47 protein-coding genes, 10 tRNA genes, 1 rRNA gene, 1 pseudogene and 1 riboswitch (2 of these 60 running past the window's edge) are annotated in these 57,671 nt (G+C 40.9%); of the genes and pseudogenes, 13 read left to right on the top strand and 46 right to left on the bottom strand.

Annotated elements, in window-relative coordinates:
• The 3 genes from BrL25_RS11560 to BrL25_RS11550 form a co-directional block, all read left to right on the top strand.
• A protein-coding gene (locus tag BrL25_RS11560; protein ID WP_018672041.1) for an anaerobic ribonucleoside triphosphate reductase crosses the window boundary here: on the top strand, nt 1-695 show its final stretch. It extends 1,576 nt beyond the left edge of the window; only the last 695 of its 2,271 coding nucleotides appear in the window; its start codon lies off the left edge, out of view; it ends in the stop codon at nt 693-695.
• Between the two features lie 8 nt (nt 696-703).
• Nucleotides 704-1,204, top strand: coding sequence for an anaerobic ribonucleoside-triphosphate reductase activating protein (gene nrdG, locus BrL25_RS11555; protein ID WP_026315197.1), 501 nt, complete (start codon nt 704-706; stop codon nt 1,202-1,204).
• 85 nt (nt 1,205-1,289) lie between these two features.
• Nucleotides 1,290-2,240: an acetamidase/formamidase family protein gene (locus BrL25_RS11550; protein ID WP_018672043.1), complete on the top strand. Its 951-nt coding sequence runs from the start codon at nt 1,290-1,292 to the stop codon at nt 2,238-2,240.
• Nucleotides 2,241-2,317: 77 nt separating this feature from the next.
• Here the strand turns inward: BrL25_RS11550 and BrL25_RS11545 are convergent, their stop codons facing one another.
• The 3 genes from BrL25_RS11545 to BrL25_RS11535 all read right to left on the bottom strand — a co-directional run bounded on the left by BrL25_RS11545 (nt 2,318) and on the right by BrL25_RS11535 (nt 5,917).
• On the bottom strand, nt 2,318-3,466 hold the full coding sequence (locus BrL25_RS11545; protein ID WP_018672044.1) for a cation:proton antiporter: 1,149 nt from the start codon (nt 3,464-3,466) through the stop codon (nt 2,318-2,320).
• Nucleotides 3,467-3,806: 340 nt separating this feature from the next.
• Nucleotides 3,807-5,015 (bottom strand): MDR family MFS transporter, encoded by a 1,209-nt coding sequence (locus BrL25_RS11540; RefSeq protein ID WP_018672045.1) that lies wholly within the window; start codon nt 5,013-5,015, stop codon nt 3,807-3,809.
• The gene (locus BrL25_RS11535; RefSeq protein WP_018672046.1) at nt 5,015-5,917 is read right to left on the bottom strand and encodes an ArsR family transcriptional regulator; all 903 of its coding nucleotides are present in this window, start codon (nt 5,915-5,917) and stop codon (nt 5,015-5,017) included. Before BrL25_RS11535 ends, BrL25_RS11540 begins: the two co-directional genes overlap by 1 nt.
• Before the next feature lie 281 nt (nt 5,918-6,198).
• Here BrL25_RS11535 and BrL25_RS11530 point away from each other — a divergent pair, with 281 nt between their 5' ends.
• A complete protein-coding gene (locus BrL25_RS11530) occupies nt 6,199-6,780 on the top strand; it encodes a TetR/AcrR family transcriptional regulator (protein WP_018672047.1) in 582 nt (193 codons plus the stop codon).
• An 82-nt stretch (nt 6,781-6,862) separates the two neighbouring features.
• On the opposite strand, the gene BrL25_RS26520 is transcribed toward BrL25_RS11530, so the two are convergent.
• Nucleotides 6,863-6,991 (bottom strand): DUF418 domain-containing protein, encoded by a 129-nt coding sequence (locus BrL25_RS26520; RefSeq protein WP_197235364.1) that lies wholly within the window; start codon nt 6,989-6,991, stop codon nt 6,863-6,865.
• Between the two features lie 267 nt (nt 6,992-7,258).
• On the opposite strand from BrL25_RS26520, the gene BrL25_RS11520 reads away from it, so the two are divergent.
• Nucleotides 7,259-8,347, top strand: a complete 1,089-nt coding sequence (locus BrL25_RS11520; protein WP_018672048.1) for a DUF418 domain-containing protein — start codon at nt 7,259-7,261, stop codon at nt 8,345-8,347.
• A 2-nt stretch (nt 8,348-8,349) separates the two neighbouring features.
• Here BrL25_RS11520 and BrL25_RS11515 read toward each other — a convergent pair whose 3' ends face one another.
• Nucleotides 8,350-9,435, bottom strand: a complete 1,086-nt coding sequence (locus BrL25_RS11515) for a saccharopine dehydrogenase family protein (protein ID WP_018672049.1) — start codon at nt 9,433-9,435, stop codon at nt 8,350-8,352.
• Nucleotides 9,436-9,492: 57 nt separating this feature from the next.
• Nucleotides 9,493-10,209 carry a class I SAM-dependent methyltransferase gene (locus BrL25_RS11510; protein ID WP_018672050.1) on the bottom strand — a complete coding sequence of 239 codons (717 nt, stop codon included), beginning with the start codon at nt 10,207-10,209 and terminating at the stop codon, nt 9,493-9,495.
• A 281-nt stretch (nt 10,210-10,490) separates the two neighbouring features.
• Here BrL25_RS11510 and BrL25_RS11505 point away from each other — a divergent pair, with 281 nt between their 5' ends.
• From BrL25_RS11505 to BrL25_RS11495, 3 genes are all read left to right on the top strand, one after another.
• Complete coding sequence (locus BrL25_RS11505; protein ID WP_018672051.1) at nt 10,491-11,573, top strand: LuxR C-terminal-related transcriptional regulator; 1,083 nt, start codon at nt 10,491-10,493, stop codon at nt 11,571-11,573.
• 192 nt (nt 11,574-11,765) lie between these two features.
• The gene (locus tag BrL25_RS11500) at nt 11,766-12,551 is read left to right on the top strand and encodes an enoyl-CoA hydratase-related protein (RefSeq protein ID WP_018672052.1); all 786 of its coding nucleotides are present in this window, start codon (nt 11,766-11,768) and stop codon (nt 12,549-12,551) included.
• A gap of 11 nt (nt 12,552-12,562) precedes the next feature.
• Nucleotides 12,563-13,606 carry an enoyl-CoA hydratase/isomerase family protein gene (locus tag BrL25_RS11495; RefSeq protein WP_018672053.1) on the top strand — a complete coding sequence of 348 codons (1,044 nt, stop codon included), beginning with the start codon at nt 12,563-12,565 and terminating at the stop codon, nt 13,604-13,606.
• A gap of 42 nt (nt 13,607-13,648) precedes the next feature.
• Here the strand turns inward: BrL25_RS11495 and BrL25_RS11490 are convergent, their stop codons facing one another.
• From BrL25_RS11490 to BrL25_RS11455, 8 genes are all read right to left on the bottom strand, one after another.
• Nucleotides 13,649-15,103, bottom strand: coding sequence for a CoA-acylating methylmalonate-semialdehyde dehydrogenase (locus BrL25_RS11490; protein WP_018672054.1), 1,455 nt, complete (start codon nt 15,101-15,103; stop codon nt 13,649-13,651).
• 16 nt (nt 15,104-15,119) lie between these two features.
• On the bottom strand, nt 15,120-16,007 hold the full coding sequence (locus tag BrL25_RS11485; RefSeq protein ID WP_018672055.1) for an NAD(P)-dependent oxidoreductase: 888 nt from the start codon (nt 16,005-16,007) through the stop codon (nt 15,120-15,122).
• Nucleotides 16,008-16,021: 14 nt separating this feature from the next.
• Nucleotides 16,022-17,719: an acyl-CoA dehydrogenase FadE gene (locus tag BrL25_RS11480; protein WP_018672056.1), complete on the bottom strand. Its 1,698-nt coding sequence runs from the start codon at nt 17,717-17,719 to the stop codon at nt 16,022-16,024.
• A 142-nt stretch (nt 17,720-17,861) separates the two neighbouring features.
• Complete coding sequence (locus BrL25_RS11475) at nt 17,862-19,256, bottom strand: sigma-54-dependent Fis family transcriptional regulator (RefSeq protein ID WP_018672057.1); 1,395 nt, start codon at nt 19,254-19,256, stop codon at nt 17,862-17,864.
• Between the two features lie 169 nt (nt 19,257-19,425).
• The gene (prpB, locus tag BrL25_RS11470; RefSeq protein ID WP_018672058.1) at nt 19,426-20,334 is read right to left on the bottom strand and encodes a methylisocitrate lyase; all 909 of its coding nucleotides are present in this window, start codon (nt 20,332-20,334) and stop codon (nt 19,426-19,428) included.
• A 16-nt stretch (nt 20,335-20,350) separates the two neighbouring features.
• Nucleotides 20,351-21,787 (bottom strand): 2-methylcitrate dehydratase, encoded by a 1,437-nt coding sequence (gene prpD, locus BrL25_RS11465; RefSeq protein ID WP_018672059.1) that lies wholly within the window; start codon nt 21,785-21,787, stop codon nt 20,351-20,353.
• Nucleotides 21,788-21,888: 101 nt separating this feature from the next.
• Nucleotides 21,889-23,001: a citrate synthase gene (mmgD, locus tag BrL25_RS11460; protein ID WP_018672060.1), complete on the bottom strand. Its 1,113-nt coding sequence runs from the start codon at nt 22,999-23,001 to the stop codon at nt 21,889-21,891.
• Entirely contained in the window at nt 22,998-23,222 is a 225-nt protein-coding gene (locus BrL25_RS11455) for a hypothetical protein (protein ID WP_018672061.1), read from the bottom strand. Before BrL25_RS11455 ends, mmgD begins: the two co-directional genes overlap by 4 nt.
• A 158-nt stretch (nt 23,223-23,380) precedes the next feature.
• Nucleotides 23,381-23,576: riboswitch (cobalamin riboswitch) on the bottom strand.
• A gap of 303 nt (nt 23,577-23,879) precedes the next feature.
• Between BrL25_RS11455 and BrL25_RS11450 the strand changes: the two genes are divergently transcribed.
• The gene (locus tag BrL25_RS11450) at nt 23,880-25,082 is read left to right on the top strand and encodes a serine hydrolase domain-containing protein (RefSeq protein WP_018672062.1); all 1,203 of its coding nucleotides are present in this window, start codon (nt 23,880-23,882) and stop codon (nt 25,080-25,082) included.
• Between the two features lie 159 nt (nt 25,083-25,241).
• Here the strand turns inward: BrL25_RS11450 and rpmG are convergent, their stop codons facing one another.
• The 4 genes from rpmG to BrL25_RS11430 all read right to left on the bottom strand — a co-directional run bounded on the left by rpmG (nt 25,242) and on the right by BrL25_RS11430 (nt 28,863).
• The gene (gene rpmG, locus BrL25_RS11445) at nt 25,242-25,391 is read right to left on the bottom strand and encodes a 50S ribosomal protein L33 (RefSeq protein WP_003343192.1); all 150 of its coding nucleotides are present in this window, start codon (nt 25,389-25,391) and stop codon (nt 25,242-25,244) included.
• A 30-nt stretch (nt 25,392-25,421) separates the two neighbouring features.
• A complete protein-coding gene (locus tag BrL25_RS11440; protein WP_018672063.1) occupies nt 25,422-26,639 on the bottom strand; it encodes a GTP-binding protein in 1,218 nt (405 codons plus the stop codon).
• A gap of 462 nt (nt 26,640-27,101) precedes the next feature.
• Nucleotides 27,102-27,575, bottom strand: coding sequence for a Cys-tRNA(Pro) deacylase (gene ybaK, locus BrL25_RS11435; protein ID WP_018672064.1), 474 nt, complete (start codon nt 27,573-27,575; stop codon nt 27,102-27,104).
• A 154-nt stretch (nt 27,576-27,729) separates the two neighbouring features.
• Nucleotides 27,730-28,863 (bottom strand): MFS transporter, encoded by a 1,134-nt coding sequence (locus BrL25_RS11430; RefSeq protein ID WP_018672065.1) that lies wholly within the window; start codon nt 28,861-28,863, stop codon nt 27,730-27,732.
• A gap of 99 nt (nt 28,864-28,962) precedes the next feature.
• Between BrL25_RS11430 and BrL25_RS11425 the strand changes: the two genes are divergently transcribed.
• Nucleotides 28,963-29,823: a LysR family transcriptional regulator gene (locus BrL25_RS11425; protein WP_018672066.1), complete on the top strand. Its 861-nt coding sequence runs from the start codon at nt 28,963-28,965 to the stop codon at nt 29,821-29,823.
• Nucleotides 29,824-30,019: 196 nt separating this feature from the next.
• Here BrL25_RS11425 and BrL25_RS11420 read toward each other — a convergent pair whose 3' ends face one another.
• The 6 genes from BrL25_RS11420 to BrL25_RS11395 all read right to left on the bottom strand — a co-directional run bounded on the left by BrL25_RS11420 (nt 30,020) and on the right by BrL25_RS11395 (nt 38,507).
• Nucleotides 30,020-33,607 (bottom strand): Ig-like domain-containing protein, encoded by a 3,588-nt coding sequence (locus tag BrL25_RS11420; protein ID WP_018672067.1) that lies wholly within the window; start codon nt 33,605-33,607, stop codon nt 30,020-30,022.
• A gap of 155 nt (nt 33,608-33,762) precedes the next feature.
• Nucleotides 33,763-34,296 (bottom strand): DoxX family membrane protein, encoded by a 534-nt coding sequence (locus tag BrL25_RS11415; protein ID WP_018672068.1) that lies wholly within the window; start codon nt 34,294-34,296, stop codon nt 33,763-33,765.
• Nucleotides 34,297-34,563: 267 nt separating this feature from the next.
• Nucleotides 34,564-35,442: an IS3 family transposase gene (locus BrL25_RS11410; protein WP_236848055.1), complete on the bottom strand. Its 879-nt coding sequence runs from the start codon at nt 35,440-35,442 to the stop codon at nt 34,564-34,566.
• Nucleotides 35,439-35,747 (bottom strand): transposase, encoded by a 309-nt coding sequence (locus BrL25_RS11405; RefSeq protein ID WP_099327224.1) that lies wholly within the window; start codon nt 35,745-35,747, stop codon nt 35,439-35,441. Before BrL25_RS11405 ends, BrL25_RS11410 begins: the two co-directional genes overlap by 4 nt.
• 380 nt (nt 35,748-36,127) lie before the next feature.
• Entirely contained in the window at nt 36,128-36,754 is a 627-nt protein-coding gene (locus BrL25_RS11400; protein WP_018673558.1) for a C39 family peptidase, read from the bottom strand.
• A gap of 448 nt (nt 36,755-37,202) precedes the next feature.
• Nucleotides 37,203-38,507, bottom strand: a complete 1,305-nt coding sequence (locus BrL25_RS11395) for a tetratricopeptide repeat protein (protein WP_155803075.1) — start codon at nt 38,505-38,507, stop codon at nt 37,203-37,205.
• A gap of 74 nt (nt 38,508-38,581) precedes the next feature.
• Here BrL25_RS11395 and BrL25_RS26245 point away from each other — a divergent pair, with 74 nt between their 5' ends.
• Together BrL25_RS26245 and BrL25_RS11390 are read left to right on the top strand one after the other, a co-directional pair.
• Nucleotides 38,582-38,710, top strand: coding sequence for a hypothetical protein (locus tag BrL25_RS26245; protein ID WP_018673560.1), 129 nt, complete (start codon nt 38,582-38,584; stop codon nt 38,708-38,710).
• Between the two features lie 745 nt (nt 38,711-39,455).
• Nucleotides 39,456-40,178, top strand: a complete 723-nt coding sequence (locus BrL25_RS11390; protein WP_018673563.1) for a hypothetical protein — start codon at nt 39,456-39,458, stop codon at nt 40,176-40,178.
• Nucleotides 40,179-40,429: 251 nt separating this feature from the next.
• On the opposite strand, the gene BrL25_RS26515 is transcribed toward BrL25_RS11390, so the two are convergent.
• Nucleotides 40,430-40,654, bottom strand: coding sequence for an RNA polymerase sigma factor (locus tag BrL25_RS26515; protein ID WP_081621650.1), 225 nt, complete (start codon nt 40,652-40,654; stop codon nt 40,430-40,432).
• A gap of 275 nt (nt 40,655-40,929) precedes the next feature.
• Between BrL25_RS26515 and BrL25_RS11380 the strand changes: the two genes are divergently transcribed.
• Entirely contained in the window at nt 40,930-42,207 is a 1,278-nt protein-coding gene (locus BrL25_RS11380; RefSeq protein ID WP_018673564.1) for an erythromycin esterase family protein, read from the top strand.
• Between the two features lie 1,064 nt (nt 42,208-43,271).
• Here the strand turns inward: BrL25_RS11380 and BrL25_RS11375 are convergent.
• The 21 genes and pseudogenes from BrL25_RS11375 to BrL25_RS11275 form a co-directional block, all read right to left on the bottom strand.
• Nucleotides 43,272-44,117, bottom strand: coding sequence for a DUF2785 domain-containing protein (locus BrL25_RS11375; protein ID WP_018673565.1), 846 nt, complete (start codon nt 44,115-44,117; stop codon nt 43,272-43,274).
• Nucleotides 44,118-44,133: 16 nt separating this feature from the next.
• Nucleotides 44,134-44,544 carry a site-specific DNA-methyltransferase gene (locus BrL25_RS11370; RefSeq protein ID WP_018673566.1) on the bottom strand — a complete coding sequence of 137 codons (411 nt, stop codon included), beginning with the start codon at nt 44,542-44,544 and terminating at the stop codon, nt 44,134-44,136.
• 209 nt (nt 44,545-44,753) lie between these two features.
• Nucleotides 44,754-45,137: pseudogene (locus tag BrL25_RS11365) on the bottom strand (TnsA endonuclease N-terminal domain-containing protein); the annotation flags it as partial.
• A gap of 138 nt (nt 45,138-45,275) precedes the next feature.
• The gene (gene glmS / locus BrL25_RS11360; protein ID WP_018673568.1) at nt 45,276-47,111 is read right to left on the bottom strand and encodes a glutamine--fructose-6-phosphate transaminase (isomerizing); all 1,836 of its coding nucleotides are present in this window, start codon (nt 47,109-47,111) and stop codon (nt 45,276-45,278) included.
• A 554-nt stretch (nt 47,112-47,665) separates the two neighbouring features.
• The gene (gene glmM / locus BrL25_RS11355) at nt 47,666-49,012 is read right to left on the bottom strand and encodes a phosphoglucosamine mutase (RefSeq protein ID WP_018673569.1); all 1,347 of its coding nucleotides are present in this window, start codon (nt 49,010-49,012) and stop codon (nt 47,666-47,668) included.
• A 45-nt stretch (nt 49,013-49,057) separates the two neighbouring features.
• Nucleotides 49,058-50,293, bottom strand: coding sequence for a CdaR family protein (locus BrL25_RS11350; protein WP_018673570.1), 1,236 nt, complete (start codon nt 50,291-50,293; stop codon nt 49,058-49,060).
• Nucleotides 50,286-51,104, bottom strand: a complete 819-nt coding sequence (cdaA, locus tag BrL25_RS11345) for a diadenylate cyclase CdaA (RefSeq protein WP_018673571.1) — start codon at nt 51,102-51,104, stop codon at nt 50,286-50,288. The genes BrL25_RS11350 and cdaA overlap by 8 nt, the downstream gene beginning before the upstream one ends.
• A gap of 111 nt (nt 51,105-51,215) precedes the next feature.
• Entirely contained in the window at nt 51,216-51,839 is a 624-nt protein-coding gene (locus tag BrL25_RS11340; RefSeq protein WP_018673572.1) for a zf-HC2 domain-containing protein, read from the bottom strand.
• 20 nt (nt 51,840-51,859) lie between these two features.
• Nucleotides 51,860-52,423, bottom strand: coding sequence for an RNA polymerase sigma factor SigW (gene sigW / locus BrL25_RS11335; RefSeq protein ID WP_018673573.1), 564 nt, complete (start codon nt 52,421-52,423; stop codon nt 51,860-51,862).
• A gap of 565 nt (nt 52,424-52,988) precedes the next feature.
• Entirely contained in the window at nt 52,989-53,885 is an 897-nt protein-coding gene (gene rocF / locus BrL25_RS11330) for an arginase (RefSeq protein ID WP_018673574.1), read from the bottom strand.
• Nucleotides 53,886-54,063: 178 nt separating this feature from the next.
• Nucleotides 54,064-54,137, bottom strand: a tRNA-Gly gene (locus BrL25_RS11325).
• Between the two features lie 8 nt (nt 54,138-54,145).
• Nucleotides 54,146-54,222 (bottom strand) — tRNA-Pro (locus BrL25_RS11320).
• A 6-nt stretch (nt 54,223-54,228) separates the two neighbouring features.
• Nucleotides 54,229-54,305, bottom strand: a tRNA-Arg gene (locus BrL25_RS11315).
• A gap of 5 nt (nt 54,306-54,310) precedes the next feature.
• A tRNA-Gly gene (locus tag BrL25_RS11310) sits at nt 54,311-54,386 on the bottom strand.
• 10 nt (nt 54,387-54,396) lie between these two features.
• A tRNA-Lys gene (locus tag BrL25_RS11305) sits at nt 54,397-54,472 on the bottom strand.
• Nucleotides 54,473-54,476: 4 nt separating this feature from the next.
• A tRNA-Gln gene (locus BrL25_RS11300) sits at nt 54,477-54,551 on the bottom strand.
• A 7-nt stretch (nt 54,552-54,558) separates the two neighbouring features.
• A tRNA-Tyr gene (locus BrL25_RS11295) sits at nt 54,559-54,643 on the bottom strand.
• A gap of 25 nt (nt 54,644-54,668) precedes the next feature.
• Nucleotides 54,669-54,744: transfer RNA gene (locus BrL25_RS11290), tRNA-Val, on the bottom strand.
• Nucleotides 54,745-54,751: 7 nt separating this feature from the next.
• Nucleotides 54,752-54,828, bottom strand: a tRNA-Glu gene (locus BrL25_RS11285).
• 3 nt (nt 54,829-54,831) lie between these two features.
• Nucleotides 54,832-54,906: transfer RNA gene (locus tag BrL25_RS11280), tRNA-Asn, on the bottom strand.
• A 57-nt stretch (nt 54,907-54,963) separates the two neighbouring features.
• A 23S ribosomal RNA gene (locus tag BrL25_RS11275) occupies nt 54,964-57,671 on the bottom strand; it runs 221 nt beyond the window's last position.

Here is a 57,671-nt window from a genome sequence, read left to right as displayed (position 1 = left end):
ATCCCGATCAAGAAGTAGCCGATTTAATTAAGCATGGTAGCCTAGCTGTAGGTTTTATCGGGTTGGCAGAATGCATGAATGCTCTCTATGGCAAACACCACGGGGATGATACTGAAGTATACAAGCGTGCTCTCTCTGTCATTTCATTCATGCGCCAATACTGTGATGACATGAGCGAAAAATATAATCTAAACATTACATTATTCGCTACTCCCGCTGAAGGCTTATCAGGTAAATTTACGAAAGCTGATCAAAAAAACTACGGTAAGCTTACGGGGATTACTGACCGTGAATACTATACCAATTCCTTTCACATTCCCGTCTACTATTCTTTATCAGCTTTTCAAAAAATTAAACTTGAGGCACCTTTTCACGAGCTATGCAACGCTGGGGCGATTACCTATATTGAACTAGATGGAAATGCCCGACAAAATACAGTAGCTTTTCAACAGATTGTTCAGTACGCATTAAAAAGTAATGTAGGATATTTCTCTATTAATCATCCACTGGATCGCTGCCCAAGCTGCGGCTATGAAGGGATTATTGGCACGGAATGTCCGAACTGTGGAAGCAATGAAGACTCCGTTCACTTCCAACGTCTACGCCGCGTAACAGGTTATATTACAGGAGATTATACGCAACGTTTTAATTCTGCAAAACAAGCTGAGGTTCTGGATCGGGTGAAGCATAAGTGAATCCATCCATGCACATCTGCGAATATCGAAGGGAAAGTATTAACGAAGGCATCGGATTGCGAGCGGTCGTGTTTGTGAGCGGCTGCCGTCACGCTTGCCATGGTTGCTTTAATCCTGAATCGTGGGACTTCAGCTACGGACAACCTTTTACACTAGCGCTCCAACAAGAGGTGATTGAGGAGATTTCTGATAATCCATTATTACATGGCCTGACCTTATGTGGAGGAGACCCCTTTTTCTCAGCAACTGCCTGCGCGTCCTTTATCACCAGCTTTCGCAAAGCTTGTCCAGATAAGACGGTCTGGGCATACACTGGGTTTATCTTTGAAGCGTTACTCATGTTAGATGAACAACGTCAGCTATTGGAGTTATGTGATGTCGTTATTGACGGTAAATTTAAAGCTGAACAAAAGGACACCTCCTTGCGCTTTCGCGGAAGTCGTAATCAGCGAATCATTGATGTGAGGAAAAGTCTTGCAGTAGGCTCCGTTATCGAATGGACGGAATAGCAATAATTAAATCTATACCTTTTACCTCCTCAGTATTATCCTGATAGAAAGCGATTGTAATAATCTACCAAGGAGGTAATTGGGTATGGCTACATATACCATCCAGCCAAAACGTTCGACTCTGCATGGCTCTTTCAGCAGAGAGGCCACCCCTATCCTGACAATTCATTCTGGTGACACTGTTCGATTTAAGACGCTTGATGCAGATTGGAACACAGGCCCTGAACAGATAGACGGAAAACGAATAGAGTTTTGTACTCGCGAACATCCTCAGGATAGCGGACATGCCTTGATTGGTCCCTTGTACATTGCCGAAGCCAAGGCTGGACAAAGCTTAGCGATACATATTAATGAATTGCGCGTAGGCACATGGGGCTGGAGTGAAGGTGGCGGATTTACCAGTGCCGTAAATAACCGTCTAGGGATAGAGGAAGGAGAAGGGTATGGTTTAGTCTGGGAATTAGATGCGGCTAACCTGATAGGAACTAGCAATAAAGGACATAAAATTCGCCTCCACCCTTTTATGGGGGTGTTGGGTATGCCACCAGACGAATCAGGTATTCATTCGACGATTCCTCCTCGCTTCTGTGGTGGCAACATAGATTGTAAAGAGCTAGTACCCGGAAGTACTCTATACTTGCCAATCCCTGTAGATGGTGGGCTTTTATCAGTAGGAGATGGACATGCAGCCCAAGGCGATGGTGAAGTATCTGGCCTTGCCATAGAATGTCCGATGGAGTTGGTTGACCTCACTTTTACAGTAGAAGATCAAGCACTTTCTTTCCCAAGAGCACAAACACCAACTAGTAAAATCACGTTTGGTTTCCATAAGGATTTACACGAAGCCTCTATGATTGCACTGGAGGGTATGATTGATTGGATGCAGGAGCTATATGGCTACGAACGAAAAGAAGCCTTAAATCTAGCCAGCCTTATCGTTGATTTACGCATAACCCAGCTGGTCAACGATGTTGTAGGTGTTCATGCCGTGTTAGAGAATGATGGACTTGTTGATATACATGAAAAATTAAAATGAGCATGAATTAGATGACTTCTCTGCTCCTGATAAAAAAGGGTGCCAACTATCATAGTCAGCACCCTTTTACCTACTAATTAAGCATTTTGTTTGTTCCCTTTAGGATTACTCAAAAACACCTTCATCATCATTGGTGTCACAATTGTCGTAATCAATACTACAACTACAATAACCGCAAACATATCACTACTTAACAGGTTGGATTCAAGACCCATTGCCGCGATGATAAGTGCTACTTCCCCGCGTGATACCATGGCTGCACCAACACCAAGGGAGCTTCTCCACTTAAATCCTGCTAATCTTGCTCCGATCGCAGAACCGATGAGCTTTGTTAGGATCGCTACCACACTCAAACCAAGGATTAACCAGATGTTCTGTGTGATTCCCATAAATTGAGCCGTTACTCCAATCGACGTAAAAAACACAGGCACGAAAATAGAGTAACTGATCGTTTCTACCTTTTCAAACACTTCATGCTTATGTTTCGTTAGACTTATAGCAACACCTGCGATATAAGCACCAATGATACCAGCAACACCTGCATACTCAGCTACGTAAGCATACACAAAACAAATGATGAGACCTGCTGAAATCACTGCCTCTGAAACACGAAGCGGGGCAAATTTATTTAAAACCCATGGAACCACCTTCCATGCTAAAAGAATAGCTACTACAAAGAAAGCTACCTTTTTCAAGACCACTTCTCCTAGATTGATGTCCCCACCTGCAAAGCTCATAACAAAAGCCAAGGCAATAATTACAAGGACATCATCAATAACAGCAGCCCCTAGAATTGTTGTTCCTTCACGTGATTTTAATTTCCCCATTTCTTTCAATGTTTGAACAGAAATACTTACGCTAGTTGCAGAAAGTAACAAACCAAGGAAAATAGACTCAATTACAGATAGTTGTAGATAAATACCCACTAGATAGCCACATGCGAACGGAAAAATAATTCCCGCAATACCTACAAATGTTGAAGCCTTACCAGTACGTTTGAATTCCTCCGTATCGGTTTCAAGTCCTGCAATAAACATCAATAAGATAACACCGATTTGACTCAATTCCTGAAGAATGTCTGTATTCGTTACTACCCCAAGCACAGTAGGCCCTAATACAATACCAATAAGGAGCTTTCCTAATACGGAAGGCTGACCTAATTTAACACTGATATCTCCAGCAATCTTTGAAGCTAGTAAGATGATTGCTAATTGAAAAACAAGCATAGTTCCCCACCTCTTTTATGTTTATATCTTGAGCACACCAAGGGAAAAAAATACAAAAGGAGCCCATCAACCGTAGCTAAAAAAAGACATAGCAAAGCTGCGGTGGCAGGCTCCTCCAAAAAACAGATATTCTGTTTATCAAACACATTTTTGTTTCCCGATTGAGTTATACGCACTATCTCAAAAAAGGTTTCAAAATTAACTACATTTCTATAATCTTACATATGTTTTATTTTAGATATAAAACTTCAAATCCAAACTAATTATTATACTAGAAAAAAGAACCTGACAACACACAGTGGTTATAACCTGAGTCCTGTTCGGTTCTTTCATTTTCGATTTAGTCATGAAGAGAGGCAGACTTACCTTGTTCTTTTAAGCGAATTCCCCAGACATAAAAGATAATACTAACAAGAGATAAAAGAGCTAGAAATAGGAACATAGCAAGTCCATTAAACTGTGACAAAATCATCCCTGATAAGCCTGGACCGATAAATGAACCTAGTGCAGTAAAGCTAACTGCTCCAAAATAAGTTCCTCGAATATGATCCGGAGTAATTTCATCAATGATTGCATATTCAGCAGGTATCAAAAAAATTTCACCTATAGTAAAAATAATCATTGAAAGTAAAAACGACGTAAAGCTCAGCGAGAAAGCAAAGCCAACGATGCCGACACAAAATAATGAAGTCCCGATCACAATGGATTGCAAGGAGGTCCTTTTTTCCATGAGGCGCAGGATAGGGACGCTTAGGATAATGATAACAATCGCATGAGCAGACCATAGCACCCCTAAGAATGTAATGGCACTCTTTACATCTGCGTAAAAATATTGAGAAAGAGTCACAGAAAATTGACCATGCACGGTTGTCGCTAACAATCCGCCTAGTAGGAATAAGAACAATATTTTATCTCTCCCCATTGCTTTCATCGATGCTCGGAAGGTCACCTTCTCTTGTTGTGCAGAAATGGATGTAACCTTATATTTTGCAAATAAAAGATGTAATACAAGGCTGTAGAGTAAAAATACAGCACAAGAAATATAGAATGGAAGCGTACTAGTTGCTTGTAAGCCCAGAACTGTGCCTAATAAGGGACCAATAGCAAATCCCAAATTTCCGCAAAAATATTTCATTGAAAAGGCGCGAAGCCTCTTCCCACTTTCCGTAAGGTCAGCTATTAATGCCTTAGAACAAGGCTCAAAAAACGACATCGTAAAACCTCTACCTATTGTCACTAGCATCAGTATGCTAGGAAATGGGTGGAATGTTAATCCAATTAACATGATAGCTGAGAGAATCAAGGATGCCATCATGACCTTTTTCCTTCCGATTAAATCAGATAAAGTTCCTCCTAAAAATCCACCGAACATCGCTGCCAATGAACTAGAACCTATCAAAAAACCGATTTGGGTAATGGAAAGATTAGTATGTTCCCCTAAATAAATAGCAAAATAAGGTATTATCATTCCATTTCCAATGTTCAGTAATACTGACCCAATTAACATAAGCTTTACAACAGGATGGAACTCCTTCCATGCTTGTAGCATTATTTACTCCCCTTTATATAGGAAAGCAATCTATCCTGCATAGTCGTAAGCTGGTCTAAGCGAAGACTATAATTGATGACTCTCTCACTTGAGTGGTGGGCTCGAATCAGTCCTGCGCATCGAAGCATGCTTACATGATAATGAAGATTGCTTTTTGCTAATTGAGTTATTTCGGTTAGCTCCTTAAATGTTCGAGGTTTCTCATAAAGACTTTTTAAAATAAGAATCCGATTCTCATCCGACAAACTATTGAAAATTGTAATCGTTCTTTTCGAGATGTATGGCGAATTCCTTTCTAGCTCTATTGGGTAGAGGCAGGTTACGAATCCTTTATAATAATCGACTACACTTAGCGGTGCGTAATGATATTGAGGAACAAGCAAAAGCTTTTGAATATTTTCAGATTCAATTCTTATGCCATTTGTGCTGTGTTCCACAATATCAACAGGGTCCAGATTCTGCATTAATTCCCTTTTTTCATTTGCGTCATTTTCAAGAACTTCCAATATAAAAGGATCTATATGCTTGAAATATTGCTCATTCCATTCGGTAAATAGATACACAAAATGCTCATGTAAATCAATCATATCCATAGGAATGACATCTACCCACGGTCGCATACAATCATACATTTCAGTTGTAGACAGCCGTTCAAACCACGTAATAAAATTCTCAGGTGTCCGTTCTCCAGGACATTTATGTATAAGCAGGCTAAATCGATGAAGAATCTCCATTCGTTTATCTTTCAGTGCTTCTTTAAAGGTAGGCTGTAATTTTTTATCTACCTCTTTCTTCCAATCAGACCCTAATTCGTATATTTTTAAACGATCCCTATTTACGTAATAATACAAACTTGTAACAAACTCATATACAGGTGCATAGTCCACTTCCAATTTGTACATGCTATCCTCACCCTTTAATTAGTTATAATTTTTTGGAACAATTTTAGTTATAATTTTATAGAACTAATTATACACTGTCAATATTTATGAAAATCTACGTGTATATAGACATATAAAATCAATATGAAGGGTCAATTCTAGAGTTTGTCGGTTACTACGTAATTTCTACTTTAAAATATAAAAAATGATTTCTGATTGTGATACCATTTGGATATAGAATCAGATGAGTGCCTACCTCACTTCTACACGAAATACTATTGGTTCATAAAGGAGCAATTATAATGAACAAAATCGACACCTATACAACAATTGTTGAAACTGCCTACAGGCTTTTTGCCGAAAATGGGTTTGAAAAAACTAGTTTAGCTATGATCGCAAAAGAAGTCGGGATTTCTAAACCAGCTATCTATTACTACTTTGAATCGAAAGAAGCACTCATCGACTTTCTCTTTGAAGAAATTTGCAAAGAAATTGATTTTCAAAAATCCTTTTCGATTGAAGCATACACAAAAGAAAATTTCCAAACTCAATTATTATCTGATGGCTTCCATATGATAGAAGCTCAAAAGGAAGATAAATATATTTCACTGATTTTCAACGAGTTTCTTTTACTTTCCACTCGCAATGGGAAATACCAGCAAAGATTACACCACGTCTTGGAGGGATTTCTTGCAGGATTCTCAGATTTATTAACAAAAGGAGCAGAATTAGGGATCGTATCAAGTAAGAACCTAAGCACTAAAGCCCATATTCTTACTATGGTGTTTGATAATATCGGGAACTACATGCTTATGGGCTTTGATTTAGATTATGCGGACATTTGGAGACAAGCTGTGCAAAGTGTTTTGGTAACTAAAGACTGATTGGTTATTTGTCCCAAAAGCAAAAATCATCTGGAGGATCAGGCGTTTTTCCACCCTTTTTATACAGTTGGCTTTGTATCAGTTAATGAGATGGGGACTTGTTAAATGGGGGCTTTTCCCCATATGTGAGAGGACGCCACAACCTCTCAACCGGCCCCATCTGAAAGTATTTGATCCAATTACTGAGGATTACTTGTATTTCAAATATCACAAAGTCCACACAACAGACTAGATCAGCCTAACTTCCCCATACAATCTCTCCTCGTACATTTTTATACACCATTCATCCTCCCGTTTTATGCCATTTATTTGGTCCCAGCTAAAAAAAATCTTGAAAATATTTCTACTTGTAGTGTATTGTTTACTTACCGGTAAGTAAACAAATGTTATTCATACTTTTTAAAAATTTCTACACGGATGGATGTTGAGGATTTTCATGTCCATCCGTAAAAATGAGATGAGAAAAGAGGAGTACGAAATGACTTCACCATCTACAAGAATTTTAGAATTTGATTTTGCAAGGGCTGGAGCTATCCTCGGTATGATCATCGTGAACTATTCTACCGTAATGAATGCTGGAACAAATGGACCCGATTGGTTAGTAGCTTTAACCAGCTTGTTTCAAGGAAGGGCATCCACCATCTTTGTGATTTTAGCAGGGATCGGTATTTCGCTCATGACGAAGAAAGCGAGAAGTTCCAACAACCCCGCTTTCATTAGACAGAGCCGAAGTACCATTTGGAAACGCGCTCTGTTTTTATTTGTTTTAGGAATCCTTTTATACCTCTTTAGCTGGACAGGAGACATTTTGCATTATTATGGGGTCTACATGTTTTTGGGCTCATTTCTGATTGCTGTTTCCAGCAGGACATTACTTCTAGTTTTAGTAAGTGTTCTCTTTACCTCCCAGCTTCTCCAGCTCGCTCTCAATTATTTAGTAGGCTGGGACCCTTTGCATCCAATGATCAATTATTTGGATTTCTGGACAATGGAAGGTTTTTTTAGAAATTTACTATTTAACGGTTACCATCCCGTATTCCCCTGGGTATGTTTCTTTTTATTGGGAATGTGGCTAGGCAGACAAGATTTATTGGATAAAGACCACCGTAAAAAAATTCTCATCTGCTCTATCATAGTTACTATCACTATGGAAGTGCTCTCCGCAATACTCATTAAGCAGGTAGGATACATGCTTGGAACAGATACGGCTGGATACTTATTTTCAACTAATGCATTTCCCCCCAATATTTTTTATTTTGTATCCGGTTCAAGTACATCTATTATTGTGATCCTGCTATGTGTGTACTTCACTGAACGGTTTTCTATCAACTGGTTTACCAAAACAATGGTTAGAACCGGGCAACTGGCGTTAACTCACTATGTGAGTCATGTGTTTATTGGCTTTAGTATCTTGCAATACATCGGTAGGCTAGAAAATCAAACCCTTGAATTTGCCGTCTCCTATTCCCTTGCTTTCTTTGTAATAACCGCGGTACTCTCATTTTTTTGGAAGGACAAATATAGTAGAGGTCCACTTGAAAGTATCATGAGAAAATGCAGTAGGTAATCCTACTTATATAGATTATCCTCTATGCGAATTTCCATAGAGGCTTCACTTTGTAACCAGCCTTGCAGGTTTTCCAGCTCAAATAACTGCTCAATATGATAAACACCCGACGGGAACGCAGAGCGATAGATAGCATCAGCAACCGATACAGCCACCTTGGCGGTCATGTTAGATTGATTCTTGCCATGTAGCAAGCAACCAATGCTCTTGTTCCTGTTTTCCTTTATCCCCCATGCATCAACCTTTATAGCGAATTGTTCTCCTCCCATGCGAATTCTACTAAAACAGTTGATTGCAGTATTTCGGACTCTTTTCCCTGTTAAAAAACGCGAGATTCCCGATGCACGCAGAGCAGCCATGAATGTGGTCATCACGGCCGAATCGAAGCATAAGCGCGTAGAAACGGACGGAATGCCGAGCGTACGGGCAAGCGTTTGTTGATCTGAAAAAGGAAACCGATATGCCCTTTTTTGTCCCAAATCTGAGCCAAAATCCACTATCTTTCCATCTGTAAAGCTATTAACCAGCACGTTACGATTATTTTCCCTGATTTCGAAGCCTGCGTTTAGGTTATCAACCGTCCATTCAATAGCTGCCCTCCCATGCCGATCCCCCAATCCGAGCATAATGGCTAGTTCTATGACATCAACCTGATCCAACAGCTTCTGAGCCTGAAGCACCAGCAAATTTGTTAGTCCGGGTGCAAGTCCAACGCTTAGAACCGCTGTTGCACAATTCTCCCTGGCCTCTATTTCCCATCGCTCCACCTGAGCTAAAAAGGAGCCATTTGCGGAAACATCCACATAATGCGTTCCCGATTGGAAGCAGGATCGTACAAAGGTAGGATCGCTTTGATCTAAACACATGATGACCAGCTTAACCTCAGTGAGCATATGTAGATCGATCGGCTCAGAGATATCCAATTGGAGAGGCTTTACTTTCCCTGCTGTTGACTGGCAAAACTGCTCAGCACGCTCTCTATTACGTCCAGCCGCATAAATGAATCCCGGATATTTTTCACCTAATTCCTTACAGATTGTTCTTCCTACATGTCCATATCCCCCAACCACAATGATTGTATCTTTCATGATGATCTTTTCTCCTTTAGATGACCTTTTCTCTACTTTTTCTACATGTCCGCTAGGTTAAGCTTTAACGGCAAACCATCCGTCAACAAAATAAGAACCGAAATAACGGGTTGCATGCGTAAATCCTGCCTGTTCCAAAAGCTCCTGTACAATCGAGGCTGGTACAAGATCAGACTCGCGACCAATAGAAGCTTCAAAACGCTCCCAATCCTCAGGCGGAATGCCATTGTCCAGCATATGATTTTTCCACGCCTGCATTTGTACATGAAAAGCACCTGTATTCGGTTCACCATTGAACGAGGCTAGGCAAAAAGGAGCTCCAGGCTTTAGACGTTCTCCTATACACTGTAGTAGCTCCTGCTTTTGTTTTACACCTTTTACAAAATGGAGTACTAGCAAACAAGTAGCCGCATCATATTGATTTTCCAAAGGAAGCTGTTCGAGCGTTCCTTGAATAAGCGACACTCGCTCTCCTAATGCAATCGATTCCGCGCGGCTCTTGGCAATTTCCAGCATTTGAGCAGATGGATCTATCCCTGTAAATGTCCAAGACTCATGTCTGCTTCCTAACGTCACAATTTCTTGTCCTCCACCAGCTCCAACAATCAACACATCAAAACTAGAATTTCCTCCTTGTAACTGCGCCGCCATCAGGCGATCCGTCATATCATACAGGTGGAAATAGCCTGGTATTTTTAAAGAAATGGTTTTTTCATAACGTTTTACGTCTGGGTGATCCCAGCTCATGGCAGTGTTTGTGTTTTCGTTTTCCATCATTCATAGCCCCTATCCTTTTAATGGTCCCTCTATAAAGCTTTTCAGCCTTCCTTATCTAAAATTCTGGAAAACTAGCATAACGACTACACTTACTATGAGAGTACGACATGCACGATGCTGTAAAAAACATTTTGCTCTTTCCAGCGCCTCATGTATCCTGTAGATTATAAATAAGAATTATTCTCAATTATAAAGCTATGGATAAAAAACACTATCCCACATATCTGGGATTCTTTATAAAGAACAAAATAGTCTTTAGAAAGTGTGGGATATCAAATATGAATTCAAAGATGAAAGCCATCCAACACAAACTGATGACTCTGGCGAAAAACTCTGCTTCATCACAGGATTACCGGATAGCGTTACTTACTCATTTGCGCAGTGCTGTACCGTTTGATGCAGCCTGTTGCTCTCTTGTGGACCCCCAGACGCTTCTGTCCATAGGCGCAATCACTGAAGAAGGAGTCGAGGCAATCCACCATAAATTATTTGAATACGAATATCTACGAGAGGATTTTATCCCATACGATCAATTGGTCAAAGCAGATGAGCACGTTGCTACTTTAAGTAAAGCGACAGGAGGGAATCTGGAACAAAGTGCTCGCTACCGAAATGTTCTCTTTCCCGCAGGATTTGCAGATGAAATGCGGGCGGCTCTCATGTACGAAGGAGCATGCTGGGGTTATTTGACGTTATTTCGCCATCATGATCGTCCATTGTTTCATGAGGATGAGCGTCAATTTATTTCTGCCCTTGTTCCATTGATTGCCTCTCATCTACGCCAAACAAGTATTTTACTGCCCACGGAGGAAACAACATGGGTAGAGGAGGGCCCTGGGATAATGGTGCTGTCTGAGCAACTCACCATTCTTTCCTCCAATAAAGCCGCGGACAACTGGCTAGCCTTGCTTCGAAAATGGGAGCGTATCGACAGCAGTACCCTACCAAGACCAATTCGAGTGGTCTGCTTCCGAGCATTATCAGAGACAGTAACATTAAAACAACAACCCTTTCAGGCAAAGGTATGTATTCGTCTCTCTGAAGGCCCCTATCTAACTATTCAAGCTAGCAGGCTTACCGGTCAGTCGGATTCTGTCCAATTGGCAGTCTGGTTTCAACCAGCCAAACCATCTGACATACTCCCGCTCATATCTGAAGCCTATGGATTATCAGAGCGTGAGAAGCAAATACTCGATCAAATTGTAAAAGGGTTCTCTACCAAAGAGATCGCCCATTCGCTTCATATTTCCCCTTTTACCGTGCAGGATCATCTGAAATCTATCTTCGTGAAGACAGGAGTAACAAGCAGGAGACAACTTATTTGGCACTTATTCTCCCGATTCAGTGTACATAATAGGTAGTCCTCTTTTCCAGAAACAAAGCGTTCATCACCTTTATCTCTCACTTTATGATAAGGAACTCATGTCAAAATGTCTGTTTGTATAGACACTTCGACATCTTCTCTCCTGTTTTAACCTTACAAGATGCGTATCTCCAACTTGGTGCAGTTATTGCATTATGAAGCTTTATATCATACAAAGGAGGTACTCTTTATGGAGAATACATTCACTGCTATCTCAAAAAGCAACTTTGTTACCATTGTAGAAGTAGATAATCCGCCAGCTAATACATTATCTTCTGCATCTATTGCAGAACTGCGCTCCGTTTTCCATACTCTTGCTACTGATGAAGCTACAAGGGCTATTATCTTGACGGGATTAGGTCGCTTTTTTATTGCAGGTGCTGATATTAAGGAATTCGTCGCTGTTCTTGGTAACGAGGCAGAAGCGTTAGCAATGGCCACAGCCGGGCAAGCTCTATGTGATGAAATTGAAGCAATGAACAAGCCAGTGATTGCCGCCATTAATGGGCCTGCATTAGGAGGCGGCTTAGAAGTAGCCTTGGGATGTCATTATCGAATCGCTGCCGATGATGCTATTCTTGGTCTCCCTGAATTAAAACTTGGTCTACTCCCCGCTTTTGGCGGAACCCAACGCCTTAGTCGCCTAACAAATCCTGCAATAGCCTTGGAAATCATTTTGACAAGTAAACAAGTAACCAGTAAAGAAGCGTATGAACTAGGGATCATACAAAAGGTTGTTACCTCAGAAGAATTACTCTCAACAGCAATAAAAACAGCTGAATCCTTTATTGAAGAAAAAAGCATGACAAGTATAACGCGTACCATAGAATGCATCATGCAGGGCTATCAAGAGGATATACAACAGGGTTTAAAAAGAGAACGCCATCGCTTTGCTGAATTATTTAACACGAAAGACGCAAAAGAAGGCATCCATGCTTTTGTCGAGAAGCGCAAACCTAAATTTATCCAATCATAAGGAGGATTTGCATGACGGAGGATGTTTTATTTACTACGAACAAGAATGGGGTAGGCACCATTCTATTGAACCGACCAAAAGCCCTCAACTCCCTCTCTCTTGATATGTTGTTGCCAATGCTAGCAAAGCTAAAGGAATGGGAGTCAGATGATACAATCAACCTGATTGTTCTAAAGGGAGCTGGTTCAAAAGGATTTTGTGCAGGAGGAGATATTAAGGCACTGTATCAAGCAAGAAACAATGAATTGTCCCTCCAAAAAGCACAGCGTTTTTTTGAAGTTGAGTACCAGCTCGATCAATATATGTACCGTTATTCAAAGCCCATCCTTGCTTGCTTAGATGGTATCGTCATGGGTGGTGGTGTCGGCCTTACTTATGGTTGCAGTCACAGAATTGTGACTACTCAGACAAAATGGTCGATGCCTGAAATGAATATTGGTTTTTTCCCTGATGTGGGAGCAGCTTATTTTTTAAATCAGGCCCCTGGAAAAATAGGCCGTTATTTAGCATTGACCGCAGCGGTTATCCGTCCTGAAGATGTACTCTATATAAATGGCGCTGATGCTTGCATTCCAAGTGAAGCCTTACATGACTTTTTACATCAGGTTGAAGAAACAAATTGGCAACACCAAAACGTAGCGCAAGCTCTAGAAAAACAAATTCAAGCCTATTCACAGCCCTCCGTCTTAAAGAGTGAGCTTGCTTTATGGCAGGAAGAAATTGACCGTCACTTTGCATTTTCTTCAATCGAAGAAATCATCGACTCTCTTGGACAGACTCCCAATAAATTCACAGTCAAAACAAAGGAAATCTTATTGTCTAAATCGCCTTTTTCCCTAAAAGTAACTTTACAGCAACAGATTAAAGGAGAACACGCAACGCTAGAGGAATGCTTTAGGAACGATCTCATCCTTGCCAAAAACTTCATGAAACACAGTGATTTCTATGAAGGGGTTCGTTCTGTTCTGATCGATAAAGACAATAGCCCGAGCTATCAATATAAGCATTTATCTGACGTTAATGAAGAAATGGTGCAGAAATTTTTTCATGTATAAACTAGAAAAAGCCGATCTCAAGAGAATCGGCTTTTTTGATGATTAAAACCAGCGCTCGGTTACTACCTTTTTGCGAGTGAAAAATTGAACACCATCTTTTCCATTCGTTCCTAAATCCCCATAAAAGGATGCTTTGTTTCCTGCAAAGGAGAAAAACGCCATAGGAGCTGGAACATTTACATTGACACCAATCATTCCCGCATCTATTTGATCTCGGAAAGTTTGAACATGCTTTCCGCTGGATGTATAAATAACCGCTCCATTTGCAAACTTTGATTGATTTGTGAGCTCGATGCCTTCTTCAAGATTTTTTACTCTGACTATACTCAGAACAGGGGCAAAAATTTCGTCCTGCCAAATTTTCATATCTGGCTGCACATGATCAAATATAGTAGCACCTACATAATAGCCTTCCTCTTCTTTCACATTCCGACCATCAATCAGTAGAGTAGCTCCCTCCTTTATCCCGGTCTCGATATATCCTAAAACACGCTCTTTATGAACTTCACGAATTAAAGGGCCAACAAAATTTTCTTCATAATGCCCATCTCCCGTTTTTAATTTACGCGTTTCCTCAACTAGAACTTCAATGAACTGATCAGCAATTTCATCTACGACAGCAACTACTGAGCATGCCATACAACGTTCTCCACTACTTCCAAAGGCTGCTCCTACTACACCTTGGACTGTCTTTTCCAAATGGCAATCCGGCATAACAATGGCATGATTTTTAGCACCAGCTAAAGCCTGAACGCGTTTTCCATTAGCAGTACCTTCCTGATATACATATTTCGCAACAGGTTCCGATCCTACGAAAGATATTGCCTTAATGTCAGAATGCTCCACAATGCCATTTACTACCTCTTTACCGCCATGCACTACGTTCAAAACTCCCTTTGGAAAACCTGCCTCATAAAAAAGCTCCGCTAATCTCCCTGCTAAAATAGGAGTACGCTCAGAAGCTTTTAGCACAAAAGTATTACCGCATGCGATCGCTAGTGGAAACATCCATAGTGGTACCATCATCGGAAAGTTAAATGGTGTAATACCTGCCACTACTCCAAGCGGATAACGCCAAATAGATCCATCAATCCCTCCTGCAATATTAGGTAAGGTCTCGCCCATCATTAAGCTTGGAGCTGATGTGGCAAGCTCCACTACTTCAATTCCACGCTGTACTTCTCCACTAGCATCCTTTAGGGTTTTTCCATTCTCCAATGTGATAATTTGAGCAAGCTCATCCTTATGCTGCTGCAATAATTGCAGGAATGTATACAATAATCTTGCCCGATTTGGAATCGGTACCTCCGCCCATCTTGTGTAGGCCTGAGCTGCTGCTTTTACTGCTTGATCTACATCCATCTTCGTAGATAGGGGTACTATCGCAATGCTTTTCCCTGTTGCCGGATTTGGGATTGTTTCATAATCTGAGCCTGTTGAATCCACCCATTCTCCATTAATATGATTCTGAATGGTTTTTACATGTAGCGTTACCATTATCATTCACTCCTTTTTAGAGAATGCTCTTGGCTTGTTCATTTACTTTTTTATAGAGGACAGACATATCCATCTCTCCCCATCCTTCTTTTTCAGCTTCTTCATAAAGCTTGAATAATGCTTTACTAATAGGCAGATCTAACTCGCTATTTTCTGCTAAATCGAGGGCTAAGCCTAGATCCTTCCGCAGTAGCTTTAATGCAAAGCCAGGGTTATAGTCATCGAGCGCTATAAAGCTTTTGTAATTTCGTTCATAGATTCTGCTTTGTCCATAACTGACATGTAAAATATGAAAAAGAGTGTCTAGATTCATCTTGTTCTTTCTGGCTAAGGTAAGAGCCTCACTAACTCCTGCTGTATAAAAACCAATCAGTAAATTATTAATGATCTTCGTATTGGTTCCACTATCTATCTCATCGCTTACGTGAAAAATATTGGTTCCTAGCACATTCATAATTGGTAGAACCTGCTCATAGACTTCCTTCGAGCCACCAATCATAAAGGTAAGTGTCCGATTAATCGCACCAATGACCCCTCCGCTGACGGGAGCTGCGAGAAATTTAACTCCTTTATCTGTTGCCGCTTGCAATATCTTCACATTTACATCAGGTGAAACCGTACTTGTGTCAATGAAAATCATGCTAGGGTGGCTATGTTCGATAAGCCCCTCTTTTCCTAGATATATGTCTTCTACTACTTGAGGGGAAGGAAGGCTGGTGAAAATAACCTCGCACATTGCTGTCAGGCTAGGAATATCAACATCAACGAATCCACCCGCTTGTTTCAAGGAAGCCTCGGCTGCTTTGTTCAAGTCTAGCCCATATACTTGGAAGTTGGATTCCACTAAATTCTTAGCCATCGGAAGACCCATATTTCCTAGTCCGATAAATCCTATCTTCTTCATTACCTTCAGCCCCCTTAAACTACATATTCACCTGAATTTATCATTTTATTCGCAATTTTCCGTTTAGAAAGTATGAGATTTGAATACATAGAAAGTGTTACGGATCGAATACTATCCACGATTGCCCTCCTGCTTGTTCCCTTAGACTCTAGGCTCGAAATAATGGATATCGTAGCCGCTTCTACTTGACGATAGCCTTCTTCACAAAGCACATCCGTCATCAGTTGTTTTACTCCCTCCTTGTCTTCTCTATATTTTTCCCTCGCCTTCTGATTTCGAATAAGTACGGACTCCATCATATATATATCCCGGATACTATCAGCAAGTAATCGCAAGCATTCCTGTTCCTGCTCCAATTGATGATCAATCCGCTTTGCAAACATTTCTAATGCAGAATAAAACAACTGCTTGGAGTAGTATAGAAACTGCTCATTTCTACTGATATTTTCATCCATTTCTATCTCTTCGTTTTCAACTGTTTTTTTTAACATCGCTCTTGCAATCGTCAGACGATTTATTTCATTTGTCCCCTCAAAAATACGACTAATCCTAGCGTCACGATATAATCGTTCCACTTCATACTCCTGCATATAGCCATATCCACCATGAATTTGGACCGCTTCATCTACAATCCATGCTAATGCTTCGGAGCTCAAAACCTTATTAATGGCACACTCCATCGCGTATTTAGATAGTTCGTTGATCGCATCTTCCTTGCTGTGTAGAAAATCATCAAGTAAACCTGCTGTTCGGTATGCAGAGCTTTCCGATGCGTAAATGGCCACTGCCATATTTGCTATCTTTTCTTGGATCATAGTGAATTCGACCAATTTCTTTCCAAATTGCTGGCGTGTCGTTCCATAACAAATGGATAATTGAAGAGCCTGCTTTGCTGTACCGATATTACCAAACGCCAGTTTAAGCCGAGCTAAATTGAGAATATTTAGTGCAACACGATGCCCTTTTCCCAGTTCCCCTAGAACATTGGTAACAGGAATAGAAACCTCTTCTAATAGTAATGTAGCTGTAGAAGAGCCCTTAATACCCATTTTCTTCTCTTCAGGTCCAATTGAAACCCCGCTAACACCTTTTTCAACGATAAATGCTGTCATTCCATGCGTTGTTTTTGCAAATACTACAAAAACATCCGCAATCTTTGCATTTGTAATCCATTGCTTTTCTCCGTTTAAAATCCAAGCAGTACCAGCATCGTTTAGATATGCAGTTGTTCTCGCTTGAAGAGCATCGGAACCAGCATTAGGTTCTGTTAAAGCATATCCAGCGATCCATTCCCCAGACACTAGCTTGGGCAGTATACGTTGTTTTTGCTCTTCGGTACCATAATATACATATGGGAGTGTGCCTACACCTGCATGAATATTAAAGGATATGCTAAAGGAACCCCCGTAACCCATCTTTTCCGCAACAAGTCCCGACACTTTTTTCCCTAAAGAAACTCCTCCATATGCTTCTGGAACATCCACTCCCAACAAACCAAGCTCTCCCACCTGTGCAAACAGCTTCCTCGTGACATTGTAGTCATGCTGTTCTATACTCTCCAATTTGGGAATAATATCATTCTTAACAAATTGCTCTGTCGTTCTAGAAATCAGCTCTTCCTCATCTTCAAAATCTTCAGGTGAAAAGAAAGAATGATTATCAAATAAGCATGATCCTGTGACCAAACATTTGTTGTCTTCTCTTATACCCATCCCTATCCTCCTCTTTGGCATTATTACACAACACCTATATTGCAAGGAGTATGCCAATGAATAGCGCCTGTAATACAAGGAGGTGACAAGGGAAAGATGTAAATTCTGTTTGAACAAATTGACAGAGTAAACACTTTTTTTATTACACATGAAACCGAGCTAGTTTATTGTATAGTGTGGCTCGTGAGATCCCCAAACGCTCTGCCGCTTTTGATTTGTTCCCTTTTACCTCTTTTAGGACATTTTCAATTAACTTTTTTTCTTCCTCTTCTTGATGTAGCATGGCGGCCTTGTGTCGATTTTGGAAGGAAACAATCGTCGAGTTCAATTCACTTCGAGCAGTAAAATTGTATATGAACTCCTCTAGCAATTCTTTTTTACCTATATGAGAATGATCGATCAATACATACATTCTCTCCATGACATTTATTAGTTCACGCACATTTCCTGGCCAATCATATTTAAAAAAGAGTCGTAATGCTTCTTCATCAATTGTTTTTTTGGTGATTCCGTATGTGGCACATAGCCTTCTGGAGTACTCTTCCATAATGTGGGGGATATCCGTTTTTCTCTGTCTAAGAGGGGGGATTTGAATAGGAATAACATGAAGACGATGATAGAGGTCCTCTCTAAATTCACCTCTCTTCATCAGTTCCCCTAAATTCTTATTCGTTGCTGTAATCAATCGGAAATCTACAAACACCGGATGTACACTTCCTATACGTTCAATCTCTTTTTCCTGTAAAACCCTTAAAATTTTTACTTGGGTTGATAGTGGTAAATCACCAATTTCATCTAAAAACAAAGTGCCTTTATGGGCAAGCTCAAATTTTCCAGGCTTTCCATCCTTATTTGCCCCTGTAAACGCTCCACCCGTGTAACCAAAAAGTTCTGATTCTAATAGATTATCTGGGATAGCCGTGCAATTTACAGGGATAAAAGCACCTTCCCTGGTCATTCCAAGATCATGAATGGCACGCGCAAACTGTTCTTTTCCAACCCCACTCTCTCCCATAAGTAAAACAGGAGCTTTAGACATTGCGGCTTTCCTAGCCATTTGTTTTGCCTTCATAATAGCGGGACTTTCTCCAAGTATCTCCTCCATTTGAACGGATGTACGGAGCTTATCCGGTCTGTGGGTTGGCTTTACTCTAGTCAACGTGGCATGCAAGTACTTCTGGTACATCAGAAATTCCTGGTTACGAATTGCGCCTTCAAATTTCTTATTCTCAGCATTTGTAATATATAAAGGAAGCCTTACGATATCCTGCATAGAAAAACTAGAAGTTTCCGTATAAAAATGATTCGATAACAAAGGGGCTATTATGCCATCTAAGCCTATCCCTTCCTCCAACCCCTGAACACAATCCTGTAATTTTATAACTCCAAGTACCCCCCCTTTTTCAATAACAGGGAGCTCCGTACTCTCAAATTGGACCATCCTCCGCATAACCTCTCTAATAGAACTTTCTTTACGTACCATCCACTTATCTTTTTTCATCCAGTACAGGACGGAATAGCGGTCCACATTATTCATAGCCACCTTACTCCTTCCCCATAAGTTCAAATTGCCCACTTCATCCTAAGAACAGGAGTATCTGGTCTTACTAGTTCATGGTGAAGAAAAAAGCGATTGGTTAGGTATCCGCACGCTACCTAACATGCAAAGACACCCCTCATCGCTTTTTACTTTTCTGGCTCTTGTTCTATTGTTCTTTGGTTAAAACCGTTTTCGCTATTTCCTTATCTAACTCTTCGAATTCTTCATAGGAAATGGCTGCATACAATTCACTTCTCGTTTGCATATTAGCTAGTTCACCTTTTTGTGTACCTTGTTCTTTCATCACCTGAAAAACACGTTCGTATGCTTTAGCTGCCACTCTCAGGGACGTTACCGGATAAATAACCATATGGTACCCTAGCTTAGTGAATTCCTCTGTCGTATAATACGGTGTTTTCCCAAATTCAGTCATATTTGCTAGTAATGGTGCAGATATACGCTGGGCAAACACACGAAACTCCTCTGCTGATTCTAATGCCTCAGGAAATATGGCATCTGCCCCAGCTTCTACATAGGCACGTGCCCTTTCTATTGCTGCGTCCAAGCCTTCTACTGACCTGGCATCGGTACGAGCTACAAGTACCAACGATGGTGCTACCTTTTTAATCGCTATAATCTTCTGGACCATTTCTTCTGTAGTCACAAGTTTCTTTCCATTTAAATGTCCGCATTTTTTAGGAAGCTGCTGATCTTCCATTTGTACGGCGGCTACATTAGCCTCTAGCATTTCTCTAGCAGTGCGGGAGACATTAAGTATTCCGCCAAATCCTGTATCTATATCTACCAATACCGGTAAATCGGTAGCGCGTATTAATTCTCTTGCCCGTTGAGCTACCTCAGTAGACGTCACGATTCCTAGGTCTGGCAAACCACAACTAGCTGTATAAGCTGCACCTGATAAATAGAGCGCTGAAAATCCTGCCTGCTTCGCCATAAGAGCAGCCATCGCATCGTGTGTGCCGGGAATTTGCAAAAGGTCAGGAGCATTCATTAGCTCCCTGAATTTCATTGCTAATTCAGCTTGAGATGACGGCGGATCTACAATCCAAGCCATTGTGTTTCCCCCCTCTCTACATTAGAAACAATTCGATAAATTCGGTAACCGCCATGTTGCTCAATCTTTCTGAATCCATGCAAGCTTCTTTTATTTTATTGACTTGCTTTTGTGAATAATGAGTCCCCACATTCTCAATAAATTTTTCAATGACTTTAGGGATGGCTTCTACCCTGCGGAAGCGGTGCCCTAATGGATATTCGCATTCCACCTTTTCTGAAAAAGTGCCATCTTTATACTGTACTTGAACAGCGTTTGCGATCGAGCGCTTACTCGGTTCTAAATAATCAATACTGTACTGTTTATTTTCAACGACCACCATCTTGTCTCGTAACAAATCGATTCTTGAATCAGATGCCACTATATCTTCATAATGATCCGCTTTAATATCACCAAACAGCAATCCGATAGCCGTAATATATTGCAAGCAATGATCTCGATCTGCCGGATTATTCAATGGACCTATCTTATCAATGATCCGAATAGCTGATTCATGTGTTGTAATTTGAATGCTGTCAATCTCATCAAAACGATCCATTACTTCCGGATGAAGCTTGATTGCGCATTCCGCCGCCGTTTGGGCATGAAATTCGGCTGGATAGGAGACTTTGAACAGCACGTTCTCCATTACATATGAATCCAGTGGTCGAGCCAGCTTTATCCTCTGTTTATTAAATAATACATCCTGAAATCCCCAGCCCGGTGCAGTAAGAGCTGTTGGATATCCCATCTCTCCCTTCAAGGCCATCATAGCTAGCTGAACACCTCTGCTAGTTGCATCGCCGGCAGCCCAAGATTTACGCGATCCTGTATTAGGAGCGTGCCTATATGTCCGTAAACTACTATTATCAAGCCAAGCATTTGATAATGCGTTGTTTATTTCCTCACGAGTTCCCCCAAGCATCTGTGACACAACTGCTGTTGTTGCAATTTTGACAAACAATACATGATCAAGACCAACCCGGTTTAAGCTGTTTTCTAATGCTAGTACCCCTTGAATTTCATGTGCTTTAATCATCGCTTCCAGCACATTATGCATAGTCAGCGGTTGTTTCCCCTCCGAGATACGCACACGGCTAATATAATCAGCAACAGCTAAAATTCCGCCCAAATTATCTGATGGATGTCCCCACTCTGCTGCTAACCATGTGTCATTGTAATCAAGCCAACGAATGATGCAACCGATATTAAAGGCTCCTCTTACTGGATCAAGAACAAATGATGTACCTGGTACCCTACATCCATTTGGAACAACTGTCCCAGGAACAACAGGTCCCAGTAGCTTTGTGCAATCTGGATAGTTTAATGCTAAAATTCCACATCCGAGTGTATCCAATAAGACATATCTGGCAGTCTCAAACGCTTCCAAGCTCGTAATCCTTTTATGTAAAACATAATCTGTAATTTGCTCGATCAGCTCATCTGTTTTGTTTATCTCCCTATTTTTTAACAAAGTATCCTTCCCTTTCTATTTAAAATTATTTATCATGGTACATGATGTTGGTCAGAACATCATATAGGCGATGCTGGCTCACATAATTTCCCTCGCTTACTTCAAAGAACATGCCGCTCGCCTACATATTTTACACGTGGTCGGAATAGACGATTTTGTGCGTGCTGTTCAAGTACATGTGCGCAAATCCCTACGGTTCTCGCAGCGAAAAAGATAGGAGTGTATAATGGAATGGGAATCCCAAGCATCCAATACACAGGTGCTACATAATAGTCCAAATTCGGGTAGAGTCCATTTTCCCTCTCCATAATCCTCTCCCCCGCTTCACACATGCGGTATAAAAGATCGTCCCCCCTTATCTGACATAGCTGCTGTAATGCCCCTTTCATCATTGTCGCTCTAGGGTCCATTTTTTTCATATATACCCGGTGACCAAATCCCATGATCTTTTCTTTGTTCGATAGCTTGGTTTGTAGTAACTCCTCGAACTTGGAAATTGTTCCTGCCTCTAGCAGTAAGTGCATGACAGCTTCATTTGCTCCCCCATGAAGGTTACCCTTTAAGGAAGCCACCGCCCCTGTCAATGCTCCGTACAAATCCGATTGCGTGGAAGCAATGACCCTTGCCGTAAACGTGGAATTTGGCATCTCATGCTCGCTGTACAAAAGCAGGGATAGATCAAAGATTTTCTCCTCAATCGGTGACGGCTTTTTTCCAGTGACCATATAGAAAAAGTTAGCACTAAACGGTAGAGCCTTGTCGGGATGGATCGGTTCCTTTTTTGTCAGAATCCGATAGCTATTTGCCACAATACTAGGAACTTGACCCAATAATTGATAAGCACGCTCTTTATTAACAAGCAGGGAGCGATCATCAATCGCATGATCATACCCTCCAAGAACGGAGATGCCTGTTCGTAGACCGTCCATAGCATGCGTTTGCTCAGGCAAAAGCTTTAAAACCTCAAGCACCGCAGCAGGCAGTTCATATCGTTGAATCATGCTAGCTTCGAGAATTTTTTTCTCTTCCTCATCGGGAAGCCGCCCCTCCAGTAAAAGATGAATAACATCGACATAGCTATAGGATTTAGAAAGCTCAATCAGATCGTAACCCCGTATCACGATTTCCTCTTGTATGGTATCAAGGTAGGAAATGCTTGTTTCTGTAGCCACAACACCGTCTAGTCCAGGAGAAAATTTTTCAAGACCATTCATTTTTCTTCCTCCATTCCAAATAAATGTTCTTTGGTTAGCTTGTAGGCTTTTTCAAGGTTGCGATAGTAATCTGTTTTTACTTCTTCGGTAACTTCTTGTTGTTTTATTTCATTTCCTAAAAGAACATAAATCACTTCTAACGTAGTAGGACTCTCTATACTTAGATTGTTCATAATTGTTGTGTTGAAATAATTCGTAAAATACCCTACTGTCCCAAACAAAAAATCCCTCCTAGACCCCCAAGCATTCCACACGCAAAAAAACAACTTCCTGAAAGAAAGTTGTTGTTAATGGGCGAAAAACTCAAATAAACATGTAAAAATCGGAAATACCACATGTTTAATCGCTCGCACTTAACACCTCCTATCCTCGTAGGAACTGATGTGTGCTAAAACAGGCAGGTCTCCTGGCTCATGATCATCGCGATTCGAACCTTCCCATTTTCATTACGATGAAAACAGTGGTATTTTCGAACAGCTCCCAATTACAGTTGCGGGACAGCGTCGGATTCTAACCGATCTTCCCTATTAAGCAGATAAAAAAACGTTATCTACACCTGTTTCTACACATATTTGATTTTCAGCTTAAACATAACAAATAGTCTAAAAAATTACAATTATTAATTTTAAATCTCTAGTGACTTTATTGCTTTGATATTGTTAAGTTGAACTTTTTGTACATGTATATACTGTCTCTAAACAAAAAATAACCTAGTAGCAGTAAATTCATGTTCTGTTTAGGAATAAATCGAACGAATTTGCAATCATTACGCTTTACATTCTAAAAACAGGATGAAATACCAATATATTGAATAAGGTATCCACCTGCCTTATAATCAAAACCAATACCATAATTAGGTAAATGAAGGAGGGTATTACTTGAAGAGTAAACAAATTTCGAGCAAGAAGATGTGGTGGTATGGCATAAGCATCGCTGTTGTTGCACTATTACTCATCCTTAGTTGGGCCGTTATCCGTAACTGGAACATTATTAACGTGCTGAATAAGGATAAACTTAGCTATAATTTCCAAAGTATGGACAATATTTTTCCAAGTCGATCTATAAAAACCTCACAGCCTGTCTTCCGATTTGAAACATTACAAAAAGAATTACCTCAGACTTATACATACAAAGATAAAACATTATCTGTTGAAGACTTTTTACAACGAACTCAGACGAATGGATTATTGGTTCTCAAGGACGATAAGATCGTTACGGAATTCTATCAAAATGGTGTGAATGAACAAACAAGGTTTACTTCTTGGTCAGTGGCTAAATCATTTATTTCTGCTCTAGTTGGTATCGCTATTGATGAAGGATTAATTAAAAATGTAAATGATCCAATCACCCACTATGTACCAGAATTAAAGGGTAGTGGCTACGATGGAGTACCTATCAAGGATATTTTACGAATGGCTTCTGGGGTTACCTTTGATGAAACCTATGACGCCACCTTTTCAGATATAAACATGATGATGTATAAAACATTTCTACTAGATACATCGGTGAATGATTATGCATTGGGGCTAAAATCTCAGCGTCCATCCGGGACTTTTCAGCATTATATTAGTATCAATACACAAGTTCTCGGCATGTTGATTAGTAAAGTCACAGGCAATCCCCCCTCCTACTATTTGCAGGAAAAAATATGGGGCCCTCTTGGAATGGAATCCGATGCTTATTGGAGTACTGATCGCCTCGGCACAGAACTATCCTTTATGGGTCTAAACGCAACTATTAGAGATTATGCTAGGTTTGGAAGCTTATATCTTCATGAAGGAAACTGGAATGGAAAGCAAATCATTTCAAAAAAGTGGGTGCAAGAATCCACACAGGTAGAAAGTCCTCAATCTGATCACGATCCTAAAGGAGTTTTAAACTACCAATATCAATGGTGGGAGGCTGATCCTTCAGATGGTGCCTACAGCGCTATTGGGGTCTATGGACAATTCATCTATGTTAATCCAAAGGCCAAAGTAGTAATCGTCAAAACCAGTGCTGATCCTGATTACGGTAGAGCTGATTATCATGGTGAAAATTTTGCCATGTTCCGTTCTATCGCGGAGCATTTCAAGAAGTAAACGCCATTTGTTTCCTTAATACTACTAGCTGGTTTCTCTACTAGTTGGTTTCTTTGTACCCAATCTCTTGTAACAATGTGATTGAAGATAATCCACAACTATAAATAAGACACTCTTTTCTCTTACATGCGAAAAGAGTGTCTCTGCTTTGTCTACCAGCTACTTTGTTTCACGATGAAGGGTGTATTTTTTTAGACGAGGGGAATATTTCTTTAGCTCTAGACGTTCGGGGTTGTTTCTTTTATTTTTTGTCGTAATGTAGGTACGATCTCCAGATTCAGTGCATTGCAAGGTAACCGTTACTCTCATTTGTCAAATCCTCCTGATCATGTATATTTACTATTCATTGCTAATTAGTGACTCAACAATCACATCACTTGTTGGCAATGGATCTTTCAAGGTATTCCAGTCTGCATTTAGCTCTTCATTTGTTAAAAGACAAGCATCTAAAGACCGGATGATATCACCTTTTTCTAACTCAATCCCGATACATACAATTTCATTCATACGATCTCCGAATTGAGGGTCCCACGTTTCTGCCCATTCAGGGTCTTCTGCTAGGATGAACTGCTTCTCTTCTTCGGGTAAAGCCGATACCCAATAGCCTGTTGACTCCAATTGAATAGATGAACCTGCCTGACTAATTGTTAAAGCTATGTCATTACGTGTAGCAATCCAGAGGAAGCCTTTTGCTCTCACCACATCCTCTGGCCAATCCTGTAGCCATTTATATAATCTCTCAGGGTGAAACGGAATTCTTCGACGGTATACAAAAGAGGATATTCCATATTCTTCTGTTTCTGGAGTATGACTTGGCTTTTGTAATTCTTGTAACCATCCAGCAGACTGACTCGCTTTTTCAAAATCAAAAAGCCCTGTATGCATAATCTTTTTTGGATCAACCTTGCCATAAGAGCTTCGGATGAATTTTGCCGTTGGTTGAAGCTTACGAAGAATCTGCTCCAAATGCAGTAAATTCTTTTCACTAACCATGTCACATTTATTTACGATTAAAACATCACAAAACTCGATTTGGTCAATCAACAAATCGACGATCTCACGCGTGTCTTCCTCATCCACTGCATGGCCACGCTCCAATAGGCTTTCTCCCGAAGAAAAATCATGCCAAAAACGATTCGCATCCACTACAGTCACCATTGTATCCAGCCGACAAATACTAGAAAGGTCTATCCCCTTTTCTTCATCTACATACGTGAAGGTTTGTGCTACTGGTAGCGGCTCTCCTATTCCGGTGGATTCAATCAGGATATAATCATAGCGATCTTCATTCACTAACCGTTCTACCTCTACTAATAAATCCTCACGTAATGTACAGCAAATACAACCATTAGACAGCTCAACAACCTTCTCGTCTGTTCTGGAAATCCCGCCACCATTCTTTATAAGATTGGAATCGATATTCACCTCGCTCAGATCGTTTACAATGACTGCTACACGAAGGCCTTCTCGGTTGTTTAAAACATGATTCAAAATGGAAGTCTTTCCCGCTCCAAGATACCCACTTAAAACAGTGACGGGAACTCGTTTTTCACTCATATGTAAGTACCCTTCTTTCGTACAGGTATATAAGATGATAGAAACCATACCCAGAATTAAATCGTAACGATTACGATTTAATAAACATACTACTGCACGTACACACACAAGTCAACACAAATAATAATCATTACGATTTGCACAAGATATATTATTAGTCTAAAACTCATAGTAAATGGGAGTCTCCTCTACTATTTTCGGCTACTGTAATTTCTCTCAAACAAGAATTAGAGGTCTGACTCTATTCGCTATTCACATGAAGTCAACTACTCACCACTTACCTAGCGCTCGAAGTAGGAGACTTTCAGCTGAAATGTAAAAAAACCCGTAACAACAGGACTTTGCTGTTACAGGCTTAAAAAGAATAGCGTTGATTTAAAACACTAGATCAATCTATTTACTTTTTCTCTTCTGTTAACTAATCATTATAGATGGCTATTTAACAGATGAGATAGATTTCTACTACATAGTCAGACTCACAGAAGTAGCCTTACTTACCTTAATTAAGTCAGTTGCATTCATAAAAATCTGCAATCCTCTTTTACCAGCACTAATGCTAATCAGACTACATCTAAGAGCTGACTCATCAATATAGAGCGGATAATTTTTTTTAGTACCTAGAGGTGAGCAACCACCCCGTATATATCCTGTTAATTCTAGTATCTCTTTCATTGGCACCATTTCTACCTTCTTATTCTTGCTAGCAGCTGCCAATAATTTTAAGTGAAGCTCCTTATGGGCAGGAATACAAGCCATGATAACCCCCGTCTTATCACCACGAAGTACTAGGGTTTTAAAAACCTGCTCTACCTGTAAATCAACCTGCTGAGCAACATGTTTCGCATTTAAATGCTCCTCATCCCATTCGTACTCATGCACCGTATAGGGAACCTTATGTTTATCTAGCAAACGACACGCATTTGTTTTACTGCTCATATCATTACACTTCCTTATAAGGGTTACCCTTATTATAACTCTTATAACTCATATAAGTACTTCCTCTTATTCTATTTACCTACCTTTAAGTTACAACCATCTCTCTGTAAATAATAGGATATTACCATGCTTTTGTTCCATATATCATTTCTATTTATCGCTTTCTTGCTATCAAAATCCACTGTAATCCCATAGCAATCACTAAAATACCACCTGTGAGATATGGCAAAGTCATCGGGGGCATTCCTTGTTCTAGCAATATTCCATTTGTCATCGTCCCAATTGAGCCGGCCAGATAATTGATAGAGCTTAAAAGAGCAATTGAAATAGTAGCATGCTCAGGGCTGATTTCGACTAGTGTTTTTTGTAGGGTTGCTAAGGATGCCCAGCCACTAGCCCCCCACAGCATCAAGACGATTGCGAATATTACTGCCAGGTAATGGACGCTTCCCATTAGTATGAAAGATATAAGCATCAGGATTAATAAGTACATCAGGATAACTCTAGGTCTCTTATAAAAATCCATAAGATAACCAATGATAAAGCTTCCCGCAATACCACCAATTCCCCACATCCAAATAAAAACAATCGATTTCTCAAATCCATAAGCGCCAATAATAAGATCTAAATACGTATATAAGCCTAAACTACAAAAGCTCAGTATCATGGTTATTGTCATGACGAGCGATATATCTTTATTTGTAAACATACCCAATCGTTCTCTGAGTGTCGGTAAACTATTCGATTTTACTACTGGGAACTTACAAAATAGGGCTACTATTCCTACTACCCCAATCATTACAATAAACCACATGGTCATTCGCCATTCTAAGATGGAGGATATATAGATGCCCAAAGGAACGCCTATCACATTTCCCGCGCTCATTCCCAGCAATATCGTACTTAGCGCCCTCCCCCTTTGCTGTTCCTCCACTAATGAAACAGCTGCTGACGAGGCTAATGGCGAGTAAAGACCTGCGCCGATCCCCGCTAGTCCTCTCGAAATCAATAAAATGACAAACTGATGTGTAATCGCAGTAATAAAATTCGCGAATGTGAAGATCGATAATGCTGTTAGTAATGTATATTTGGCATTCGTTTTACTCATCAAGGTTGCAAATACAGGCGCCGCAATCGCATAGCATAAGGTAAATACGCTAACAGTTTGTCCTGAGGCTCCAATAGATACACCAAAATCTTCAGCAATACTAGGTAAAATCCCAGCCATAACGTAAGCATCCACACCTAGCGCAAACATACCCAATAGTAATAAATATATCTTTCTCAATGGTAACCACCCTTTTTATTTCATGTTCAATTCTTATCGTATAGGGTATAGTCATATTAGTGAAATTAATAATTTGCATAGAAGGTATGAGAATAACTTATGACGATAGCTAGATATGAGGTATTACAGAAGGTTGTTGAAATAGGTAATTTTACACGAGCCGCGGAACAGCTTAACATGACTCAATCAGCAGTCAGCCATGCCATTGCTAGTTTAGAAAAAGAGTTCGGCTATCCTTTATTACATCGAAATAAGCAAGCAGAGATTAGTCGAACTGCATTTGCCGATCGAATCCTGCCGCATATCCAGCAGATTCTTAAAAGCGAGGCTATTATTAAACAGGAATTATCAATCCAAAACAATCAACTCGAAGGCACCCTAAAAATAGGGGCCTTTACAAGCGCCGCATCACAGATATTACCTACCATGCTGGCAAATTTAAAAAAGAGCTATTCCGGTGTGAAGGTAATATTATTTGAGGGCACATATGGTGAAATCATGGACTGGATTATGAACGGTACTGTAGATATTGGGTTCATTGTTGATGCTGATACAAATCACCGTTTGAACGTGATGCCTGTAAAAAAAGATGAATTAGTCTTGGGTTTACCTAAAAACCACATGCTTTCTCAGCAAAAAATCATAGATATAAAAAAAATAGCTGGTATGGACTTTATCATGCCAAAAGGCCCTTACCAGACATTAGTTTTAGAAAATTTGACTGCTCATCATGTGCGTCCCAATATCATACTAGAGGTCCTGCATTGTGAAACGATTGTCAATATGGTCTCTCAGGGTATTGGGATCACGATGGGGCCTGAGCTATTTTTCAAATCACATAAGAACATTGAAATAAGGAAAGTAAAGCAAAAAAAATATCGGCAAATCTACTTGGCCTTTAAAGAAGTAACACCTATTGTTACTGCCTTTTGCCTATGCAATCAGTTACAGCATGCGTAGCCTGATTATTCTGATTCCCCACTTCTCTATTCGTTTGTCACAAAACCTCCTCCCTTCTCGTTATATGTGCAAACCGAATCGAGGAGAGGATTTTCATGAGATCAATCAAGCTGTTTTCCTGAATATAAAAATGCCACTCGTAAGGCATCCACGGGACGTCCTTAGAGTGGCACTATTTTAGTACTCTACCATTTAATTATTTCTTCTCAGGAAGTTTATGTACTACTTGTTCTAGTAGCACTGCGATTTCCGCTCTTGAAGCATGAGCAGTTGGATTGAGATTTCTGCCGTCTCCTTTTACAATTCCTTCTGCAACTAATGCGCTGATGGCTTCCTTGGCGTTATTCTTCACCTGATTAGAATCGGCAAAACGATTCAGCTCAGCCGCTTCACCCTTTTTCAGCTCCATACCAGACTTAATCATTGCCTGATACAAGATAACCATTAGATCTTGTCTTGTAATAGGCGTGTCTGGATTGAACTGTTCACCCTCGAAGCTTTGAATGATTCCTTGTCCGACCAGGCTTGTTACTGCCTCAGAATAATAGCTATTTTGTGGAACATCAGAAGTATTACCTGCCACATCTGACTTCAGATCAAACATTCTCATCAGGATGAGTGCAAAATCTCCACCCTTCATTGCCACTTTTGGAGTAAATGTGTGATCAGAAGTTCCTAAAATGATCCCCTTAGAATTTAACAGCTCAATTGAGTTTTGCGCCCACTTATGGTTCTTTAAATCACCAAACATTTTTGCTGTCGATTTGTCTTTGGTTTCGACTTTAGCAGTGTTTTGGGTTCCTTGATTGTTTGTTGTCGTTGTCGTAGCTGTGTTTTTGTTTTTATCCGTGTCTCTGTCTCTATCCCTATCCCTGTCTTTGCCTCTATCTCTATCTTTATCCTTATCCGTCTCTTTATCTGGTTTCTTCTCTTTATCCTTGTCTTTCCCCGGTTCTTTATCTCTATCTTTCTCCGGTTCCTTATCTCTGTCTTTCTCTGGCTCTTTATCTTTGTCTTTATCCGGTTCTTTCTCTTTATCTTTCTCTGGTTCTTTATCTCTGTCTTTCTCTGGTTCTTTCTCTTTCTCTTTCTCCTCGCCACCTGTGCCTACATCCGGCTTGCTTCCTGTGTCAGTGACTGTTTTTACCTCAACCTTCAAGTCTTTTGCACCTTCTTGGAGGGCATCGAATGTAATCTTACTTCCTTGGGTGTTTACCGCATATGCATGGGCTATTCCGTAGTCTGCTGCTAGACGGTTCGCTACCTTCTGAGCAACAGCAGCAGTATCATCATTCGCCTCTACCGTCACAGCGATTTGCTTATCGATTTTGCCATCAGCGATATGGACAACAAGATTTCCCGCTGTATTTGCCCCAGTCTGAACTTGGGTGCTGAACCTAGCTTTTTGCCCAACAATACCAAAGCTTCCTTCCGTTCTCGTCTCCAAATCTCCCCATGTCAGACCCTCGACTGCCGAACCCTTGCCATTCTCTATCACATTGAGAATGATACTAGCGTTGTTGCCTGTTCCTGGCTTTTGCTTAATAATAATTCCCGCTGGTGACGAGGAGGTGATAACTTCATAATTTCTACCCTCAGGATGATGTAATAAGGCTGCTTTCAGCACATTTTCTATTTCGGCCAGCACATTTTCGTTCTTCCAGCCCACATATAGCTTGTGGTTTAATGCTAATTGGCGACCTAAGTAGTCAACTGTATTTACTTCCACATTGTTGATGTACATTTGTAGCACCAAAAGCGCCGTTCCAGGTCCATTGATTGGTTGTCCATTCGAGCCTGTAACATCTCCAGATAAAGGCAGGAAATATTCACCAAGTACCTCGGTCGTATCTCGTCCTTGCCTCTCGACAGATACATCACTCATCGTAACTCCCACATTTACAGTAGGCTCAATCTTTGCCTCAACCTTGACGTTAACTTTTGCCTCGACATTGTTGCCTTTTACTCCGACAGGAAGATTAATCAATGTTCCCGTTACCGTAAAATCCTGTGCTTTGGCATTACCTTTTTCATAGCTAATGTTATGTAAATCCCACTGCACGTCTGCATTGATGATATTTCCATCCGATAATGCGACACTTACTTGCTTTGGAAGGTGTAGCGCTTCTGGTGAAGCATTCGTACCGCTAACGATTCCGGTAATGTCAGGGTTCGGATTCAGCGACTGCACATAACGCATTTCGTTAACTGAGATATTGGCAATTGCCTTTTGACTAGGTACAGCAACACCGGCAGGTAAGTGAACTAACTTACCTGTTACTTCCACTGCTTGTTGTTTTTCATTAGCTGGGTCGTAATTTGAAGCTGCCAGCTCCCATGTCACATCCACTTTTTCCGTTTTACCGTTACTTAACGTCACATTTGCTTGCTTCGGCAGATAAAAAGCAAGTGCTGTTTTATTAATGCCGTTAGGTACTTGTGCCACCAGTACAGGGTCAATACTTGTAATCTGAAGGGCAGCAGCGACTTTTACTTTCGCCTCCGCTTTTACTTCACTCGGATTCTTTAAGCCAGCCGGGATATTTTTTAATGTACCAGCCACGTTAAAAGTCTGCTCTGCTGGATTGTTAGGATCATAGGCACTATCGTCTACATTCCATTCTATCGGCACCTGAACTTTGCTACCGTCACTCAGTTCTGCCTCTACCTGTTCAGGCAAGCCCAGCGCTTCTTCTGTTTTTGGAGTTCCACTTAACACATTGTTGATTTCGACAGGCTTAAGACTACTAATTGTACGTGCATCTTTGAAGGAAACCTTTATTTTCGCCTTAACACCATCGCTATTAGCAATTCCCGTAGGCAAACCAGATCGATCTCCCAAATTACCTAAGAATTGAACCGTATGGGCATTCGGATTGTTTTCGTCATAATCTCCATGTTCCCAAGAAACCCCAACCGATTGGGTCGTATTATCATCCAAAATTACATCTACGCTATTTGGTAACCCCAACTGATAAAAGCTTGTGCCGTTTTCTTTTTCAACAATATCAGCTAGCTGATTCACACTCGTGATCTGCTTTGCCGCCGATACTGTAATTTTAGCTGTCGCTTTCATATTCTTGGTGTTAGTTATGCCTTCTGGAAGAGCTGAACTCCAAGAAGTTTCACGTAACGCTCCCACAGCCGTGAATGTTTGACTATTCACATCGTCAGGGTTGTACTGGTCAAAGCTCCAACGGACGTATAATTCTATTTTTTTACCGTTGCTTAATTGAACCGTGACATTACTTGGTAAATTAAAATTAAATGCAAATGTCCGATTTGAATAAGTTGATTCTGGAATGGCTTCTACCGATTCTATCTCGATTGTGGTAGCTTCTGGCTTTAAATTTATATTCTCTGGATTTGACTGAGGTGTTGGAGTGACCACTTGACTTTCGCCTTGTTCCGTCTGAGATTCGAGGGTATTGTCCTTACTTGTGCTTTCTTCATCCTGAGAGCCGTCGGTGCTTATCTGACTTGTGCTTTCTTCAGTCTGGACTTCTGGACTGTCCACAACTGTTTCTTTTTCAGCCTTAGGTTCCTGACTGTCCACTGTAACTACGCTTTCATCACCTTGAGATACTGAGCCGTCCCCTATACCCGCACCTTTTGCATGTGATTTAGAGCCTCCCGTTTTATCCGCTGTGATCGTTTTTTCCGTTCCTTGTTCTTCTCGTATCAGATTCTCTTCTACTGCCGCAGACACATAAGACGGTAATCCTAAAGACGTCAAAAGACTCGTTGAAACCAGGACATGAAAAATAGCCTTTTTCTGTATCATTTTGTTTACTCCCCCGCTTATTATCAATAAGCTACAAATATGATAATGATTATTATTATCAATAGATTTCAAAACAAATTATTCAATAGTTTTTAAAATCTGTCAATATTTTTTTAGAAATGAAATGTACACAGGAGTTTACTTACCAATACGTATCAGTTCACCAAGGATCTGTTATTCAGAGTAACATTATCGGATTTTGATATCCTCTTCTGTGCAAAAGAAGGCACGCGTCTAAACAATTGGTCTAAACTAAGCAAATAGGTATGTGAACCGCTGAGCAATAAACCAAAGGCACTTGTATAAAGAACAAGGCTGAGCAGATTCATGTTGCCTGACAAAATGAAATTAATATGCATAAATAAACAAATAAGAATGCTTGGTAATGTACACAAACCTACAATCAACAAAATACCAATTACAATCTGAACGATGGGAATGACATAATTATAAAAATCAACATAAGGAAGACATACGTGCTTGATAAACTCCTTGTAAAACTCAGGTACATTCGGTTTCGTTAAAGCCGCTTCTAAATAGTCCTGTAGAAAAACACTCGGCTCCCGAAACCAGCCCTTATCAGTAATCTTGGTCACCCCAGCTAACAACCACCCTCCCCCAAAGGCAATTCTCATAAGTACAACAAGAAAAGGAAAAATGTGCTGCTTGAAAGAATGGAAAAAATTCATTCAGTAAGACTCCTCACCTCTTTTAATTGAAAACGATTATTATTATCAATATTTTGAGGGTGGTTGTCAAGGTATGTTTTCTTTGCTATATGAGGTTTATTTCTGCGATTTATGAGGTGTTCCAGTAACAAAAATGGACTTACGTTGACCAAGAAATACGTAGACATGCCTCATTCATAAGTAGCATTGGTTAGGTTCTTTTTTGTTTACTAACCGTGTCATACTGATCTTGCCCCTGTCAAGTAGACAACTTTAAACAAGCCCCATCTAGGCTACCTGAGTTCGGTATTCTATCGGACTCAGGTTTTTTAATCGAGATTGAAACCGTTGCTGATTATAGAAATTAATGTAACCGTGAAGAGCTTCTTCCACTTCTTTATCTGTTTGAAACGAATGAAGGTACAAACACTCTGTTTTTAAATGCCCAAAGAACCCCTCAATACAGGCGTTATCTAAACAGTTACCTTTTCTAGACATACTTGCTACGATTTTATATTGCTGAAGGAACTGGTTATACTGCTTTGAGGTGTACTGGTATCCTTGATCACTGTGTAGGAGGACTCCGCTTACATCCCGCTTTTTAATCGCTAATTTTACGGTATCCATTACGAGTCGTAAATCATTACGTTTGCTTGTTTTGTAGGCAACAACTTCGTTGTTATACATGTCGTATATGACAGACAGATAAAGACGGCGACCATTAAATAGTATGTAGGTAATATCTGTAGCCCATTTCTCATTTGGCCGTGAGGCGCAAAAATTTCGATTCAGCTTGTTTTCGGAGATGACAACCTTCTCTTTGCGCCCAAAGAATTTTCGTTTTTTACGGATTAGCGCTTGTATCCCAAGTTCCTTCATAATGCGATACACACGTTTATGATTGACTTTTAGCCCGTACCTTCTAAATAACCACACTTTTATTCGGGGATACCCGTAAATACCTTTGACCTCTTGATGACACTCCATGATCATTTCTCTTAATTTTTCATTTACCAATTGTTTTGAGGTGGGGTGTTTCTCACGAGAAAGCCACTTGTAAAAACCACTACGAGATACTTTCGTAATTTTACACAATAAAGTAATAGAATACTTTTTAGACAATTCTTTAATAAGCTCGAAAAAACAGCATTTATCTTTCGGTTTCACCTCTTTTCTAGACCTAGCCACTTTTTTAAGAATTCGTTCTCTGCACGTAATCGAACTATCTCTTCCTCCGTACTCTCTGGCCTTATTCGTGGTCTTCCTCTAAGAGGATTTTTTGTTCTCCCGCGTTTTTCATCTAGTCCCTGTATACCTTCCTTTCTATAATGATCAACCCATCTTCTTAAAATAGAAGGGTCACTAATGCCGAGATCCCTTGTAAGTGTTTTGTACCCTTGTTCACCGCTCAAATAAAGCCGTACGGCTTTTAACTTAAAATCCTTTGAATATGTTTTTCTAATTTCCCCCATAGAAAATTCCCCTCCTAGTTAATACAGTAAGGGGTCTTGCTTCTTACTGTCTACTAAAAGGGGATAATATCAATACTATGGGGGTTTCTATATAAAATCTAACGAGTATTTTTTGAAAAAGCATAATATTTAGTCTGAATTTTGTATTTATATGCAACAAAAAAGCCGAGACTACACAGGATTAGATACCTGTTCTTCGCTCGACTTGTAAGCAAAAGATTACGTTCTAAATTAATGCTTTAAGTTGTAGATACGACAAAACGGAGTAGATAGCTTTCCCCGCTTATGACTGATTCTACTCAAAGGCGCAAAGCGATTATCATACGTCATAATCACAAATAATTGTCCAGCTTACAATACACTCGCTTCGTCAATGGGCATCAAACAGATGCTCTGGAGTCTTTAATCAAAATTCCACGCTTGGCATAAAAACGTGAAAATACTTCACAGCTGAGATGAACATTTTCCTGACTTGCAGCAGTGTTTCCAGACGGATTGTGGAAGATAATTTCCTGACGTTGAGCATCTTTTCCGAACACATACACCAGATGTCCTCCTTGCTTGGGCGGCGTCACCTCTGGCGTACGGATGGTAGGATGAACGGAAGCAATGTACACATACCCCTGATCAAGCAGATCATAAATCTCTTCAATGGGTGTATGCTCCTTAACCTCTGCTTGGAGTGCATATCTTTCGGCTATAAAAGACACAAACGGACGGTAAAACAGACCTTTAATACTCCCATCCTCTTGAACAACATATCCACCATAATCCCGGCACTGCTTCATCAGTTCGATCGTTGGAATAATCTGATTGTGCCAATGCGCAAGCAGCATTTTTAAACAGGCCATCCCACAAATATGGAAGCTCCAATGAGCGTATTCATCCCGGTCAACTGCGCCAGACAGATGCCATAAGGGGTCGTCAGCAGGATGTAATTTGCCGGATAAAAAGTCCGATACTAACTGACGGGACTCCCATTGAGAGAAGTAAGGTACTGCCTTCATGCTTATCCCCGCTTTCTGTAGTTCGTATTTTTAATTCTACAATTATTTTTTCTTATTTACCGCTTATCTCCTGTAACGAGTCAGACATGAAAGGCCCGTGAAATCCCATTTATGATAAGGAGGTGTATACCAGCATCATTTTGGGGCTAAACAAATTTTCTTGATCTGAATTCATTTAAATTACAAAGCTCTTCTATAGGATGTTATTTTGAAACAGGTAAAAAACGCTTTACATATTTCCTTACTTAAAGCATGTATATAGCAACTCTTATTAGAAGTTCAATGTAACAAAGGGGAGAATATTTCTCTCTTTTTTATATTAATGACTTAAGAAGGTAATCAACTATTTTTAAAAAATTTCTTTAATCATTCTCGTATACTTTTAAGTTGAACTCTATCAATCAAATAAGAAGCCCAGGTATTCCAGAGCAGGTTGTTAATGGTATTGTTATTTAACACCAGGAGCTGCTAAGTATTTATCATAAATATGAGTTACTTCTTCCCCAAATAGTAATGCCATTTTAGTAGCCAAGCTAGAAGCTTTTACAAAGAATCGGTTATTTGTTTTTCGTGAAAAATAAGCTAAGGCATTTTCTATTGAATCCAGTGCTTGGCTTTTTTCACCTACATGACAAAGAGAGTCTGCTATTGTTAAGTAGGCTTCAGCTAATATATGTTCTGTAGTGTAATTAACAATGACTTCCTCGCATATAGACTTTGCTTCTTCATATCTCCCTAATTGATTATACACTTTGGCAAGTTCGATACATGAATTGTTAAGCCAGTGGATCGATCCAATTCTTTTATGGATCTCAATAGCTTTTTGAAGATGTGAAATAGCTAGATCATATTTTTCTGTACATCTATAAATGATCCCTAAGTTGTTATTTACCCCTGCGATTCTTGCTTCTTTTTTTGGATCATTATAATATTCTAAAATATTTAATGCCTTCCGGTTAGCTTGTTCTGCTTCTTCATACTGCTTCAGATGTCTCAAACATACGCCTATTCCCATATAAATGTCTCCACTTTTGTAAAGTGACGAGTAGCCTATATTTAATTTCTCAGCCTGCCGGAATCTTTCTAGGCCAGAGTGGTATTCACCAAGTCTTTCATGCATATATCCAAGGGCGTAGTAAAGAGTAACTAGAGGTATTCCATGTATGTCATGCTGGAGGGCTAGCTTTTGTGCTTCATATAGATGAGAAATAGCCTTTTCAGGTTGTTCAATGGAGGCATATAGTTCTCCTAGCGAAGTCAAAGGACGAATAAGAAGTAATGGATCAGGATCACTTGCTTCTCTCACTAGTTCGATACTTTCTAAAAAATATGCTGCTGACTGGTAGAAGTGTTGTTCGGATCGTGCAAGAGCACCTTTGCCCCATACATAGATACTTTTTTCTTCTTGGTTTAGCTGCACGTCAGAAAGCCGAAAGAGATACTTGTGTGCTTTTTTCCAGTCACATACCTCAATATTGGCAATAAGACCACGAATATTCCTATGTATATTTACTTTTATAACTTCCTCTCGGTTACAGTCTTCGTAAAGCTCTGACATAGGCACTTGTAAACGTTCAGCTATTTTGGTAAGTAGATCAGGTAATGGCAATGAATACCCCATTTCTAATTGACTAATATAACTACGACTGCATATCCCATCCCCTTGTGTCATATTTAGTTTCATTCGGATTTGTTTAATTTGACTGCCAATCACATTCACCAAAATCACTCCAAATATTGATTTAATTTTCAAAAATTGACATTAATTAGTAATGAGTATACTATGAATTTATTATTTTTCAACATTTGGATCGGAGGTGTTTTCGTGTGAAGAAACGTCTTGCCATTTTATCTTTATCTGTAATGATGACCCTTGGATTGTTAAGTGCAAACTTGCATCCTGTTCAAGAAAATACCGGATATATCAAGCAAATGTCAGACCAAATTGGTGCATAAAATCAAAAAATGATCCCCCATTCTGAAGTAAAATGGGGGATCATTTTTTTGTTAGAAAAACAAACCATGTTAGGAAAAAAGCTTAAAAGTTTATTTTTTAACATTTATTTACATCAATTGATTTTGTTGTTAATATTAGGGTGCAAATAAGTAGAAACAGTACATCAATGATGAGTGTTGTGAATTAGATGAAAGGAGGTAAGTAATCAGAATTTGCCATTCGGATTTACACATACTACAAAACACAAGATCATCTAGGAGGCTGGTATCATGCTAGTATGGGGCAATTCAGACCCTTTAGTTAAATGTGAATGTACAAGTTATCGAGAAGCACAACCCCATAAAAAGAAGATATCGAATTTAGTCAAAAGTTACTCGTAATGAAGATTTATCTAGAAGATCATTCCTTATACTCAACTAAAGACTTTGAAAAACAAATCAAGGTGTTCCTCAAGCTGTTTTTTAGCGTTGAGAAGCACCCTAGTTAGAAAAAGTTATTCTTTTTTTTCTAAAGCATTAGAAATATCTTTTAGTACTTTTACAAGCTCAGCGTTTCCCTTTTGTCTTATAGAATTTCTTTGTCGAAGAATCTGAAGAATATTCAGTAAAAAATATACGCCAAAACTTATTAGAAATATCTTCAACAAATAGTCAATCAAAAATAGGATCATCTTCTCAACCACTCCTTGGAAAAAAACAGCTATACCTATTATTACCATAATTTATTAAAAAATGGAGGTAAATCATGAAAAAAATTATAAAACCCATTATTGCGATTTTTTCGGCTGCTATTTTGATGTTGCCCTCAATGGCTATGGCTCAAGAAACAAATGTGGAAAAAACTATTCCCAAAATATTTTCTGAGCAGTCACTAGCTTTAGAAAAGATTAATCAAAAAATTGAGAGTAGACAAACTATCCAAGAAACAGAAACTATACTAAATCAGCCGATAGAAGAAACTTATAGCTATACTCACTCTGACGGGGGCATAACTACTGTAACCATGCATAGCATTATCGTTCCTGCTGGGGAAGAAGAAAATGTCATTCTTAATACAGATGGTAGTTACTCTTTGAAGGAAAATAAAAACACATTAGTACCAGAAAAAGCAGAAAAAGAAAAAGAAGTGACTAAATATCAGTCTGGTGAGGTGAGAGGCACCTATCTCACATCTCATTACACGCAAAAGATTTATGGGAAATGGACATATATACATGGGAAAACTGGTTCACTAAAAAACCCAGGTCATAACTCGCCACCTACAGCATCAGGAGGAATTGGTATGGAGGTAGGAGAGCCTAAAGCATTCACAACAATGTTATCAGGAAAAAGCGCAGCTCACATTGGTAGCACATGTAAGTTCACATTAAAGGGAGGAAACCTGATTATTTTCTCCAAAGATCATCGTGCAGTTTTAGTTGTCGATATCAATGGCAACTATAGATTCGTTGATGACTCCCCACTGTAAGGTGTCCCTCTGCAAAACGAGGAATCGTTTCTCGGAAGGACTCCCAGCCGGTGGGTATGCTCTGACGAAGAAGCCTGGTAGCATTCTGCCAGGCTTGTTTGTATTTTAACCGAGCAAATTCATTCCATCAGATACTACATCCTTAACGATGTCTTCTTTATTGAGAAAATTATATTAATCAGAATAAGCCAGAATACGTATCCCTACACACAAGTTCATTAAACATAGAGTTCTCAAAATTACAGCTCTGCTTAAAATTCTATGATTTTCGGGCTTGGGGCTATCAGCCTCAAAACTCTCACGTAATTCATCCCATACTGTTTCTTCTTGCGCCAATCCATCAAACAATGATTGATGGCAACACGGAACAGACAAGTCGAAAATGATTTCGAGCTTTCATACTTCTCTACATGCTTATATGCGCTTATGAATACCGCTTGGACATAGTCTTTGGCATCTTCTTCCGAGTTGCCCATGCCTATTAAGTAAGAGAATAGTTGCTGTTTGTACTTTCCACCAGATGGGCGAATCTGTTTCCGGCCGGGTAGGATAGGATGTAAAGGGCGGGGACTGCGAAATCAATTCAATGTAGTTAAACGACATCAGGAAGGAGTATAATAGTGTAAATAGTAAGACAAACCACAACATGAATCTTGTACGTTTTATCAATCCGAGCGAGAAGATGACATACACGATTGTCACCTTTCATCCAATTAAAAACGAATGATCAGCTCTAGAAAGAGAGAACGATATGAAAAAAAATCTCCTGATCGTAATCAGCTTGTTCATCATGATGAGTGTATTCACGGGTTTCCGTTCTGAATCACCCAACACGTTACAACAGTCATTGAAATCTAACCTTGTTCCTGTTTCAAAAATGGAACTTCCTTCGAAAACCATCATCGGGTTTGGAGAAGCTACACATGGTAACAAGCAATTTACTACGCTAAAGTCAGATATTTTTAAGTATCTGGTGGAAAAACAAGGATATCGCGTATTTGCGATAGAAGGTGATTTCGGCGGAGGACAAAAGGTCAATGAATACATATTAGGAGGCAACGGAACTGCGCAAGATGCTGCAAAAGCAATCGGATTTACGATTTACAATACGCAAGAAATGGCAGCCCTTCTATCTTGGATGCGCTCCTATAATGAGCATCGGGATGCAAAAGATAAAATTCATTTTTATGGTTTTGACATGCAACGCTATGACCATAACAAAAACGGGCTATTCTCCTATTTAAAAAAGGTTGATCCGACACTTGCCTCCAAGTATGAGATTGCACTTACGAATCTGAATGATAAAACGGTGTATGATCAAAAGCAGGCCAACGTACAGGAGGGGCTCTCCCATATTAAAAACTTGATGGAGCGGATGAAAGAAAACAAATCCGTTTATACCGCAAAAAGCTCTGCGAAAGAATATGAGCTGGCTCTAGCCTTTGCCGAGGCTATCAAGCAAAACGCTACACTGCGCGGAACAAATGCGAACTATAACAATACCCGTGATCACTATATGGCGGCAAAAGTGATATGGATTTTATCATTTGAAAAGAAATATTACGGTCGCGAAAACATATTCATAACAGGACATAATGGACACATTGAAAAAACCTCCACTTCCATGGGAATGACAACCTGCATGGGAGCATATCTCGCAAAAACCTTAGGGGACCAATATTACGCAATAGGAAGTGAATTCTACGAAAGCTCCTTCATTGCTAATGAGGCCACTACCAATGAGCGAAAAGAGTTTTATGTAAAAAATAGTGGAGAAGATCGGCTAGCTGTTCTGTTTGCACATACAAACATGAAGGATGGATTCCTGGACTTTGCAAAGGCAAGACATGATGAAAATTTCACCGCATATCTGAATAGAACTCAGCCCATCAGTGCAATAGGTGCAGTCTTTAGTGGATTGTATGGAAAAATTGAAAAGATGTATACTTTACAGATGATTCCAGCAAAAGCTTTTGATGCTATCATTTTCGTGCGGACAGCTACTCCTTCGGTCATGATAACGGATTAACGGACTTAGTTTCGAATAATATTCCCTTAAACAACTAATGGCTTCGACCTTTGATAAGAAAGATCGAAGCCATTCATTTTTAATTATTTTTGTGGTTTTCTAAAGTAGTCTTACTTCAATTTCATTTTTTCTTACAGATGATAATATATATTCCTATCAGTGACAAACTATATTACAACTCACAACAAATTGTAGCTTTAGAATAAAGATTGATCAAATTAATACTAATAGCCTTGATAAACAAGCAAAAAGAAAGAGCGTGTTTTGAAAAAAGATTAATCAAAACACGCTCTTAATATATTTTATTGAATCATTCTTTTATAAAAAAGTTTGATCATTTCTATGATATTTCCTCCATTAAAGCGCCCTTTAATGGAGGAACATGCCAGAGGGTGTCAAACAAAGAACCAAGGCTTTGGTCAACCTTTTATAAAGCAGTCACAGTAGTAATTCTGTGACTGCCATTTTTAACTAAACGAAAATTGAAACACACTCTAACGATATTAATCTAGAGAAATAACTTACTTTTTTTTAATATCAAAAACCTTGTTTAAAAAAATACAGGTTTCTAGGTCATGACTGAATTGTCATTAGACAACAACATTGTCGGGTGATAAAAAAGTCGTGAACCAATTTTGTTGATATTACTAGGCTTGCCGTGACACATGATAAGATCGAAAAAAAGTAAGTGTAAAACCACTAGAAATTACCATGTAAAGAATGTTGGAAACCGCTATTATATAATACCGAAACTTAAAGAAATATCTTCTATTTATGTAAGACTCGTTGGCCTTCCCCATTTAATTAAATACGATTCAAGCTTAGCAAAGTCAGTTTTACCGTAAATTAATTTGCTGTTTTTAATTGGTTCAATCTCTACTGTCTGGTAATCAATGATGTTCAAACCCTCACTGGAATTTTTGTAAATCTGGAATACTTGCCTCTCCTTTTGTGCGTGGTGGGTGGTACTTCCATTTTACCAAAGGATGGTTTCTTTTTGTACATAAAAAGGGGCAATCCCTCAGCCAATTTCCCATGGCTTTTGGGACAGCCCCTCTAATCCTTTAACTGATAGAAAACCTGTTCAATTTTGCCTCAGTACCAAGCATGACAGTGTTAAGCTCATTCCCTCGGCTATCTTGTCCCCTTCTGAAATAGAGACTGCGTAAAAAATTCTTGCTGTTCACGCGAGCAATCACCTGACTGCGACTTCTCGGCAAATTGCAACATTGCGCTAAGCCGCTAATCCAATCAGCGATTTCTTGATGTGGAAGTAATTCTTTGTCAATCATCGTATCCACGATGTTGACCAACCGCTCATCATCCTCATCGCTAAAAATGTGTCTACCATTATGAAGCATGCTAGAAATAGCGACAAGAACCTCACGCAGCATTGCGACGCTGCTCTCCTCGCACTGCACCAGCTCGACAAAAACATCCGCACCGTGAGACGCGCTGTGAGCCCAGCCTCCTACTGAAAGGTAACCTCGCAGATCCTTCTCCTCTTTATAATAACGGATCATTGCATGCATTATTTGCTCAATTTCCGCTTGATTGAAAAATGGATTCTGTCTGTGGCGTTGCACAATCAAAGCGATAGGCAAGGCAGAGAACGTCCTTGTAAAAACTGACTGATCATCCTCGCTGCCAATATTATAGAACAAATGGTTCTCATCAGTCAGAACAGTTAAGAGGCTACGCAACTCCTCTCCACTGAACCTATTCTCTTCCTTAATCCACATATAAAACATCGGATAAATCAGGTTATCCCGTAATTCTGGCTGAGGATCGCCAATATATTGAAGTAACAAAGGTAAGAAATCTTGATGCTGCTCACCTTCGCGTAACTGATACTCATCCTTCTCAATTCTTTGCAAATCCAGCATCAATTTGGTCCTTGTATCGCTCATTTTCCCATCCCTCTCATCATTCGTTCACTCGCCCATCATCTAATTTTTTTTCCACATATGTTGAGCCCCAACCCTCTAACCACCTTTTCATTGATTTTTTAGGGTTTGTCCATGACCTAGAACCTGGATAGTGTAGTCCCCCTGTAAAAGGGGACTGAATTGCATAGCTATCTTTGTTTGTAACCGTTGCCACTGTCGCATCACTACTTCTCCAGAGTCCCTCTGGGTCATTATCAGGATTTTTATACTTCGAGTTAGTAGAATCTTCTCGTGGTAATAACCCTGTCTTAGCAATAGATTTATCTTTAGCATATACCAATACGTACTCTGCAGCCGTTGACACATGCTTACTATCATTTTTAGGAGAATAAGACTTTTGCCAATTAATAATCCCTATTCTATTTTCCTCACCAAATACTTCATTCATCACCATTCCTAAGTGAAATAGTTCATTATCATCAATGCCCAGTATTATACGGTGGATCTGTCAAAATTAAATCTACTTGTTCTCTATATTTATACAAGGTGACCATCCCCTGAAGATTTTCGCCCTCAAGAATTATATTTCTAGACTGCTGTTCTTCAGTGCCTACACATAATTTTCTATTAACTCGAGTTACTCTTGGCCTTACCTTCTACTTCAGTCACATTCTGTCCTTTATTAACTGTTAATAAAAAATCAGTTGTCATCACAATCGGACTACCAGTTTTAGGGTCAGTAGGATGATTTATACCTAACTCGTTTGCAATAACAATGGTTTCTTCTAACGGTAGTAAAGGAAATTGTTCCCGGATATCAACAATATAATTTGAATACTCAGTTAAATAAAAATAATTGCGTTCTAAATCCGACAGAAATTCATGCTGTCTGTTTGTTTTTATTCCTTTTAAACGAGTTGAACGACCCTTTGAAGATACATCTTGAATCTTTAACCAAGGTTTATAATCTACTCCAATACCGGTCCCTCGACCTTGTTTAATCCACTGTTCAATCTCAGATGTTCTTTTTCTTTTCGACATAAAAGCACCCCTTTAGATAATCATATCTAAAGGGGTAAAACGGTGCAACTTTTTTATAAACGATTCGACTTTTTTCAAAACGGTTTAACTTTTTTATAAACGGTGCAACTTTATTTCAAATCTACAAAAAACAAATCCCTACTCCACCGTCACACTCTTAGCCAAGTTCCGTGGTTTATCCACATCCAGGCCACGAGCTGTAGACGCAAAGTAAGCAAGCAATTGCAACGGAATGACAGTTAATACAGGAGACAGGATCGGCAGGGTGCGTGGCACATACACCACTTCATCCACTGTTTTCGCCAATTCTGTATCTCCTTCAAATGCGAAGCCTAGCGTGTAGGCGCCGCGAGCTTTGACCTCAACGATGTTGGATACCGTCTTGTCAAATAGGTCTGGCTGAGTAGCCAGTGCAATCACAGGTACATTCTCTTCAATGAGAGCTAGGGTACCGTGCTTTAATTCTCCCGCTGCGTACGCTTCGGAATGAATATAAGAAATCTCTTTTAGCTTCAGGGAGCCTTCCAGCGTCACAGCATAGTCCAGACCACGTCCGATGAAGAACAGGTTTTGAACATCCTTTGTTACAGAAGTAGCTACCTTACGTAGGCTCTCTTCCATTTCTAGAATGTTAGCTGTTTGTGTTGGGATCTCTAATAGGTGATCGACAATCTCAGCGATTTGTGCATCTGTTTGTGTTCCTTTCACCTGTGCAAGATAAAGCGCAAACAGATACAGAGCCAAGCTTTGGCATGTATAAGCTTTTGTAGAAGCAACCGCCACCTCTGGTCCCGCCCATGTATAGATAACCTCATCTGCTTCACGAGCTACTGAGCTGCCTACTACGTTACTTACTGCCATTACCTTCACGCCGTGTTTCTTCGCTTCACGTAGAGCTGCCAGCGTATCTGCTGTTTCTCCTGATTGACTGATGACAACCACTAACGTCTTATCTGTGAAGATCGGGTCACGATATCTAAATTCTGAAGCGATCGCTACCTCGACAGGAATGCGTGTCAGCTTCTCAATGACTTCTTTCCCAATGAGGCCAGCATGCATAGAAGTACCGCATGCTACGATGTACATTCTGTCAAAAGCAGCTAGCTCTTCTGGAGTCATTTTCATCTCTGGTAATAGTACACGTTTGTTTTCCGGATCAATACGGGAACCAATTGTATCTCGCATTGCTTTTGGCTGCTCATGAATCTCTTTTAACATAAAGGAGTCATAGCCGTCCTTCTCTGCTTGCACCAAGTCCCAATCTACATGGAAAATCTCACGCTCAACAGGCTCGCCTGTCTCTGCTACTGTCAACTGGATATTATCTCGAGTTAAAACAGCCATTTCGCCTTCATTTAAAATGTACATATCACGTGTATGCTCCAAAATAGCTGGGATGTCAGAGCCGATAAACGCTTCCCCTTCACCAATACCCACGATTAGTGGACTTGCCAAACGTACTGCAATTAATTTATCTGGTTCGTGTTCTGTCATGATACCAAGTGCATAGGCACCGCGCATTTTTTGTATAGCCTTACGCACTGTGGCTACGATATCGCCATCATATAAATCAGACAATAGATGAGCGATGACCTCTGTATCTGTTTCAGACAGGAACTTATATCCTTTTGCTATCAATTCTTCCTTGATAGTCAGGTAGTTTTCAATAATCCCATTATGAACAACTGCAAATTTATGCGTTTTGTCTAAATGAGGATGAGAGTTTTCATCGGAAGGCTTCCCGTGTGTTGCCCAACGAGTATGGCCAATTCCAACCATTCCCGCTAGTGGTCTGTCTCTTAGACGCTCTTCTAACGTAGCAATCCGTCCCTTGGATTTTGCATGATCCAAACCTTGCTCCGTCATTACTGCTACCCCTGCAGAGTCATACCCACGATACTCCAGCTTACGCAGACCTCCAATAACGATATCCTGCGCCTGTTTACTTCCAATATATCCAACGATTCCGCACATAGTAATAGAAACCCCTCTCTAGTGGACAGGGGTACGACCCAACTGAATTTGCTAACGGGGTGTACCCCCGTCATTCCTTTGCAAATTTTTATCTATAAGGTAATTGTGAATATCATACTCAGATTTTGTCCATAAGGTTGCCCCTATGTTTTGTAACTGAGCTTACGGTCTTGATATATGACCGGGAGGCATCCGCCGAACATTTCGATAAACCTCCACCTCGTCCACTGTGCTCCATGTCGGGCAGCCACAGTGCTGGCGCTTTTAAAAGATATTTGTGTTCTTAAAAATGAGAATCCTCTTTCCCCTCCTTTTTATGATAATCAAATACTTTCTTACTTTAGCACAGCTTTGTGTGGGGGACAATATCTCTTTTCCGCTACTATCCTCATAAATTAATGATAAATTGCTAAGATTTCCCCACTCTTTATGTTATGCAGGTGTAGGACTAAATGTGTCACATGAAAAATGGCAGTAGAAATGTTGCCTTATCAAGGTTCTGGACATAAAAAAGGGAGCAGACCTAAGCCGCCCCCTTTTACCTATATTTACCTTTATGCTAATTCTTTTTTAACAACCTCTACGATTTTTTGAACCATAACCTCTAGTTCAGCAGCATCTGGACCCTCTGCCATTACGCGGACGATTGGCTCTGTACCTGAAGGACGGACCAACACTCGACCATTGCCATGCAGACTTTCCTCTACCTCTTTAATCGCTTGCTCAATAGCTACATTGCCATTCAGCTTTGTCTTATCTTCCACACGCACATTTACTAATAGCTGTGGGAATTTAGTCATCATCTGTTTTAGTTCAGACAATGGTTTGCCTGTTTCCTTGATGACATTAAGCAGTTGCAGACCAGTTAATAAGCCATCCCCGGTAGTATTGTAATCTAGGAAAATAATATGCCCAGATTGCTCCCCACCCAGGTTATAGCCCCCACGGACCATTTCTTCCATTACATAGCGATCGCCTACAGCTGTACGTGTACTATTGATGCCTTGCTCTTCCATTGCTTTAAAGAAGCCAAGGTTAGCCATTACGGTCGTCACTACTGTATTGTTGTTTAGTTTGCCCTTATGTTTAAGAGCACGCGCACAGATAGCCATTAGATAATCGCCATCTACTAATTCACCGTTCTCGTCGACCGCTATACAACGATCTGCATCTCCGTCAAAGGAAAGCCCCAATACAGCCTTATGCTTCACAACCTCTTCCTGTAAACGTTCTGGATGTGTTGATCCGCATTGATCATTGATGTTGATGCCATTCGGGCTTGCACCAATCGTAATTACATCTGCTTCCACGTCTGCAAATAATCTCGCTGCCAAAGAAGATACGGCTCCATTTGCGCAATCCAAGACGATTTTCATGTCTTCAAAACGCTCATTTACAGAACTTTTGAGATGAGAAAGGTATTTCTGGCTACCTTCCAGATAATCGATTACAGTACCGATTTTGTCCCCTGTTGGGCGTGGCAATGTATCCTCTGGTGTATCCAAATATCTTTCAATCTCATTTTCGTCTTCATCTGACAGTTTAAAGCCATCGTTACCAAAGAATTTGATTCCATTATCTTCAAATGGATTATGTGAAGCAGAAATCATGACACCGGCATCTGCCCCTAAAGCTTTGGTCAGATAAGCTACGCCAGACGTAGAAATTACTCCCAAACGAACTACTTCTGCACCTACAGAGAGAAGACCTGCGATTAGAGCACTCTCCAGCATCTGACCAGAGATACGGGTATCGCGACCAATAACTACCTTTGGTTTGCCTTCCTCTTTGTGTCTTGTCAGTACGTATCCACCATCTCGACCTATTTTAAAAGCCAATTCAGGTGTAAGCTGCGTATTAGCAACCCCACGTACGCCGTCTGTTCCGAAATACTTCCCCATCCTTGTCCCTCATTTCTTTCCTAGTACACGTAATAGGCTATGTTCCTACTGTTTTTTTGTGATTTCTACCGTGACCTGATTAAGTGCATTCGATGCTATCTTGAGATAATCTGGTAAATTGTTATTATATACCAGCGGAATCTCATGCACACCTACAGGTAGCGAACTTACATCTGCTACAATTTGAATGTCATTTGCCGTGAGGTCTTTTAGGATGTTAGGAGCACCGATCACATCGAAGCTTACTGTGCTTAATTCCTGTCCATCCGCTGTAACAACTTTGGCAACCAAATCTTCAGCGAGTCCGGTTACCCTCAATGGTACGTTCTCCAATTTTTTGGTTTCGGATGGCACTATCTTCAGTGTGACATCCAACGTATCTGGGTCTACCTTCACCACTTTTGGCGCCAACGGCATTTTTAATTGAAGTACCCGATCTGAAGTAATATTTTTAAGATCAATTATTGGACCCGAGTAGGTATCCAAAGGTTTAATCACTTCATTTGGTCCGTATACCGTCACCTCTTGTGTGTTCATCGTTATACTAGCCAAACTATATCCATCTGGTAGCTCATTCGTCAAGTTTAATTTGAGTGGAACCATTTTGGACGGACTTGTCATCGGTATATTAACTTCGACTACAAGCGGTGAAATTTCTGCTCCCGTCATCTGATTTCCTTGCTTGTCATACACTTTCAATTGCGCATTACTAGAAACAGTATCGGTCGCTCCATCTACATTGACAGCAGCCTTTACTACACCAATCTTCTTAACCTGACTTGCTGGAACAGTAACCAGTACACGGAATGGTTTCACAATAGGTTGTTTTAACTCATATCCATCCGCTTCCTTGCCAATTTTCTCGACTTGGACATCCATTTCCACCGTTTGTTTTTCTTCTAATGTTACATCAATATAATCAGGTGTTATGGTCACTTTTGATCCATCAGGGAATCCACGCGACTGCACCTGCAAACGATGTGCTCCACTTGCTAAACCTCTGGCGTCTATAAATACCTCGTAGTTATCAAAGATATTATATTTTAGAAAAGGATTGTTACTTTCCACTGCTACTTTAACAGATTGTAATTTGTTGGTAATCTCAAAATTATCAGCATCATAATAAGCTTTGACCTTTGCGCTCTCGATAATTCGAGTAGGCTGTACTGCTTCACTGGAATTGCCTTGCTCTGGCTCTAAGTTTACGATCATCCACAACATAATGGCCAAAAGCAGGGCAATTCCGCGGACAAACCAATGACTGTTTAACCATCTATCCATTTTTTCGCCCCCATTGCCAACGACTTGCCATGGATTTACTCTTCGCTTGTGGAGAGAGTCTGCTTAGCATTTTTTGTGCTAGTAGCTCTTCAGTCAAGTTACGCGTTATTTCTCCATTGGTCGTTATCGAAACGTTACCTGTTTCCTCCGACACAATAATGGTAAAACCATCGGAGACCTCACTCATTCCAATAGCGGCTCGGTGTCTTGTTCCCAGCTCTTTAGAAATGGATGGATTCTCAGATAACGGGAGATAACAAGCTGCTGCTAACACCGTATCCTTACGCAAAATGACAGCTCCGTCATGCAGAGGCGTATTCGGGATAAAGATATTGATTAACAGCTCTGACGTGACTCGACCATTTATGGCGATTCCTGTCTCCACATAATCATTTAGCCCTGTATCTCTCTCCACAACGATTAGAGCTCCAATACGACGCTTAGCCATATAAGTGACAGCCTTGCCAACTTCCTGGACCATTCGTTGTACGCCATCTTCATCATCATTCGAGTAAGAGCGGGAGAATAATTTACCGCGCCCAATTTGCTCCAACGCACGACGAAGCTCAGGCTGAAAAATAATAACAATTGCTAATACCCCAAACGTAAAAGCTTGAGACATCAGCCAGTGCAGGGTACGGAAATCAAAGTACTTGCTAAGCAACCAGGTAACGATAACTACCATGATTCCTCGCAAAAGTTGTACAGCACGAGTTCCGCGGACCAGCATGATTAGTTTATAAATCAAGTACGTGACTAAAAGAATATCTATTCCGTCACGCAGTATGTTCACGTAGTTTAAATACCCCATACCGCCGCCTCACATTCCTACTCCAATACTATCCAAGAATTCTGATTGGATTGTTTGCGGAAAAAAGCACGGCTTTTCATGCCGTGCTACTTCTCTTCCTTCTATTTTCCCCTAATGAGTCAACGGAAGCAAGTCATTTCCGATATTTTTCATCTCATACCATACCCAATCGAAAATCATTTCGATGGATTCTGTATCTCCTGCCACCTGAGCTGTTGAGGCTAAAAAGACTCTACCGTCAATAGCTACAACATTCCCCTTCACTTCGCCTTCTACCTCTACACTGCCATTGCGCACAATAAGGTCTCCGGTTAAAGTAGTACCAGCTGGCACGACAACTACATTACGCTCTTTATCTATCTTTAGCTTATCCATATTGGCTGATGTGATCTGTAAGGTATTATCCCGATCAAACCAGCTGGTAAACAAACTTCCTGTCATGAGGACAAAAAAGACTGCCGCTGCCGTTACGAACGGGTGTCGTCTCATCCAGTTACCAAAGCTCTTACGTTTCGCTACTGGAGGCAACTGAGCCATAACACGTGCAGTAAAATCACTTGGTGCCTGAATATGAGAGGCACTCTCCACATAGGCAATCACTTTTTGCAATTGTTGTAGATGTGTACGGCATTCTTCACAGTTCAGCAGGTGCTGTTGAAGACGTTGATTCGATAGTTGATCGATATCTTTATCCAAAAACACATGGTTAAGCTGCTTTGCTTCTCTGCAATCCATCTGAATACGTCTCCTTTCAATTAAAATCGCAACTTATTTCGCAGTGCTTCTCGCCCACGATGAATTCTGGTTTTAATCGTTGTAATTGGTAACTGCAAGGCATCGCTTATTTCTTGCAACGATAAATCCTCAATGTAACGAAGTACCATGATAGACCGATACTTAGGATTTAACTTGGTTAATGCATCTTGCACCGTTTCTTGTAATTCTTGTACGACGACTTTTTCCTCAGGGGTTTTCTCATCGGAGGCTAGTCTTGAATACCAATCAAGCCCTTCTAAATCCCCGCCCTGCTCTTCATCCAAAGAAAATTGTGGTTTTTTCTTTCTTCCCCGGTCAATACACAGGTTAGTGGCAATACGGTATATCCACGTTGAAAAACGATAATTTTCATCATAGGAATGCAGATTGGCATAAACGCGCAAAAAGGTTTCTTGTGCAATATCTTCAGCCTCTTGGCGATTGCCAACCATTCTGAAAGCCAGCTGAAAGATTTTATCTTTGTACATTTCCACCAGTTCCGCAAACGCTTCACGGTCATCCCGTTTCGCTCGCTCTACCAAGCGTCTCTCTACAAATTCCATGCCATCCTCCCTAGAATGTAACCCGTCTTCTAATACGAACTAAAGACGATTTAGTTTCAAATTTTGCTGTTAAGTTCTGCGGAATTTTTTTCTCTTATTATATAAGTAGTTTGCCTTTTATTCTCGATTAAAACTGTCTGACACCAGCGTTACGAAAAGAATTTTATAAGAATGTATAAAAAAGAGCATAAATAAGCTGTTTTAAACTATTTATATAATAGTAACGAAAGAGTAAGATACAAAAAAATACTCAAAATGGAACGTGCGCTTATTATGGTGAGAAGTACATCGCTGTATCATCAAATGAAGTAGAGCGAAATAGAGCAAATAAGCAGTACAAGCACTGCCTCTCATCACTCCCGCACTTTAGAAACTCAGTGTAAAATAGAACGATTTTTTAAATCAATGGAAAAACTCACCCTTTGACTCTACCTTCATATTTTCAAAATGTAAAGCTTCATAAAAAGGCAATTAATCGGCTTACTTTAAGTATATAAGATATGGATCAAATAAACAAAAGACAGGAAAATGGAAGATTCATTTCCATTTATCCTGTCTTGAAATCTTACAATAGCTTATCTCCAAATACGGAACTCATTAATGCAACCGCCACACCTGCTGTTGCATTCTGCTGATCAAGTATTGGATTCACTTCTACAAATTCAGCTGATGTTAAAATATCTGACTCGGCCAGAATTTCCATGGCCAAATGTCCTTCTCGATAAGAGATACCTCCGATAACTGGAGTTCCTACTCCTGGAGCATATAATGGATCTAAACCATCTAAATCCAAGCTCAGATGAACTCCATCGGTTCCTTGTGTAACATATTCAATTGTTTCTTCCATTACACGTGTCATACCTAGGCGATCGATTTCATGCATGGTATATACTTTAATGCCAAGCTCTTTGATTAATTCACGTTCACCAGAATCCAAATCTCTAGCACCAATAATGACAACATGTTCTGGCTTTATCTTCGGACTATATCCTCCGAGTTTAACCAAGGCTTCATGTCCAATTCCTAGTGAAGCAGCAAGCGGCATGCCATGAATATTTCCAGAGGGGGATGTCAGACCTGTATTTATATCACCATGAGCATCAAACCAAATCACGCCAAGGTTCTTTTTCGTCTGAGCAACTCCCGCAAGCGTTCCTAACGCTATACTGTGATCGCCTCCTAAAACTAAAGGAAAACGTTCATCTTCTATCTCCTTTGCCACCTTTGCTGCAAGTCTTTCATTTGCCTCTAAAACCTGATGTAGATACTTATGGTTGTCAGTCTCTTCGAAATTTTCAGGCCTAATAACAGGAATATCCCCTAAATCCTTCACTGAATATCCCAAACCCTCTAAACGCTTCACTACCCCAGCATATCTAATAGCGCTAGGTCCCATATCTACACCGCGACGATCACAACCTAAATCGAGAGGTACACCAATCATTGATATCTTTTTATTCATATGTGAGACTCCTTCCTTGGGGTAACAAAGTCTTCTATTTTCTATCTCTATATTGTAGACGGAGATGAGGCAATGACTCAACTCGACAAATTTTTGCATAGTTATGAATTTATTTTACAATTATTTGACAAACAAAAAAGCAACCCAGATCGTCTGAGTTGCTTCTCTTGTAAACTTATGGAGCGGGTGATGGGAATCGAACCCACGCGACCAGCTTGGAAGGCTGGAGTTCTACCATTGAACTACACCCGCATAATGCATGGTCGGGAAGACAGGATTCGAACCTGCGACACCTTGGTCCCAAACCAAGTACTCTACCAAGCTGAGCTACTTCCCGACATTATGGCGTGCCCTGAGAGATTCGAACTCCCGACCTTTTGATTCGTAGTCAAACGCTCTATCCAGCTGAGCTAAGGGCACATCTATGGAGCGGACGACGGGTCTCGAACCCGCGACCTTCGCCTTGGCAAGGCGACGCTCTACCAATTGAGCTACGTCCGCAAAATAAAAATGGTGAGCCATGAAGGACTCGAACCTTCGACCCTCTGATTAAAAGTCAGATGCTCTACCAACTGAGCTAATGGCTCCCAATGGCTGGGGTACCAGGATTTGAACCTGGGAATGACGGAGTCAAAGTCCGTTGCCTTACCGCTTGGCTATACCCCAATAGGAATGGTGGGGAGAGACGGATTCGAACCGCCGAACCCGGAGGGAGCAGATTTACAGTCTGCCGTGTTTAGCCACTTCACTATCTCCCCAATATAATGTTGCATTTTAAATAAATGGTGGAGGATGACGGGATCGAACCGCCGACCCTCTGCTTGTAAGGCAGATGCTCTCCCAGCTGAGCTAATCCTCCAGATAAATGGTGACCCGTAGGGGATTCGAACCCCTGTATGACAGCGTGAAAGGCTGCTGTGTTAAACCGCTTCACCAACGGGCCATATGGCTCCTCAGGACGGACTCGAACCGCCAGCCTACCGGTTAACAGCCGGTTGCTCCACCATTGAGCTACTGAGGAACAGTATGAAAGAGTTGTTCTTTCAAAACTAGATAATGAAGTCAGCATAAAGGCAATGTGGATAAGTCCTCGACCGATTAGTATTCGTCAGCTCCATGCATTACTGCACTTCCACACCGAACCTATCAACCTCATCGTCTATGAGGGGTCTTACTAGCTTGCGCTATGGGAAGTCTCATCTTGAAGGGGGCTTCACGCTTAGATGCTTTCAGCGCTTATCCCGTCCGCACATAGCTACCCAGCTGTGCCACTGGCGTGACAACTGGTGCACCAGAGGTGCGTCCATCCCGGTCCTCTCGTACTAAGGACAGCTCTCCTCAAACTTCCTACGCCCGCGACAGATAGGGACCGAACTGTCTCACGACGTTCTGAACCCAGCTCGCGTACCGCTTTAATGGGCGAACAGCCCAACCCTTGGGACCTACTTCAGCCCCAGGATGCGATGAGCCGACATCGAGGTGCCAAACCTCCCCGTCGATGTGGACTCTTGGGGGAGATAAGCCTGTTATCCCCAGGGTAGCTTTTATCCGTTGAGCGATGGCCCTTCCATGCGGAACCACCGGATCACTAAGCCCGACTTTCGTCCCTGCTCGACTTGTAGGTCTCGCAGTCAAGCTCCCTTGTGCCTTTACACTCTACGAATGATTTCCGACCATTCTGAGGGAACCTTTGGGCGCCTCCGTTACTCTTTAGGAGGCGACCGCCCCAGTCAAACTGCCCACCTGGCATGGTCCTTCCACCCGATAAGGGCGGCAAGTTAGAAACTCCGTACATCAAGGGTGGTATCCCAACGACAGCTCCACGAAGGCTGGCGCCCTCGCTTCACAGCTTCCCACCTATTCTGTACATGATGCACAAAGTTTCAATACCAGGCTACAGTAAAGCTCCATGGGGTCTTTCCGTCTTGTCGCGGGTAACCTGCATCTTCACAGGTATTATGATTTCACCGGGTCTCTTGCCGAGACAGCGCCCAAGTCGTTACGCCTTTCGTGCGGGTCGGAACTTACCCGACAAGGAATTTCGCTACCTTAGGACCGTTATAGTTACGGCCGCCGTTTACTGGGGCTTCGGTTCAAAGCTTCGCTTGCGCTAACCCATCCCCTTAACCTTCCAGCACCGGGCAGGCGTCAGCCCCTATACTTCGCCTTGCGGCTTCGCAGAGACCTGTGTTTTTGCTAAACAGTCGCTTGGGCCTTTTCACTGCGGCCTCCTCGGGCTATAAACCCTACCGAGGCGCCCCTTCTCCCGAAGTTACGGGGCCATTTTGCCGAGTTCCTTAGCAAGAGTTATCCCGCGCACCTTAGGATTCTCTCCTCGCCTACCTGTGTCGGTTTGCGGTACGGGCACCTTGTTCCTCGCTAGACGCTTTTCTTGGCAGTGTGAAATCAGGGACTTCGGTACTTATATTTCCCTCGCCATCACAGCTTGTGCTTATTGGTGTGCGGATTTGCCTACACACCACACTTACTGCTTAGACGGCCATCCAATAGGCCGCTCACCCTATCCTCCTGCGTCACGCCATTGCTCAAGCGGAACAGAGGTGGTACTGGAATATCAACCAGTTGTCCATCGCCTACGCCTTTCGGCCTCAGCTTAGGTCCCGACTAACCCTGGGAGGACGAGCCTTCCCCAGGAAACCTTAGGCTTTCGGTGGACAAGATTCTCACTTGTCTTTTCGCTACTTACACCGGCATTCTCACTTCCAAGCGCTCCACCGCTCCTCACGATACGGCTTCACTGCTGCTTGGAACGCTCCCCTACCCAGTCCATAAGGACTGCCATAGCTTCGGCGGTATGTTTAGCCCCGTTACATTTTCCGCGCAGAGTCACTCGACCAGTGAGCTATTACGCACTCTTTAAATGGTGGCTGCTTCTAAGCCAACATCCTGGTTGTCTGGGCAACTCCACATCGTTTCCCACTTAACATACACTTGGGGGCCTTAGCTGATGGTCTGGGCTGTTTCCCTTTTGACGATGGATCTTAGCACTCACCGTCTGACTCCCGGATATAAGTACTTGGCATTCGGAGTTTGACTGAATTCGGTAACCCGATGAGGGCCCCTAGTCCAATCAGTGCTCTACCTCCAAGACTCTAAATCCGAGGCTAGCCCTAAAGCTATTTCGGGGAGAACCAGCTATCTCCGAGTTCGATTGGAATTTCACCGCTAGCCACACCTCATCCCCGCACTTTTCAACGTGCGTGGGTTCGGGCCTCCAGTAGGTGTTACCCTACCTTCACCCTGGACATGGCTAGATCACACGGTTTCGGGTCTACGACAACGTACTTTCGCCCTATTCAGACTCGCTTTCGCTGCGGCTCCGTCTCTTCGACTTAACCTCGCACGCTATCGTAACTCGCCGGTTCATTCTACAAAAGGCACGCCGTCACACATAGAAAGTGCTCCGACTATTTGTAAGCACACGGTTTCAGGTACTATTTCACTCCCCTCCCGGGGTGCTTTTCACCTTTCCCTCACGGTACTGGTTCACTATCGGTCGTTAGGTAGTATTTAGCCTTAGCAGATGGTCCTGCCAGATTCACACGGGATTTCACGTGTCCCGCGCTACTCGGGGTTGGTCTCGGAGAGACAGATGTTTGGGTTACGCGACTATCACGCTCTTTGGTCAGTCTTCCCAAACTGTTCACCTACATCTGTCTTTTGTAACTCCTATATGAAACGCCCCACAACCCCGTAGGATAAATCCTACGGTTTAGGCTCTTCCGCGTTCGCTCGCCACTACTGACGGAATCACTATTGTTTTCT

Origin of the sequence: Brevibacillus laterosporus DSM 25, from assembly GCF_002706795.1 — a bacterium.
GTDB classification, from domain to species: domain Bacteria; phylum Bacillota; class Bacilli; order Brevibacillales; family Brevibacillaceae; genus Brevibacillus_B; species Brevibacillus_B laterosporus.
Note: the sequence above shows the minus strand (reverse complement) of the source record. Positions and strands in the feature narration are given on the sequence as shown.

What these genes read in the sequence shown, in the direction of transcription:
- rpmG (WP_003343192.1), bottom strand. Translation starts at nt 25,391, where the DNA reads ATGAGAGTAACGGTTACCTTGCAATGCACTGAATCTGGAGATCGTACC.
- BrL25_RS11485 (WP_018672055.1), bottom strand. Translation starts at nt 16,007, where the DNA reads ATGAAGAAGATAGGATTTATCGGACTAGGAAATATGGGTCTTCCGATG.
- BrL25_RS11400 (WP_018673558.1), bottom strand. Translation starts at nt 36,754, where the DNA reads ATGAAGGCAGTACCTTACTTCTCTCAATGGGAGTCCCGTCAGTTAGTA.
- prpB (WP_018672058.1), bottom strand. Translation starts at nt 20,334, where the DNA reads ATGGCTTGGATTGTAGATCCGCCGTCATCTCAAGCTGAATTAGCAATG.
- BrL25_RS11425 (WP_018672066.1), top strand. Translation starts at nt 28,963, where the DNA reads ATGACGATAGCTAGATATGAGGTATTACAGAAGGTTGTTGAAATAGGT.
- nrdG (WP_026315197.1), top strand. Translation starts at nt 704, where the DNA reads ATGCACATCTGCGAATATCGAAGGGAAAGTATTAACGAAGGCATCGGA.
- cdaA (WP_018673571.1), bottom strand. Translation starts at nt 51,104, where the DNA reads ATGGGGTATTTAAACTACGTGAACATACTGCGTGACGGAATAGATATT.
- BrL25_RS11505 (WP_018672051.1), top strand. Translation starts at nt 10,491, where the DNA reads ATGAATTCAAAGATGAAAGCCATCCAACACAAACTGATGACTCTGGCG.
- BrL25_RS11340 (WP_018673572.1), bottom strand. Translation starts at nt 51,839, where the DNA reads ATGGATTGCAGAGAAGCAAAGCAGCTTAACCATGTGTTTTTGGATAAA.
- BrL25_RS11415 (WP_018672068.1), bottom strand. Translation starts at nt 34,296, where the DNA reads ATGAATTTTTTCCATTCTTTCAAGCAGCACATTTTTCCTTTTCTTGTT.
- BrL25_RS11405 (WP_099327224.1), bottom strand. Translation starts at nt 35,747, where the DNA reads ATGGGGGAAATTAGAAAAACATATTCAAAGGATTTTAAGTTAAAAGCC.
- sigW (WP_018673573.1), bottom strand. Translation starts at nt 52,423, where the DNA reads ATGGAATTTGTAGAGAGACGCTTGGTAGAGCGAGCGAAACGGGATGAC.
- BrL25_RS11520 (WP_018672048.1), top strand. Translation starts at nt 7,259, where the DNA reads ATGACTTCACCATCTACAAGAATTTTAGAATTTGATTTTGCAAGGGCT.
- BrL25_RS11530 (WP_018672047.1), top strand. Translation starts at nt 6,199, where the DNA reads ATGAACAAAATCGACACCTATACAACAATTGTTGAAACTGCCTACAGG.
- BrL25_RS11475 (WP_018672057.1), bottom strand. Translation starts at nt 19,256, where the DNA reads ATGAATAATGTGGACCGCTATTCCGTCCTGTACTGGATGAAAAAAGAT.
- BrL25_RS26515 (WP_081621650.1), bottom strand. Translation starts at nt 40,654, where the DNA reads ATGGGCAACTCGGAAGAAGATGCCAAAGACTATGTCCAAGCGGTATTC.
- BrL25_RS11390 (WP_018673563.1), top strand. Translation starts at nt 39,456, where the DNA reads ATGAAAAAAATTATAAAACCCATTATTGCGATTTTTTCGGCTGCTATT.
- BrL25_RS11380 (WP_018673564.1), top strand. Translation starts at nt 40,930, where the DNA reads ATGAAAAAAAATCTCCTGATCGTAATCAGCTTGTTCATCATGATGAGT.
- BrL25_RS11375 (WP_018673565.1), bottom strand. Translation starts at nt 44,117, where the DNA reads ATGAGCGATACAAGGACCAAATTGATGCTGGATTTGCAAAGAATTGAG.
- glmS (WP_018673568.1), bottom strand. Translation starts at nt 47,111, where the DNA reads ATGTGCGGAATCGTTGGATATATTGGAAGTAAACAGGCGCAGGATATC.
- BrL25_RS11535 (WP_018672046.1), bottom strand. Translation starts at nt 5,917, where the DNA reads ATGTACAAATTGGAAGTGGACTATGCACCTGTATATGAGTTTGTTACA.
- BrL25_RS11350 (WP_018673570.1), bottom strand. Translation starts at nt 50,293, where the DNA reads ATGGATAGATGGTTAAACAGTCATTGGTTTGTCCGCGGAATTGCCCTG.
- rocF (WP_018673574.1), bottom strand. Translation starts at nt 53,885, where the DNA reads ATGAATAAAAAGATATCAATGATTGGTGTACCTCTCGATTTAGGTTGT.
- BrL25_RS11545 (WP_018672044.1), bottom strand. Translation starts at nt 3,466, where the DNA reads ATGCTTGTTTTTCAATTAGCAATCATCTTACTAGCTTCAAAGATTGCT.
- BrL25_RS11370 (WP_018673566.1), bottom strand. Translation starts at nt 44,544, where the DNA reads ATGAATGAAGTATTTGGTGAGGAAAATAGAATAGGGATTATTAATTGG.
- ybaK (WP_018672064.1), bottom strand. Translation starts at nt 27,575, where the DNA reads ATGAGCAGTAAAACAAATGCGTGTCGTTTGCTAGATAAACATAAGGTT.
- BrL25_RS11500 (WP_018672052.1), top strand. Translation starts at nt 11,766, where the DNA reads ATGGAGAATACATTCACTGCTATCTCAAAAAGCAACTTTGTTACCATT.
- BrL25_RS11490 (WP_018672054.1), bottom strand. Translation starts at nt 15,103, where the DNA reads ATGGTAACGCTACATGTAAAAACCATTCAGAATCATATTAATGGAGAA.
- BrL25_RS11515 (WP_018672049.1), bottom strand. Translation starts at nt 9,435, where the DNA reads ATGAAAGATACAATCATTGTGGTTGGGGGATATGGACATGTAGGAAGA.
- BrL25_RS11420 (WP_018672067.1), bottom strand. Translation starts at nt 33,607, where the DNA reads ATGATACAGAAAAAGGCTATTTTTCATGTCCTGGTTTCAACGAGTCTT.
- BrL25_RS11495 (WP_018672053.1), top strand. Translation starts at nt 12,563, where the DNA reads ATGACGGAGGATGTTTTATTTACTACGAACAAGAATGGGGTAGGCACC.
- BrL25_RS11540 (WP_018672045.1), bottom strand. Translation starts at nt 5,015, where the DNA reads ATGCTACAAGCATGGAAGGAGTTCCATCCTGTTGTAAAGCTTATGTTA.
- glmM (WP_018673569.1), bottom strand. Translation starts at nt 49,012, where the DNA reads ATGGGGAAGTATTTCGGAACAGACGGCGTACGTGGGGTTGCTAATACG.
- BrL25_RS11440 (WP_018672063.1), bottom strand. Translation starts at nt 26,639, where the DNA reads ATGAGTGAAAAACGAGTTCCCGTCACTGTTTTAAGTGGGTATCTTGGA.
- BrL25_RS11550 (WP_018672043.1), top strand. Translation starts at nt 1,290, where the DNA reads ATGGCTACATATACCATCCAGCCAAAACGTTCGACTCTGCATGGCTCT.
- mmgD (WP_018672060.1), bottom strand. Translation starts at nt 23,001, where the DNA reads ATGAATGGTCTTGAAAAATTTTCTCCTGGACTAGACGGTGTTGTGGCT.
- BrL25_RS11510 (WP_018672050.1), bottom strand. Translation starts at nt 10,209, where the DNA reads ATGGAAAACGAAAACACAAACACTGCCATGAGCTGGGATCACCCAGAC.
- BrL25_RS11480 (WP_018672056.1), bottom strand. Translation starts at nt 17,719, where the DNA reads ATGGGTATAAGAGAAGACAACAAATGTTTGGTCACAGGATCATGCTTA.